The sequence below is a fragment of the Nostoc sp. LEGE 12447 genome (assembly GCF_015206985.1).
Classification (GTDB): Bacteria; Cyanobacteriota; Cyanobacteriia; order Cyanobacteriales; family Nostocaceae; genus Nostoc.
In genome coordinates this window covers 1-57,671 of record NZ_JADEXT010000044.1, presented here as the reverse complement: position 1 = coordinate 57,671, position 57,671 = coordinate 1, and the positions used below count along the sequence as shown (strand labels likewise).

Sequence of the window (57,671 nt, the reverse complement as noted above, 5' to 3'; positions counted from 1 at the left end):
GAAGAAAAAGAAGTGTTGAAGAAAATTGTGATGATTGGGGCTATGACCCTACTGTTTTTGGCAGGGCCGCTAATGGGCAATGCTTTTGCCCAAACACCAGCTGCTGCTCCACCTGCTGCTGATACTGGAGATACGGCATTTATGCTGATTTCAGCAGCACTCGTACTGTTAATGACACCAGGATTGGCATTCTTCTATGGTGGATTTGTGCGATCGCGCAATATCCTAAACACATTGATGATGAGCTTTGTCTTGATGGCGATCGTGGGAGTTACCTGGATTCTCTGGGGTTATAGTCTTTCTTTCGCACCAGGGTTGCCTTTCATCGGTGGATTGCAATGGTTTGGGTTGAACGGTGTCGGTTTAGAGACTCAAGGCTACTTGCCGCACCTGCCTTATGAAGATGCGCTCAAAGCAGCAGATCCCAAATATGCTGATGTAGTCTCTTATGCCGGAACAATTCCCCACCAGGCATTCACGATTTATCAAGCCATGTTTGCCATTATTACCCCAGCTTTAATTTCCGGGGCGCTCGTTGAGCGGATGAGTTTCCGCGCCTATTCGCTGTTTGTACTGCTGTGGTCAACCTTCGTTTACGCCCCCCTAGCCCACATGGTATGGGCGAAAGGTGGATTCTTGGGTTTATATGGTGGATTAGGTGCTTTGGACTTTGCAGGTGGCACAGTAGTTCATATTAGTTCGGGTATTTCTGCTCTGGTAGCAGCGATCGTTCTTGGCCCTCGGAAAACCCATCCCGATCGTCTTAGTCCGCCGCACAACGTTCCTTTCATCTTGCTGGGTGCTGGCTTGCTATGGTTTGGTTGGTTCGGTTTCAACGCTGGGAGTGCCCTAACTGTTGCTAGTGGAACTTCTGGGGACTTAACAACAAATTTAGCAACAACAGCCTTTGTTGCCACCAATACGTCGGCGGCGGCAGCGACTTTAATGTGGCTAATTTTGGAAGCAGTTTTACGGGGTAAACCCACAGCCGTGGGAGCAGCTACAGGAGCCGTTGCTGGTTTAGTAGGTATCACTCCCGCCGCCGGATTTGTGACACCCCTATCAGCGATTTTAATTGGTTTCATTACCGCCTTTGTTTGCTTCTATGCTGTAAGTTTCAAGCACAAGCTGCAAATTGACGATGCTTTAGATACCTATCCTGTACATGGCGTTGGTGGTACAGTGGGGGCAATTTTAACAGCCATCTTTGCCACGACTCAAGTCAACGGCGGAGGTAAAGACGGAGTGCTGCGTGGTAATTTTGGTGAATTGGGAGTTGAACTAATAGCAATTGCCATTGCTTACGCGATCGCAGGTGTTGGTACGTGGATTATTCTCAAGGTTATCGATGCTACAGTTGGACTGCGTGTTAAAGAAGAAGCAGAATTGCAAGGTATGGATATCAACGAACACGGCGAAGAAGGTTACAATTCCGAGTTTGGCGATCGTCCGACTTAGTTAGTAGGAAATGGGAATTGGGAATTGGGAATTGGGCATTAGTTATTTCCCCTTTGCTCCCTCTGCTCCCTGCCCTCTGCCTCCCATTGCCCACTCCCGAATTTAAGATTGTGTAATTTGCGATCGCTAGCGTTAAAATTTGATTCAAATAATTGGTAAATTTCGCTAGTCGTGTCTACTTCTGCAAAAACCTTTCCTATCTGGGCATTTTTCTCGCTGTTAACCAACGGCATCCTAATGTTGGCGGTCATTCTGCTAATTTGGCAACAGCAGAAATTGGCCGCTTTTTTTGGGATAGTAACATCCCCAGAACAAATTAACCTGAACAACTCAACCCAAATTGCTACACCTGATTTGGGTCGCCGTCATCAACTCACTTATCAGGAGTGGGTAGAAATTCTCAAGCAAGAAGCCAAGGTCGCTGCTGACCAACGTCCTCCGCATTTAACTATCCTGGCGGGAGATTCTCTGAGTTTATGGTTTCCCCCTGAGTTATTACCCGAAGGTAAAACTTGGCTCAATCAAGGGATTTCTGGCGAAACCAGTAATGGACTCTTAAACAGGTTGAAAATATTTGACCGCAGCAAACCAGAAGTCATTTTTGTGATGATTGGCATTAATGACCTAATTCGGGGGGTGAGCAACGAGGAAATTTTAGATAATCAGCGGCAAATTATCAATTACCTCCGAAAGAGGCATCCCACCGCGCAAATTGTTGTGCAATCGATTTTGCCACATGGGGCAGAGGAAGCAACCTGGAAAGGACGAGATAAACTTCTGGCTGTTGCCAATAGTCGCATTCAGGGGTTGAATCAGCAACTGCAAAGCATATCTAGCAAAAAAGGTGTCAAATATCTTGATTTATATCCCCTGTTTACTAACAAGCAAGGAAATCTACGCCGCGAATTTACTACTGATGGCTTACATTTAAGTCCCGAAGGGTATATAGTTTGGCGTTCTGCATTGCAGATTTATAGCGAAATCGAATTAAAATCCCAGCAAGAAGAAGAGGGGAAAAGGTTAAAGGGTAAAGGGTAAAGGTATTAAATCCTTTTACCTCTTATCCTTTTCCCTTTCCCCCTCTCTGATAATATTTTTGAATACAACTGTGTATAAATCTCGTCTGGGCACGAGAAAATAAAAAATAGTGGTTGAAGTAGACAAATCTAATGGATACAAAAGCTTTTAAGCGCAGTCTGCAACATTCAGAAAATTACAATCGCAAGGGTTTTGGTCATCAAGCAGAAGTTGCCACCCAGTTGCAATCTGAATATCAGAGTAACTTGATTCAAGAAATTCGCGATCGCAATTACATCCTGCAACGGGGTGATGTTACCATCCGGCTAGCACAAGCCTTTGGTTTTTGCTGGGGTGTAGAACGGGCTGTGGCCATGGCCTACGAAACTCGTCAGCATTTTCCCACAGAACACATCTGGATTACTAACGAGATTATCCACAACCCTTCTGTAAATCAGCGAATGCAGGAGATGGAAGTAGAATTCATCCCTATTGAAGGAAAGAATAAAGACTTTTCTGTTGTTGGCACTGGTGATGTAGTGATACTACCCGCTTTTGGGGCTAGCGTTCAAGAAATGCAGATCCTTCACGAGAAAGGCTGCAAAATTGTTGATACAACTTGTCCTTGGGTATCTAAAGTTTGGAATACAGTAGAAAAGCACAAAAAAATAGATTATACATCAATAATTCACGGTAAATATAAGCACGAAGAAACAGTCGCTACTAGTTCCTTTGCTGGCAAATATTTGATTGTGTTGAATTTACAAGAAGCACAATATGTTGCTGACTATATTCTCAATGGTGGGAATCGTGAAGAATTTCTGACAAAATTTGCTAAAGCTTGTTCAACAGGATTTGACCCCGATCGTGATTTAGAAAGAGTTGGCATTGCTAACCAAACTACGATGCTTAAAGATGAAACTGAGCAAATCGGGAAGCTTTTTGAGCGGACTATGTTGCAGAAGTATGGCCCCATAGAGTTAAATCAGCATTTCCAAAGCTTCAATACTATCTGTGATGCTACCCAAGAACGGCAAGATGCAATGTTGGAATTGGTGGAACATAAATTAGATTTGATGGTAGTAATTGGTGGGTTTAATTCATCGAATACTACTCAATTGCAACAAATTGCTTTTGAGCGAGGAATACCTTCTTATCACATTGATACTGTTGAGCGGATTCAATCAGGAGATTCCATAGAACATCGGCAATTAAATGGGCAGTTAATAACTACAGAAAACTGGTTGCCAGATGGAGAAATTGTTGTGGGAATCACTTCTGGTGCTTCTACACCAGATAAGGTAGTAGAAGATGTGATTGAGAAGATTTTTGCTGTGAAAGCAACAGCCGCACTGGTTTAACAGTGATTACTTATCAAGGAAGAAAGTTCGTAGTCAAGACTTTAGTGCTGAAAAATCAGGACTAAAGTCCTTACTACAAACCCTCAAAACTAGCTTGACAAAGTACTAATGTTTACTGTTCACTATTTAAAAAATTTGTGAAAAATGAAGGCAGCAATATTCTTATTCAATCAGTGCCTCATACTCATCATGTGAACCAATCCAGATCCAGTAATAATCCTCGCTGTTCTTAATTGCTAGTGCGCGATATCCACCACTAATCCTGACTGACCACAAATCATTTCCAACTTTTTTGAAATGTAAAGACGGATAAAATTGATTATTAATCCAAAGACGATACGCCTTTCTAGCTTGCTCTTAAGCTTCAGGTGAAAGTACAGCATAAGAGCGCCAAAAATCAGGGGTTGTTAAGGATTTCATCTAACGGTTTTACCTGATTAGCTTCAATATCTGCCTTTGCATGCTGGATTAACTGATCCAATTTACCAGATTTTGCATCTACTTCAATTTGCTTGTCCCAGGCATCATTGAGATATTCTTGAAGCCAGTTTGATAAATCCCGCATTTCACCTTCAGACAATTGCATAATAGCAGCTTCTATTTCTGGGAGTGAGTTCATCTTGCTATCCTCAATCCAGCACTATGAACTATATCCTACCAAAATTGACGCAATAATTCAGAATTAGAATTAGCGTCAAATCTTAGTTATTAATATTAACATGACACAGAAATGGCTTTCTATCGTCGGCATTGGAGAAGATGGGTTACAGGGGTTAAGCGCGATCGCTCGTTCTCTAGTCGATCAAGCTAAAGTAATCGTCGGAGGCGATCGCCATTTGGCAATGCTGCCTACAGATGACCAACGTGACAAACTAGTCTGGACATCTCCCATTAGCGTATCTGTAGAAGAAATCATCCAGCGTCGGGGTCAGTCAATCTGCGTACTCGCAAGCGGCGATCCGATGTGTTACGGCATTGGTGTCACCTTGATGCGGCGAATTCCCATTTCTGAAATGACGATTATCCCCGCACCTTCAGCCTTTAGCCTCGCCTGTGCCAGGGTGGGATGGTCTTTAACTGAGGTAGAAACCTTAAGTTTGAATGGTCGTCCATCCTCCCTACTCCAGTCTTACATTTACCCAAAAGCGCGACTATTGATTTTGAGCGAAGGGAAGGACACGCCCGCCATTGTTGCGAAAATTTTGACAAATCGTGGCTATGGTGGCAGCAAAATTACCGTCTTGGAGCGTATGGGCGGCAATCATGAAAGAATTGTGGAAGGTACAGCTGTATCTTGGAGTGAGACTGAAATTGCGGCTTTGAATGCGATCGCAGTTTATTGTATTGCTGATGCTGGGGTTATTCCTTTACCAAGATTACCAGGATTGCCAGATAACGCCTACCACCACGATGGACAGTTAACAAAGCGTGAAGTTAGGGCAATCACTCTAGCAGCTTTGGCTCCCACACCGGGAGCGTTGTTATGGGATGTTGGCGCGGGTTGTGGCTCAATTTCCATCGAATGGATGCGGAGTAATGCTCGGTGTCGAGCGATCGCGATCGAACAAAATTCTTCTAGACTACTATATATTGCCGATAATGCCGCTACTCTCGGTACTCCAAATCTGCAAATCATTGAAGGTAAAGTGCCCCATGCACTGAAAGATTTGCCAGTACCAGATGCGATTTTTATTGGTGGTGGAGTGACAGCAACGGGACTTTTTGATGTTTGTTGGGAAGCACTACGAACGGGTGGACGTTTGGTGGCAAATGTGGTGACAGTAGAGGGTGAGCAAACTTTATTTCAATGGCATGAACGAGTCGGTGGCGATTTAACTCGTATTGCCATCCAACGAGCGGAACCTATTGGTAAATTTTTGGGCTGGCGGGCAATGGCACCTGTAACGCAATGGGTAGTTGTAAAATAATAAAATTTGTTTGTATAACATCTGAAAATGTGCCAGCTAAATCCTAATACGGTTCAGTTAGGGTTAAAACTGTTTTTTTGAACGTAGATGCCGCAAACTATCCCAGAGGACACAGAGAGAAGGGAAAAATGTTTAATCTAGACCCACTGATTGCAACGCTATTAACAGAACCTGGTATAGTCTACACTTAATGTCCATGATTGAAAAAGCTTACTATAATCGCAGCTAATAAATAGCTACTTGCTATATACTTGATTTTGTGTTCCCTTTTAGATTGGCTCATCGTTCACGATAATCCCGGCAATTTCTTCATTGAAGCCATCTTTGTTGTGATTATCGTTGGTAAAAGTCACTTATTGGGGGTGAAATAATGGACGAGACTAATCTTGACGACAAAAACAAATTTCTTTACCCTCGTAGTCGCTATTACGGTCAAGTTAAGCCAGAGAATTTAGTATTTAATGCCAACCTTCAAGAATTTGCTCAAAAAGTTGGCTACATTACCAATCTAGAAACATCTGGAAAGATTGAGCCAGAAGATGCTTACAAACAAATTAAAGAACTTTGGAAACAGTTGAAGCGCAGTAAAAAAGCATTGTTCATTGATGAGGAACCCTCAGAGAAATCCTGAAATTAATCCCATTCCAGGCAATTGTGGTTTCCAGTAAATAAGGACGACATTTGATTGTACTTAATTGCAGTAAAAGTTTTGCCTAGGCGTAGCTCAACCTAGGCATTCTCATACTTACTACTTCGCATCCTCCAATATCAATGTAGACTCAGCAGTACGCCCAAATTCTTCTGGTGCATATTGCAGGTGAACTTCTGCACCAGGCCAAGAAAATGTCCCTGGGGTGACAGAACGGACTAAGTAATGCAGGCTATAAACTCCTGGTTCCAGGTGGTCAGCATAGGCGATAATGCGATCGCGGTAGATATTTCTAAAGCCAAGTTCCCAATTATCGGCTTTTGCTTGTAATGCAGCCGTGGTAGTTTGAAAACTTGCATCCACCGCCTCAAAACCTGCTGGTAGCGGATCTTTAATTACTATATGATCCACGGGGCGATCGGCGATGATTTCTAAACCAATATCAAACACCTGTCCAGAAGCTAAAGTCAAGGGTTTATCGAAAGCGTAAATCCCCGTTTTTTGTAAAACTTTCTTTTCATTTACTTGACTAAGTTCTCGCGTTATGCGTAAACCGTTAAATCTGCCTGGTTGATTTCCTTGCAAGCGATAATTATAAGCAACCAGATAGTGTAAAGTGCCATTACCTGCTTTTTGCAGCGTTAAATCATTACGACCACGAGGTAATAGATTCATCGGCACAATTAGTTGTAAGCTAGGATTTTTGTAACCTTCAAAGCGATTTTCTCCTAACTTATTACCAGCTAATTGCACAGTGGCAACAAAATTAGGGGGTGTGGGTTGCAGTTGACTATAATCTACCAAAGCTGTTAAGGCTTGGGCATTATTATAGTTAGTTTGCCATGTGCCGTCCCGGCGCAGTGCGAGAAGACTTTGGAATAACTTATCTATAACTTCGGGTTTACTTTTCTTGGCAATAAATAAGCGTAAAGCTTGCGCTTGCGTCGTTGTAGATGAACTCATCCATCCCCAACTGCTGGGTAAACTCACAACTGCTGTGCGGCCAGTTTCATAGATATTCTGTTGCAGCTTGTTTACTAATTGTTGAGATTCATCTTGCCATTCTGGGAATTGAGATAAATATCGCGCTAGTTTAATTTGAGTTACTAAATCAAAATTATTATGCTGTTCGTAAATATCTGCGAGAAAAGTGTTGCGTTTATCTCCTAAATCTCCTAGGGCGATTAAAGCATTAATTTGCAGTTGCCTTTTACAGAGTAATTGTTTGCAAAAATCATATTCTCCAGGATTCGCTAGAACTTTTTGCAGATAAGTTTTGAGGCGAGATAGCATTCCAGAGTCAACTAAATTAGGGAACACCTGACTGGCTTTAGCCAAAGATTCACCTGCATAAGCAGAAACCCAAGGGTCGGATTTTTCCTGTCCGGGGAAAGCAGCAAAACCACCATCGGCTATTTGGAGTTTTTGTAATTGTTCGATTGCTAAATTAGCTTGTTGGCTAGGATTAAATTCTGCAAAAGTTTGACCATATTTTTGGGTGATAGTTTGCAAATTGGCCGCAATCATTAATTGACTTGCAGCAGGTTCTGTAAACGGCAAATCATTATCTTTTAAAACCTGCTTTGCTGGTGCTTGCATCTCCGGTATCAAAGTACTCGCTAACTGAATATCTAAACCTCCTGCATCAGGGAAGGTATTTTTATCAACATTCAGGGGAATTTTCACCTGTTTTTCGGTGACACCAGTTTCAACGACTTGTTCGGTAATTTCAATTGGCTTAATTTCCAAAGGTACTTCAAAAGCATCTGCGGCTGTACCATTTAGCTGAGTGGTAAAGCGAACCTTAGCAACTCCGACGCTATCCGCCAGCATTGGAAAACGATAAGCGTGAGTTGCAGATTCGGTTTTGGTTTGCAAAGCAGTAGTTGTGGGGTTTTTGTCAGCAAACTTCACATTGCCGCTAAGTTCGCCATTAATTGAGAGATTTCCTGTATTCCCGGTGTTGTTGGTGACGGATAAACCAGCGAGAATGCGATCGCCTGGACGTGCAAATTGTGGCAAGATGGCATTAGTTAGCAGTGGCTTGGTGGTGATAAACGTCGCGTCCCCATTCCCGAAACGCAGATTTCCATCGGTAGCGACAGCCATTACTCGCCATGTAGTTAAGTCATCCGGGAGTTTAAAAGTTATCTGTGCATTACCATTTGCATCGGTAAGAACAGAAGCGTTGTAGTAAGCTAAGGCTTTAAAATCGGTGCGAGTGCGAGTATTAGCTGCACCAGTTGAGAAACCACCACCATAACCCCAACCTTTCGGTTTAGCTACATCTTGCGGTTGTAATATAACATCCGCGCGATTATCGTTAAAGCGGATAGATATTGTCTGTTCTGCATAAACTGTATCCACCAAATCTGGCGGACGATAACCAGAAAGTTGTAACACCGCTTCATTTACCACCATGACTGTAAACTGTCCTTTGGTGGGATTACCTTGATTATCCTTCAGTTCTAGTTGTACTGTTTCTTCTGCACCAGGTTCTAATGATGCTTGCACTGGTTTAACTTGCAGTTTTAAATACTTATCTTCTAAGTTAACTTTAAAAGGTGTAAAACCAATCTTCACCAAGTTATCTAAAGTTCCTACTTCCACTTGGCTAATGGGTTTACCTTGCCTTACTAATACAGCTTCAATGGCTGCATTTGGCAGCATTTCTGGTGTAACTTGAAACTGAATTTGTGGTGCGCTTCCTTGAACTTTGGTAATTTGTTGATAAAGGGGTTTGTCTTTAATCACCGCAAAGTACAATTCTGCATCTGGATAAGGAGATTGAATTAGTACAGTAGCAGTTTCACCAGGTTTAAACTCTTGTTTATCTAATTTAAGTTCTAAGACATCTTTTTCTTTCGAACCCCAAAATACTGGGTTTTGTCCAGTTGCCCAAATTTGTAAATCTGTGGCGCTTAATTCGGATTTTGCATCACTAAAATTCACTCTAATCCGGTATGAACCAGATTCCGGTGCTGTCAAACTTACCGATTGGGGATTGCTAGCAGATGTAATTTCTGCTTGTCCGACTGTTTTATATTCAACTTGATTTTTTGCCGTTCGGCTACCTTCAACTAATTGAGTGACACTGCTATATTTAATCTCTTGTAATTCCAGTAGCACTCGTTGACCTGTTATCGGTTTTCCTGTAGGGTCAGTAACAACTACATCAATAGGAAAAGCCTTACCAGCATTAGTAATAAAATTAGTTTTTAACCCAATTAGACGATTGCTTGGTAAGGCTGTAAAAGTTTTGGAATTCGCTACAGACAGATTAGAAACATCTGCAACTTGTACATCTACTTGGTAAGTCATGGGATATGGCAAATCTTTAGCCACACTAACCGTTTGACTACTTTTACCATTAGCATCTAGTTGGGTATTATTTTGCAACACATCACTAGAGATACTAGGAGATTCTTCTGGCCATAACCACTGCCGACCAAAAGTAAATTCGTCCCAACCTTTGGGAATAAAATTAGCCTGTTGACGAGTAATAAAGTATTTTGCTTCTCCACCTTCTACAGGCGCACCAAATAAATAATTACTGGTAGCATTAATATTAACTTTATCGTCAATGTAAGCAAATTCTTTATCTAAGTTAAGTTCGACTTTAAAATTTGGTGGCTTAAACTCAGCCACTCGAAATTCCCCAGAAAGTTCTTGTCCATTCTTACCCTTAGCCTGGATTGTATGGTAGCCTAAGCGCTGGGTAGTTTTGATTGGCAATTCCAGAGCAAATGTACCAAATTCGTTTGTAGTTTGCGTACCTAAGTTGGTCTTTTGCCCATCAGGATTTACTAAAGTTAATTGGTAAACGGCATTTTTATCTTGTTGAATTGTGCCATTTTGCAAGAAGCCAGCAAAACCAGTAAACCAAGCTTTTTCACCTGGTTGATATAACTGTCTGTCTGAGAAAATTACCCCGCGTGATTCTGGCTTACTATCTTGCCAACCTGCATCAATGCCGTAACCATAAACACCGCTATATTCTTCAGTTCTAGCGAATGCCCAATCTTGGCTTTCACGGGCAATTACTAATAATTGTGGTGATTTACTAGAACTTTCATTCCCAGAATAACATTGCTGTAATTCTTCACGAACAATTCTAAAAATTCCATTTTCATCAGTTTTACCAGTTGCACAAGGTACTGGTTCTGGGCGAGATTTTGCTTGTAATTTTGATTGATAAATTTCCACAGCCGCCGCTTGAACTGGCGAACCATCTGTCAAATGATTGACGCGAATTAAGCCTGAATCAGGGAACCACTGAGTAAATACGCCCAAATTCGTCAATTCAACCATGCCATAAGTGGTAGGTTCTCGCCACAGTTCTTTACCATTCTCCTGATATTTATTAGTACGGGCTTGCACTCCATAAGCTAACATTCCTGTAGCTGCACTTATTTTTTCCCGCAGAGGAACAGCAATATCGACTGATTCATTCTTCTTACCCGATACCTTAAAGCTTTGCCAATCAGAAGGTTGTGGTAATAAATCACTACTATTATTAAAATAAACTAAATCTGTCGGTTTAACTGCTCGATAAGCTGCTTTATATTTAGATTCTGGAAGATTTCCGGTAGTAATATTTAGCTGTAAATTTTTATCTGTGGGGAAAATATTCAAATCTGATGGCACCCAGATATCCCCGGCTAAATCTCCAGTATCATATTTAAGCGTGATGGGTTTACCTAAAGTCTGACCAAACTTATCTTTGAGATTTCCGTCGATAGTGATTGTATAATTTTTAGCTGGTTCTAGCGCATAAGGATTGATACCAACAATTTTATCTTCATCATTTATTTGGATGATTCTCGAAATGTCTTTTGGTGCTGGATTAATGGTGATACTTTCTTTGGCTGAATCTGGCAGTAAGACATTATTAAATTCTAGCTGGGGACTGCCTTTAATAAATCGTCCAAAAGTTCCACCTGAATCTGGCTGTCCGTAAAAGTTGATTTTCTGGAATGCTAAAGGTGAATAAGTTACTAACTTACTGGCAAATTCTTTCTCTGTAGAGAGATTGCCATAAGCAGGACGTATTCCGGGAGAAAAGACTAGGCGATAAGGAGTTGCCTTTTCGAGGTTTTGCTGTGGAATGAGATTATAAATCCAATTGCGGGCTGAAGGGTCAAATTTTTCTAAAGGATCTTCTTCATTTTTTACTAGTTTTTCTTCTTTATTTAATTCGACTTTGAAGCCTACACCCTTATTTTTTCCTTCAGGAATTAACTGTAATTTTTCTTGTACAGAAGCTAAATTTAATTCTACGTTAGAAGTAAACTGTAGCTTTGGTTGTAAATCAATGGGTTCAATATCAGCCTTCTCAATGGGATTGACACCGGGTAAATTAGTCAGGTTGATAGATTCGGTATTGAAAGTCCAAGGTAAATCTTTATCTAAGCGATGATTTTTTAAATCAGCTAAACCTGCTTTGAGAGTGACTTGAAATCTTGTCGCTATTGGCAATGCTTTCTCAGCTTGAAAACCTACCATACGCGGTGTTAAAAAGCGAAATTGGCCGGGTAAAGGCGGCCAAAGGGCAAATTTTTCTAATATTTTCTGTTGTTCTGGACTATCAAGATTTTCAACTGGAATTAAAGCTTCTTTAAAACGGATGCGAATTTGGTTGAGAGGTTTTGCATCGCCAATAGGACTAATTTGTTCAATCCAGTCTGGTAATTTTGGTGGTGTAAGTGAGGATACTGCTGGGAGTTGTTCTTTACTTGAGTTGATACCAAAAAAATTACACCCTGTCATTGCTAGCATGAATGTAAAGAGAAGAATAAACTGTATTTTTCTCTTCTGGCGTGGGGAACGGCTAATTTTTTTTAACGTAGACGCTTCTCTACGAGACGCTACGCGAACGGCTTGCCGCAGGCTACCGCCAAGAACGCCAAGGACGCTAAGGAAGAAATAGACAATTTTATAGTGCAAACGGAGTAAAAATCTGATAATCATATTTTTAGTAATTCAAAATAAAAAAATCACAAGTTATAGCGAACAAAATTTTACACGCCTTATTGAGTTGGCAATGCCAAGACAAATAAAGGATGCTATATGACTATTTTTTACCTAGGGTTTGGATTTAACTATGTTTATTTACATAGATAACTAATCCTGTGTGATTGTTCCTATAAATTACTACAATTCTTAACTATGAATCAGTATTTAACTTCTGCAAATATTAATTTACATCTACTAAGTGATTTCAAATAAATTATTAAGGATTTGACATATTTACTGATATCGATGTAATTGCTGCGTCAAAATTAAAGTAGGTTTTCTTGACAGGGATTCCCTGATGAAACTAATTTTACGATCGCTACTCCAAATTAAGCACAGTAGCAAATTTATCCTAGCTGTGCTGGTAATCTGCCTGCTTATACGCTTATTACCGTATTTTGCACCCGTTCGGGCCGCAGATATTGCCCAAAATCAACTGGCAATGCAATTTAGCGATCGCAATGGTTTACCATTAGGAACATTACTCACCCGTGACCAAGAACATACATCAGTCGTCGCACTAAGTCAGGTTTCGCCCCAGTTTATCCATGCTATTTTAGCCGCCGAGGATGGCAGCTTTTACCATCACGGCGCGTTGGATATGAAAGCTGTTATCCGCGCCAGCAAAGAAGCCATCCACGCGAAACGAATTGTTTCCGGCGCTTCCACTATTACTATGCAATTATCGCGGATGTTAGATCCCGTCCCCCGCAGCTTTTCTGGTAAACTGCAAGAGATTTGGCTATCTTGGCGGTTAACAGCAGGGATGAATAAAGATGAAATTCTTTCTGCATATATTAATCGGCTACCAATGGGCGGGAATATATATGGTGTAGAAGCAGCCGCACAGACTTATTTTTCTATCCCAGCGAGTGAGTTAAATCTTGCTCAAGCCAGCTTGTTGGCCGCTATCCCCAATAATCCCACATACTTTAACCCTTACGAACATTGGGAACGGTTAAAGCAGCGACAAAAATACGTCCTTAATCGTATGGTAGAGGAAAAATATATAAGTGGTGCGATCGCAGACCGAACACAAACCGAAAAAGTTGTGTTTCAATCTCGCCCACGGGGAATTATCGCCGCACCACACTTTTTATTTTGGTTAGCGAATCAAATGCCCGCCCTTGAAAAGCAAGACCGGGTGGATAAATCCGTTATTCGCACAACTATAAATCGCCCTTTACAGCAGTTTGTGGAAGCACAGGTGCAGCAGGTAATTTCTTCCCTAGCGGCTAACAATGTCCATGATGCCGCTGCGTTGGTGATTGACAACCACACTGGTGAAGTTTTGGCTTATGTCGGTTCACCTGATTACTTTAATCAAGCAAAACTAGGACGCAATGATGGAGTGCAAGCGCTACGTCAACCTGGTTCTACCCTCAAGCCTTTTGTCTATGAATTAGCTTTAGAAAAAGGTTTAATTCGCCCAAATACCATTTTGGCAGATGTCCCCGCCCGTTATGCAATTCCTGGTGCGAGACTTTATAGCCCAACCGATTACACCGAACGCTTTCTTGGCCCTGTGCGGGTGCGAATCGCTTTAGCAAATTCGTTGAATGTACCCGCAGTAAGGGTGTTAGAAAAAGTAGGTGTGGAGACTTTCTTAGAACGATTGCATCAACTGGGGTTTGAAAATCTCAATCAAACCCCAGAACATTACGGTTTAGGGTTAACTCTCGGTAGCGGCGAAGTCAGTTTATGGGAATTAGCCCGTGCTTACGTTACTATGGCACGACTTGGAGAGTCTATCCCAATAGTCAGCACATTTTCTGATTCTCCGATACCAAATCCAAGTTGCGCTGAAAGCGCACCAAATATGCGATGTAACAGCCAAAATTCAACGACGATATGGCAATTAATTACTAATATCCTCAGTGATAATCATGCTCGTGCCACAGCATTTGGTGTCAACTCTGTGTTAAATTTACCCTTTCCTGTTGCCGTTAAAACTGGCACTTCTTCCAATTTTCGTGATACTTGGACAGTTGGCTTCACTACCGATTACACCGTCGCTACTTGGGTAGGCAATTTCAACGGTGAACCGATGCGACAAGTTTCAGGTGTGACAGGCGCTGCACCCTTGTGGAATCGGATTATGCTGCACCTGCACGAACATCAAGAACCAGCAGCTTTTCCGCCTCCAGAAGGTTTAGTGCAATTACCTATTTGTGCAATTTCGGGATTACGACCAACACCAGATTGTACCTCAGTGGTGCAAGAATATTTCTATCCAGAAGATAAAATTGCCTACGAAGGTGACAATCAATTTAACTTACCACCAGAGTATAACGAGTGGTTGGCAAAACAACAGCAATCGAGTCTTGTTTCTACTAATTTGAGAATTTTGTCTCCACATCATGGCGATTTATTTCTAGTGTATCCAGGTGAAGAAACGAAGCAAAAACTCGAATTTAAGCTAGTGGGAAATAAATCTGTACCTGTGGAATGGTGGCTAAATGGGGAAAAATTAGATACAAATTCAGCTAATTCTTTATTTTGGAATTTACGCCCTGGGAAGTGGGATTTGGAAGCGAGAAGCGGTGAAATGACTGATAAGGTAAGTTTTAAGGTGGAATTAGCTAATATTAAACCTACTCGTCGAGGATTTTCTATCAGTAATTATCAGGTCAAAGGAAATCGCCCATAATTAAATAGTAATGCCTTACCTGGCTAGAAGGCATTGATTAAAAAAGGCAGGAATTACCTGCCTAGTTCCGTTAAACGGTTTGATGAGTGAATTATTGCAGAGCGTATTGACAAAAACATTGCAAGATTATGTCAAAGATATGACTATAAATTAATACGCTTGGGTTAGCCCTAAAAACCTAGAAAATTCCAAATGAGTTTATATTTACTTACTGCATCTGCTTGATGGGAATCTCAATTACAAATTCTGTACCCTTCCCAGGTGCAGAAATGCAGTTGATTTTTCCCTTATGCTTCTCTACTATAATTTGGTAACTAATAGATAATCCTAAGCCAGTACCTTTACCTACAGGTTTAGTAGTAAAAAAAGGGTCAAACAATCTAGCCTTAACTTTCTCTGGTATTCCTATCCCATTGTCTTTAATACTAATAATTACAAAATTTTCATTTTTAACTTTAGTATGGATAATAATAGAATTCAGATGTTTTTTAACATCTTTTTTTAAATACTCTTCTTGCTGTTCACATAAAGCATCAATAGCATTACTTAAAATATTCATAAATACCTGATTTAATCCTCCTGCATAACATTCAATAAGAGGCAGATTTCCATAATTTTTAATTATTGCAATTTCTTGCTGTTTATGACTTTCTTTAAGGCGATGTTCTAAAATTAATAGCGTGCTATTAATTCCTTCATGAATATCAACAGGTTTCATTTCTGCTTCATCAAGGCGTGAGAAGTTCCGCAAAGTTAACACAATCTCACAAATGCGCTCAGTACCAACTTCTATTGAGGATAATATTTTTGGCATATCATCAATAATAAACTCTAAATCTATCTCATCAATCAGAGTATTTATTTCTGGATTGTAATTACAATTATCTTGTTTATACAGCTTAATTAAAGTTAGTAATTGCTGACTATATTCTTTAAGATGTATCAGATTACCATGAATAAAATTAACTGGATTATTGATTTCATGAGCAACACCAGCAACTAACTGGCCTAATGAGGACATTTTTTCAGTTTGAATAAGTTGTACTTGAGTGTATTGTAATTCTTGTAGTGTCTGTTCAAGTTGAATATTTTTGTGTTCTAATTTTGCCGTTCTCTCCGCCACTTGCATTTCCAATCTACAATTTGTTTCTTCTAAGGCGGCTTGAGCATTTTTTTTATCTTTTAAGTATTGCTGCAATAAATTCAATACCAAAAGCCATGCTGGAATCAGTAGTGCTAAACTTATAACAGATTCTAAAACTGCCCAAAATATTCTTTTATAATATTCATCAACCTTCTGCTGTAACTGAAGTAAGATATTACGATTTCTTTTGGCAACACCCTCAGCATAAATGTGTTTCTGAGTTTGATATTCTCGGCTAGAAAGTAGTAGTTGTGCTGTCTCTTTTTGATTTTTGTTAACTAACTCAAAAGATTTATATTCCATTGCGACCAAAAGCTGATTAGCAACATCAATTTTTTGGGCATCCTCATTTTGATATGCTTTAGGAGCCAGTTTGATAGATTCTTTAATAGCAATATCGAGTTTAGGCTCAAATTGGCGATATCGTTTTTCCCAGATAGAGTTTCCTGTAGCAGCATTCATCCGGGCTGACATCGTTAATACTTCATCAAGATAAGTAATTTCATCACTCAGCGTTTGTAGTTTAAATTCATGTTTAATAATACTATTGAAGTTATAATATACTTGCCAGTTTAGCCAAATTTGAGGAATAAACAAGATTAATGTCAACAGGACTGTTACAGTTATTAGTTGAGAAGAAACAAATCTCAGTTTGTAAGGCAGGCGCATTTTTATATTGTTTTTTTAGATCATAATTGTGTGTTAACTAAAATTAGCACTTCCTATAAGCCTTTTTTTCAGTATTAATACCGAATAAATAGTTGGAAAAACTTTTCCAGGCAACATTAATAGACTATTAAAATGATGTATTAACCAAAATTTAAAATCATTTTCTAGCTAATTATGTAAAATAGATCCTAATAACTTTGCTTTTAAAAAATGTTTAATTGTTAGAATTACTATTGGGTTTTTGAACATAATTATGTATCTTAGAGTGTGTTTAAATAGAGTTTTTAACGCATTATTATCGAGGCTTGGGTGTGCTACGATATAGTTAATACACCCTATATATCTTGTCAACAATAAAACCAGATTCCTATATATATCTTTAAAAAGATTCATCTAAATTAAGTAGCTAAATAAAGAATCATCGGCTGATACAGATTGCTGCAATAGCTTTATAATGCTTTAGTTGATGGGCTTTTTATCACAGTCTTGAATTCGATGAATATGTTACTTGATATGGGTAACTAGCTAGATGCCAAAAAGTATCAAACTAAATATAAAGTTTATAGAAAAACCGCAAACTCAAACTATGACTCAGCAACCAAGCGATTTAGACAATAAGGTTGTATTTGAAAAGTTGTGGGGAATTACAAAAGAACTCCACCAAAAACTAGAGGCTCGTTTCCAGTTACATCCAGACCCTTCTGTAGAAGATTTACAGCAATACAGCAGTCTTGATGGCAATATGAAGGGTTCACTGACTGCTTTTTCTGGGGAAGAAATTGACTGGCTAGTGCATTCGTGGTTGGGAAACCCGGAAAAATCTAACTTTAGCACTATGCGTCTCACCACTTGGTTGAAGGCACATATTCAGGTTCCTCATTTAGCTTTTGAGTTTGGCACGCTTCCAAATGGAAATATTTTCTTTTATATAGATTACATTGCCCGAACTGAGCTTTTAACCGATTTGGCATATCTTGATCGCTACTATGAGCCAGTTAATCAAACATTTTTAAAGTTGCAAGACGATTCGCGCTTAAAGGCATTTACTAGCAAAAGCGCCTATATTCGCTTATTTCAATCGCCTGCTAGCTTGTGCTACACCAGCGCACCCACCTTGGACACCCTCGAACTGATTCGCACACTTGCACACGAAACCCTCGATCGCTGGCTAACCTGGGTAGATGCAGCTGAACCAGTGTCAGAAGATGCACGGGAAGCTTTGGCGGCTCGTGATTTGGCGCTGCGCCGTAGCAGTGCTGAACGCGATCCAGGTAATAAATTTGCCGCACAGATGTTTGGTTTTGAGTTGACAGATAAACTTGTGCGATCGCTCTGGGGAGGTGTAGGCGTAGACGACCCTAAGCATGGTTAAAAAAATTTGGACACAGCAGGGCAGATAATATTGATAATCTCAACTCATTCCGGGACTTGGCACTGCAAGTTACCTATCGCCTAGGTTAATCAGTTGCTCTGAGCAACTGGTTAAAGGTAAGCAAACTTTTGCCACAGTGTACTAATGCGATCGCAGACTCTCATAGGTGAGTTCCGCATTTGACCAGTTGGTTTCTGCCAAAAATTCACTAAATGTGGTCAGAAGTCCAGGAAACTCTTCTTCTCGTAAACGCCAGACATCGGCTTGATAACCTTGCTTGCGATACCACTGAATCAAATCGAACAGTTCTTTTTGCAGCAAGAGTAAGAAAATCCAAGCAGGTATCTCTTTATGGACAACTTTTATCCCTTGCGCTTGAGAGAATGCCTCTGCCATTTGCTTTGGAGTCAGCACATCACCAGCTAGCTCAATTTCTTGGCCAATATACTTGGTAGGATGTTTAATTACGTAGGCAGCAACGCGGCCCATGTCCTTCGTTGTAATTAGATGAAGGAGTTTATCTGGCTGAATTGAAAACGGAAAACTACCTTTGAGTATGGAAGGTCGCGTGTACTTCTTCCAAAACTCCTCCATAAACAAGCAGGCTCGCAACATAGTAGTCGGTAAGCCCGCTTCTTTGAGAATTTTCTCTACTTGATACTTTTGCTCAATGCGAGGGATTCCTGAATTCCTATCCGCCCCACCTGCGGAATTGTAGACAAAGTGCTTAATTTCAGCTTGTTTGGCAGCTTTTGCAACTCGCTTGGCTCTCTCCACCTCTAGCGGGTCAATTTTAGTAGAGTCCGCAGAAGTGGCGTGGCAGTAAACAGCCGAAATTCCTGCAAAGGCTGCCATGAGAGAATTTTCATCGTCGAGGTTGGCTTTTACCAGTTCAACTCCGGCATTGTTGAGCTTTGCAAGAGTTGGACGATTAAGGTCAATTTCTCTAGTGATAACTTGCAGGTTGGTAACTCCCTGTTCGAGAAATCCTTTGACGACATTTCCACCTGTGCCGCCAGTAACTCCGATGAGTAAAACTTTATCGGTGTTTGACTCTGTGCGATCGCGGAAATTTGACATTCTCTCTTCTACCCGAAGTTCTTGATTTAAATTAAGTTTATCCAAAGACAGAAGAAGCAAACAATAATTCCACACCATTTACAGTTGTTCTGGCTCAGTGAAAGAATTCTGGCAGAAGTTAGATGCTGGCTTTTTGCTTTTACATTATGTTTGTTTGCATTCTGATCTAAAAGGGTACAAACAGTGATTGAGCAGCAAATTAATGTAGACAATACAGCCTTATTTGAGCAGTTGTGGGGTTGGACAAATGAACTCCGTGAGAAAATAGACGCTCGTTTTGAATTACATTCAGATCCGTCTACCGAGAACTTTAAAAAATACTCTGCCTTGATTGGAGAAGCACACGGCTCACTCAATACCTTCTCTGGCCCAGAAATTGATTGGCTTGTGCATTCATGGTTGCGCGAACCTAAATCTGGCTTTTGCAATATGCACCTAACTGTTTGGCTCAAGTCCCAGATTCGTGTTCCTCATTTGGCTATTGTCTTTGCCACGGTTCCAGAACTGTTCTTTTTTATAGATTACGTCCCTCGCACCGATCTATTCACTGACCTCGACTATTTGGATCGTTACTACGAACCTGTGAACCAGACATATCTGGCGTTCCTGAAAGATTCACGTTTTCAGCAGTATATTAGCAAAACGCTGTATATCCGTCAGGTACAATCTCATACTAGTTTGTGTTACACCAGTCCAGTCACAGAAGAGACACTTGATCGTGTCCACACGGTAGCGCATGAGATGATAGATCGTTGGCTAGGTTGGGTAGATGAAGCTGAACCAGTAGCGGAATCAGAACGGGATGCTTTATCTGAGCGTGACTTATTTGTGCGCCGTACTGTTGCAGAACGCGATCCAGACAACCAAATTGCTGTGCGGCTATTTGGGGCAGAAATGACCGATAAACTTGTACGATCGCTCTGGGGTGGCGATCGCTAAATTGGTCATTTGTCAGTTGTCATTTGTCCTTTGCTAATGACCAATGACTAATGACCAATGACTAATAACCAATGACTAATAACCAATGACGACAACTAATCCAGAATCATTCCGGGCCTTGGCACTCCAAGTTACCTGTCATGCAGTCAACCAAGCAACCGATCGCCACGAAGCGCGATCGCTCATGCAAAACTCCATTAACCGCCTAGCTCAACAAATTGCTGCCAGTATCGCTTTCATTGGCTTTGATTGTCGTTTAATTGTACTGCCAGAATATTTCCTTACTGGTTTTCCAATGGGAGATAGTCTCGCAGGATGGGCAGAAAAAGCCTGTATAGAAATGGCTGGTGCTGAGTATGAGGCGCTGGGTAAAATTGCCCAAAAACATAAAATATTCTTAGCTGGTAATGCCTACGAAGTTGATCCCAACTTTCCTGGATTGTACTTCCAAACCTGTTTTATTCTTGACCCCTTTGGCTCAATCGTCTTGCGGTATCGGCGGCTAAATTCTTTATTTGCTCCCACTCCCCATGATGTTTGGGATAAATATCTTGACTGTTATGGTTTAGAGGGAGTTTTCCCAGTAGCCAAAACTGCGATCGGTAATTTAGCAGCTTTAGCATCAGAAGAAATTTTGTATCCAGAAGTTGCAAGGTGTCTGGCGATGCGAGGAGCAGAGATTTTTGTTCATTCCACCTCGGAAGTATACAACAAAAACCTCACTCCCAAAGACGCGGCAAAAATCACTCGCGCCGTCGAAAACATGGCTTACGTAGTTTCAGCCAATACCGCAGGTATCGCTAATATTGCCATCCCCATAGCTTCTGCTGATGGTGGCTCTAAAATCATCGACCATCGCGGAATTGTTTTAGCCGAAACAGGTGCAGGCGAGAGCATGGCAGCATTTGCCGAGATTGATTTAGGAGCCTTACGCCGCGATCGCCGCCGACCAGGGTTACATAATTTACTTGCTCGTCAACGCTTTGAACTATACGCCGAAAGTTATCACCAATCACACTTTTACCCAGCTAATACTATGCTGGAGGGAGAAATAGACCGCAAACACTTTTTGCAAACCCAGCAAGCCACAATTGATCGGTTAGCCCAACTGGGGATAATTTGAATTGGGGAATGGGGAATGGGGAATGGGGAATGGGGAATAGGGAATGGGGAATGGGGAATGGGGAAGAAAAATTATTGATTAATGCCCAATGACCAATGACAAATGACAAATGACAAATGACAAATGACAAAACCAATAGAAGTCCGTAATCCCAGAACTGGCAAATTTGACTACGTAATTATCCCGCCACCCCCAAGGTTGCTGGCACAGCAATGCAAGCGATCGCGCCGGGCGCAAGTTAGCTGGCAAAAGCTGGGTTTAGAGGGGAGAATTGAAGCTTTACAGCAGTGGAAGGCAGCGATATTATCAGAGCGCGATCGCTTAACGGAAGCTCTGGTAAATGATACGGGAAGATTATCAACCTCAATATTAGAAATAGATTCCTTCCTCTCTAGCATTGATCGGTGGTGCAGGTTAGCACCAGAATTGCTGCAAGACTCTGCAAAAAACACAGCAATTCCATTTATCGCCTTGCAACAAACTTCCGTTCCTTACCCTCTAGTGGGGATAATTAGCCCGTGGAATTTTCCTCTGTTGCTGTCAACTATTGATACCATTCCGGCATTGTTGGCGGGTTGTGCCGTCATTGTCAAACCGAGTGAAATCGCTCCCCGCTTCGTTGCACCACTGACAACAGCACTCAATGCTGTCCCTAAATTGCGCGATGTCTTAGCTTTTATTGAAGGAGCAGGCGCAACCGGATCTATTTTGATTGACAATGTAGACTTAGTATGCTTTACAGGTAGTGTCGCAACAGGGCGAAAAGTGGCAGAAGCGGCTGCGAAACGGTTTATTCCAGCTTTTTTGGAATTAGGGGGAAAAGATCCTGCGATCGTTTTAGAATCAGCCAACTTAGAATTAGCAACCTCAGCAATCTTGTGGGGTTCAGTCGTCAATACTGGACAGTCGTGCTTATCAATTGAGCGGATTTACGTTGCTGAATCCATATTTGAAAAGTTTTACCATCAATTAGTAGCCAAAGCACATCGCCTTGGGCTAGCCTACCCCACTGTTGAAAGTGGAGAAATTGGCCCCATCATCGCCGAAAGACAAGCCGCAATTATTAGCGATCATCTCCTAGATGCAGTAGAAAAGGGAGCAGTCATTCACTGCGGCGGCGTAATTGAAGACTTAGGTGGGGGTTGGTGGTGTCGTCCAACAGTGCTTACCCAAGTTAATCATTCCATGAAAGTGATGACCGAAGAGACTTTTGGCCCAATTATGCCAATAATGCCTTTTTCCACAGTTGAAGAAGCGGTATCTTTAGCAAATGATTCAATTTATGGATTAAGTGCTGCTGTTTTTGCCTCAGAAGCTGAAGCTTTAGAAATTGCCCAGCAGATAGAAGCAGGTGCTATTAGTATCAACGATGCTGCACTCACAGCCATCATGCACGAGGGAGAGAAAAACGCCTTTAAATTCTCCGGGATGGGAGGATCGCGCATGGGTGCAGCAGCACTGAAACGGTTCATGCGAAAAAAAGCTATTTTAATTAAAACTAATGCGACTAATGACCCTTGGTGGTTTGATAATGAATCATAAATACTGTGAACAACCAGGGATTAATACACGTTACGAAAACTTATAGACCACTACAGTTCCAATACTTCTCGGTTAAGGGGAAAAGGGGAAAGGGAAAAGGGAAAGAAAAAACCTTTAACCCAAACCCAGTACCCTTTACCCCAAACCCGATTCCGAGTTAAAAATGCTTAACCGAGAAGTATTGACTACAGTTCAGTTAAGCAATTTTTTCCTTCTCTTTCTTTTCTCTGTGTCGCGCCAGTTGCTACAAGTCGAGGAACCCGTCCACCGGACTGGCTCACCTCTTTGCGTCTACGTTAAAAAAATGACTTTGACGAAGAAGCTGCCAGAGCGATCGCTAATGGTAAAATTCGATGTTCTTGAATTTGAATCCTGGCGTGGAGGGTTTCTGCTGTATCATCCGGCAAAACTGGTACTGCGGCTTGCATCAAGATTGGGCCACTGTCCATTTCTAAACAAGCGATATGCGCTGTACAACCAGTGATTTTTACCCCAGATGCCAAAGCTTGTTCTACAGCATGGATTCCCTTGAAACTAGGTAACAAACTAGGATGGATATTAATAATTTTGTTAGGAAAGGCATCAATGAAAACTGATGTCAACAATCGCATCCAACCTGCCAAAATCACCCATTCCACATCGTAGTGCCGCAATGTCTGCACAATTTTCTCATCCAACTCTTCTCGGATTTTATAGTTGCGGTGATTCAATAAAACAGCTTCTACACCTCTATTGGCTGCTCTGACGGCTGCTTTCGCCGAGGGGTTATTGTAAATTAAAACTTGAATTTGAGCATTTAGCTGCCCATCTTGGATAGCTTGAGCAACTACATCAAAATTGCTGCCATTCCCAGAAGCCATAATTCCTAGTTTTAAGGGGGCGACTTGTTGGCGAACATCGCTAATACTGGGAGAAACCAAGCTCAGGGTAGAATCAGGGCGGAGGGTCATAACAGCTAAGAAGGAAAATTATAGATGCGAAAAATATATAATACGTACACTTTTGTGTAAAAGCGTAGCTTGTTTAATGCAAGGGGACGTATTAATATTGTTACCCAATGCATTGGCATTGTTACCCGATGCATTGGCATTGTCAACTGATGCATTAATATTGTTACTCAATGCATTGGCATTGTTTCCTGATGTATTGGCATTGTCAGCCGATGCATTAACATTGCAGGGTATTGCCAAATTTACTTTGCTATAAATTAATGAAATGCTCTACTAAGTCATGGTTGGATACTGATACAGTAGCTGCCTGGATTTTTCTTACATAAATAGATAAGATTTATACTTTAATTTTGCACTGTCTCTTTCCATGTTGCAATGTTTACAACGGGCTACGCCTATGCTTGATTAAATTTTGCTCATAACTAGTCCAATTGATATAGGTGATATTCTAAAACTTAGTATGAGCGAAACAACACAGAGATTAAAGCCGCATAGGATTTGATCGCAGCATAGGTAAATTAAATGGCGAAGGTAGCGTTGCTGATTGGGGTCAGTGAGTATGAGCCAGGGCTAAACCCGTTGCCCAGTGCAGTTAGAGATGTGGAAGCAGTGTATGGTGTACTGCTGCATAGCGAGATGGGCGGGTTTGCCGCGTCAGATATTACCCTGCTAAAAAATCCTGAACGACAAGTTGTAGAAATGGCGATCGAAACGCTATTCTCTGGACGGCACAAAGATGATTTGCTGTTGCTGTATTTTTCGGGACACGGCATCAAAGACGATCGCGGTAGGCTGTATCTGGCGACTCGCAACACCAGTAAGACGCAGCAGGGCGAATTGATTCGCTCAACGTCGGTGTCTGCCAATTTTATTCACGATCGCATGAGCGAAAGCCGCTCCCGTCGGCAGGTGGTTATCCTAGATAGCTGCTTTAGTGGCGCGTTTGCTGAGGGAATGTCTGCCAAAGATGACGGCACAATTGACATCCGGGAGCAGTTGGGCGGTGAAGGACGAGCCGTATTAACTTCTTCTACTTCAACTCAATATTCTTTTGAGCAAGAGGGACAAGATTTATCGATTTACACTCGCTTTTTGATTGAAGGTATCAAGTCGGGAGAAGCCGATCGCGATCAAGATGAGTTTATCTCTATCGATGAACTTCATGAATACGCCAGTCAAAAAGTGCGAGAACTTCAGCCAGCAATGAAGCCGGAAATCTATGCAATTCGAGAAGGCTTTAAAATTCGACTGACAAAAGTGGCTCCGGGCGATCCCAGACAGCGATACCGTAAAGAGGTTGCGCGATTTATTCATCGAGGCGAAATTTCCTTTGTTGGTCGTCGTACATTAGATGTACTCATGACTCGCTTGGGATTGGAGACAACTGAGGCGAAAGCGGTCGAAGATGAGGTGTTGGAACCGTACCGCAATGACTTCCGCGACAAACTCCAGCAGTATCAGCAGGTGTTCACTGAGCTACTAGAGCGAGACGAGACGATTACAGATGGCGATCGCCACGATCTGCAAAATCTCCAGCAAATTTTGGGGCTACGGAATGAAGACACGATGCCGATTGAGGCACAAGTAACTGCACGGTTCAAGACACATCAGCAAAACCTGCAAATATATCAGCAAGCCTTTACAACGGCATTGCGACAGGAGTTTCCCCTGAGTGCAGCAAGCCGCGATCGCTTACGGCAAACTCAGCAGCAATTAGAGCTTGCAGATAGAGATATTGCGGCGATTGAATCTCAGATTACGGCTGAGGTAGAGGCATATCACCAGAAACTTCAGGACTACGAAAGGCTATTTTTTACTGCCACGCAGCGAGAATATCCCCTTAGCGAGGCAAGCCGAAATGAGTTACGCCAACAGCAGCAGCACTTGGGACTGACGGATGTAGATATTGCACCAATCGAAGCGCAAATCACAACGCAGATTGAAAGCTATCATCAAAAACTCCAGCAGTACGAGCAGGCGTTTGTGAAGGCGACGCAGCGCCAGTATTATCCAGATGAGGTGACGCGGAAGCAGTTGCAGCAAACTTGGCAGACGTTGGGGTTGAGTGATGGAGATGTGGGTGCGATCGAGAGGCGGATTAATGCAGAGATTAAAACCCATCAAGCAAACTTGCAGCAATATGAGCAGGAATTTACAGAAGCTGTTCAGCAAGAATCTCCACTCAGTGCTTTCAAACGTTCTCAACTAACGCAACGTCACCAAGGGTTGAATCTGACTGCTGAGGATGTGACTGCAATTGAAAATCCAATTGTGGCTGCCCTAGAAGAACATCGGCAAAAGCTGCAACAGTATGAAGAGGTGTTTAGAGAGTCGATGCAGTTTGAATATCCTCTTAGTAATACAACTCGTGAAGAACTTCAGCGCTTTCAACGAATTTTAGAATTAAATGATGCGGAAACAACTGCGATTGAAGCAATTATTATTCAATCATCTTCAGAAGGAGAATATCAGAAACAGCAAGAGACAATCAGAGAGCAGCAGGAGGCAGAAAAACAACAACAAGAAGCTGTACAACTGAAGCAGCAGGAGGTAGAAAAACAACAACAAGAAGCTGTACGACTAAAGCAGCAGGATGCAGAGAAACAACGGCAGCAAGAGGAAGCAGAATCTCGCCAAAAATTACAGCAGTATATTCAGCAGCCAAGCCGTACTCAACCCACTCAATCGATTCAAGAGCGAACTACTCAACCAACTCAAGAGCGAATAACCCGACAAAAGTTTTTGAAGTGGGCTGGCTTGGGAAGTGTAGGTTTAGTGACAGCGGTAGTAGGTCGTGAAATTTTTAAGGATCAATCACCTAAATATATTTCCTTTAAATTTGAAACGGTAACGGTAGATAAAAAGGGACAGGTAATTAAACGAGATTCTAACAAACAAGCTAAGTTCTTTAAGGAGGACTTAGGTAATGGCATAATTTTGGAGATGGTTGAGATTCCTGCTGGTTCATTTAAGATGGGTTCACCACCCAATGAAAATGGTCGAGCCAAATATGAAGACTCACAGCACCCTGTAAATGTCCCTACTTTTTTTATAGGCAAGTTTGAAGTGACTCAGGAACAGTACCAGCAAATAATGGGTAGCAGCAATCCGTCCAACTTCAAGGGAGCAAAACGTCCTGTAGAGCAAGTGTCTTGGAATGATGCAGTAGACTTTTGCAAAAAGCTGAGTCAAAAGACTGAGCGTAAATATCGCCTACCTAGTGAAGCAGAGTGGGAATACGCCTGTCGTGCAGGAACAACGACACCATTTCACTTCGGCGAGACGATTACAACTGAGTTAGCTAACTACAATGGGGATTATACCTACGCTTCTGAACCAAAGGGCAAATATCGTCAAGAAACAACAAAAGTAGGAAGTTTTCCACCTAACGCGTTTGGATTATACGATATGCACGGTAATGTCTGGGAGTGGTGTCAAGATACTTGGCATGACAGCTATAAAGGAGCGCCTAGTGATGGAAGTGCGTGGATAGATAATGATAATCAACTTCATATGCTGCGGGGTGGTTCCTGGTACGACCGTCCTGAAAACTGTCGTTCCGCGTATCGCAACAACCCCTACTCGCGCGACGACCTCTACGGCAATATTGGTTTTCGTGTTGTATGCGCTGCTGGGAGGATTCTTCTGTAGCTCTTTATACTTTAACTCTTTTGTCCTCTACCCTTATTTCCTTTACCCTTTTTGGGTGTAGCGAAGCGGAACGATCTTTTTTTTGAAAAAACAGAGTGGATCAAATCATGAACCAAGAGCTTACCCAAGCGATGCCTCATAAGTTCAGCTATTCCACAGCATCGATTTACTGACTTGAAATTAAGCTAGAATATTAGTACGAATTATTTTTACTACTAATTGGTAGGAAGATGAATGTAGAAAAACTCTCTATTTCCTTGCCACCGTTTTTAGTAGAGTTTGTCGAAAACTACAAGCGGAATAAAGGATGTAAATCTCGTTCTCAAGTAATTGAAGAAGCATTAGAATTGCTGCGAAACCGAGAATTAGAGGCAGCTTACCGAGAAGCGTCTGCTGAAGTTGATAACGATTGGGATGTGACAGTGGCAGATGGTTTAACAGATGAAACGTGGTGATATTTATTACGCAAATCTTAGTTCGGTGATGGGTTCAGAAATGGGTAAACGTCGTCCAGTTCTAATTGTCAGTAATGACATAAGTAATAGTGCTGCTACCACTGTGACAATTTTACCGCTTACTTCTAATGTGAACCGTGTTTATCCCTTTGAAGTTTTGCTTAATCCAGAGGTTAGTGGTTTAACAAAACCTTCTAAAGTACAGGCGCAGCAAGTGCGTACAATTTCTAAGCAACGAATTACTGGTGAAGTATTAGGTAGTTTAAACGCAGATTTGATGGTACTAATTGATGCAGCGTTAAAATTGCATTTGGGATTGGTTTGAGTTTGCAGAAAAATAGCGATGTTTAAGTAAAGACTCCAACTAGAGGTAATTATGAACCAAGAGCTTACCCAAGCGATGCCTACGGCTGTAAACTACGCTAATACGAGAAGAAACCAAGCTAAGGGTAGAATCAGGGCGGAGGATAATAACAGCTAAAAGGAAAAATTATAGATGTCAAAAAAAATATATACTACTAAGTCGTGGTTGGATAACGATACAGTAGCTGCTTGGACTTTTCTCACACCAGCACTAATTTTACTCGGCGTTTTTATCATTTGGCCGATCGCCTATTTGTTTTACCTCAGCTTTACTGCTGGTAGTTTCACCTTAAAAGGTACTTATTGGATAGGCTTAAAAAACTATTGGCGCTTGCTACTTAACCCCGACTTTTGGCAAGTTCTGGGTAACACCTTTTATTTTACTGTTGCCACCATTATTCCCAGTTTAGTTATTTCCTTGGGATTGGCTGTACTATTAAACCGCTCTATTCCCTTGCGGGGCATCATGCGGAGTGCTTATTTTTTACCTTCCATTATTTCACTTGTGGCAGCCGGTTTGGGATTTCGCTGGCTGTTTCAGACATCAGGGCCAGTTAACGGACTTTTAGATTTTTTTGGCATTCCAGCCATACCTTGGCTAGGAGATACATTTTGGGCAATGCCAGTAATTATTTTAATGAGTATTTGGAAACAACTCGGTTTCAATATGGTAGTTTTTTTAGCAGGTTTGCAAGCAATTCCTCCGAGCCGTTATGAAGCAGCAGATTTGGATGGAGCAAATGCTTGGCAACAATTTTGGTATATTACTCTGCCTGGATTGCGCCCGACTGTGATATTTGCAGTCATTACTACCGCGATTTTTACATTGCGGAGTTTTGAGCAAGTTTTTGTCATGACTGGCGGTGGCCCACTGAATTCGACTAATTTGCTGGTTTACTACATTTATCAAGAGGCTTTTGGTCAGTTTGATTTTGGTTATGCAGCCGCCGCCGCGACGGTGTTACTAGCAGTGACGCTGGTATTAGTTTATTTTCAACTGCAAACTTGGAAAGAGGAGTAGGGGGACTTTATGCATACACTATTCACCACTTCTGAATTCTGACTCCTGTTTTATTTTTTTGATAGGCTGCGATATTCCCAAGGATTAACAAATTTAGTGTCACTCCAAACCCCAACACGTTGTTCCTTGGCTTCAGCTTCAGCCTGTTGAACTAAGTCTTTGCTAGGACACTTGTTTAAGTAAGGACGATACACTTTTGCTAATCCTTCTTTTAACAATATCTGCTGCACAAAAGTGCCATTTTGTAAACGGACTTCGGCAATTTTGCGTCCATAGCGATCGCTATCTGTGATATTCAAAGTCACGCGATCGCCTCCTTGTTGCACCAGTTGTTGTACCCGTTCTTGGGCTTTCACACCCCAAATAAATTGATTGCGATCGCTAGTGCGTTTACTCTGCTTTTCTTTATTAGAGTGGGCTATTTCGGGCGCATCTACACAAGCAAAGCGCACGGTAAAATTTTTGCCATTGGTATCTTTAACTACTATGGTATCGCCATCACTCACTCGCTCAACTGGTTCTCCAGAAGTACCGATAAAGCGATCGCAGCCTATCAAACCCAAAATCATGATAGTTGCACACAGCCAAAATCGTACTGGTTTATTTAATTTCTCCATCCCAACTCACCTGCATTACCTCTGTGGGATGATATTAGCAAAATGATGAGATATATTTGTTAACCCTTGACATACTGCCACAGGCAATTAAAAACCCCAAATGGGGCGTTGCATATTTGCGAGATAATTTAACAACTTCCAAAATTTCCCCTTCTCCCTGCCGACACCCGAATAGAAAATGCACATTAGTATAAGAATTGTAACCTCCCAATTATCAGTGGCAATTTTTGATGAACTTCTTAACTAACATTCTGCATTTAGCTGGTTCAGGTGCTTTTGCCTATTACTCTGCTGCTCAAATTCGTGATTCTAAAACCCGTCCCAATATCCTTGCGGGGTTTTATTTTGCTGAATCTGGTTCTGTGCCGTTTTTATCTGCACTTAGCGATCGCGCCGCAGCCGAAGGCGATACATGGCTAGCCGAAAAACTAGCAAAACACGCATCCGATGAGACTAGGCATGGTAAAGTTTTTGCCCACGCCTTACAGCAGATGAATAAACAAGTTATAGATTTTAAGCGTCAACCCCAAACTACAACCACAAACAAATCACAACAGCAACGTAGCCCCTTTTTTGCAGCATTCTTTGAAGGCTACACCCAAGAACAACTTAAACCTGCTGTCATTGACTGGGATGTGTTTATGGCTAGCACATACATTCTTGAGTTAGATGCTAGTAAAGACTTTGCGCGAATGGCGAGAGTATTACCTGATAACGAGCCAACCGGTCGTAACTTGAAGTTAGGAATGCTAAGTATTGCCCAAGATGAAACTGGACATGCTGCTTATCTCTACGAAGCCATGATGCGACGGATGTCTGCTACCAAAGTGGAAAAACTTGTAGATATGTGGCGAACCCGCAAGGTAAACGCCTTGATAGCAATGGTTGGCGGTATCCTCCAGCGTAATGGTAAAACGCGATCGCTAGTCCAAGATAGTGCGCCGTCGGAAATTGATTCTGAGTTGATAGCTACGTAATTATAGTTATCATTGAGTATCTAATGTTAAAAAAATTTAGTCTATCAAAGAGAGCAGTTAAATTTTGTGGAGTGTTGTAGATGTACCCATACTTTTAACTAGCGGTACTACCCAGCAAACCTAAGTAAGGTACTTCTTAAAAACTGACTATGAAAGCTGAAGCAGAAAACAATCTCAGGCTGACTTGTGAAGTAGAAACTACCCTAAAGGTAATTGGCGGACGCTGGAAAGTTTTGATTATTAGAGAATTAATGACTGGCGTAAAAAGGTTTGGTGAGTTACAACGAGCTTTACCCGGAGTTACGCAAAAGATGTTGACTCAGCAACTTAGAGAAATGGAGCAAGACGGCATTATCCATCGAGAAGTTTATCCCCAAATTCCACCAAAGGTAGAATATTCGCTAACGCATTTAGGAGAAACTTTGCAACCAATTCTCTATGCTATGCATGAATGGGCTGTTCAACACTCAAATCGAACAAATCACCATCAATATTGAGCATGGTTAATAAATAATAATTGCTCATTTTAAATTTGAGATAGGAGATTATTTTTGAATCTTGAATTGTTTTTTTAGACATGCCTAGAAATGAATAGAGACGCAATATTTTACGTCTCTACATTCTTTTTTGAAGATGTTTATTCATTGCTTCTTAAATATTCAATCGCTGCCTCTAATTTTGAGGGGTAACTTTCAGCAAACCTTTCAAACCAAAGTCCTTCCGACGAAAGTGGATCTACTTTGGCTAACCATTCTTTTGCCTGTATTTTCAAGCCCTCTAATTGTTTGGCTTTGAGTTGTTCTTGGCGAATTCGCTCCTTTTCTAGTTCTTGTTGTTTTTGTAACTCAATAGCAGCATCCTCTTCTGCAAAATTAGCCTTAACCTCTGCCAAAATGTTATCCATAAAAGATACCGACTTTGGCGATGATGGAATAAAGGATTTGGCTGTGGTTGATTTTGACTGTTGCTGTTGTGGTTGTACTTCTTTATATTCAGTTTGGAGTTCGGCTAATAGCTTATCAATGGAATCCATTTTTGCAATTCCTATAAATGATATATTTAGTCATTAATGGCATTGAGCAACACTTCTGATAGACTCATATCTTCCATATCTTCCATAGTAATGGTGTCACAGATATCAAACTTAGCACCAGCACTTTGAAGTTCATCATCTAAGACTTTCAGAAAGCGAGTAGCTTGTGGATCTGCGCCCACTTGAATGAAGGAAATGGCTAATTCTTCATCTCGATCGATGCGGCGAGAAGCTTCAATAATTACCTTCATAACTGCTTTGCGATCGTCTGGTTCACCATCAGTAACCACTAAAATTGTTTCACCATTTGGCTTTGTTTGACCGGCTGCTTTGCGTTGTAAGTAATCGTCAGTTGCATGTTTCAACACACCTGCCAAGTCAGTTGTACCAGAGGGATCATTTTCTCGGAAAATTTGCCCTACTAGACTGGATGTCACGTTTTCGTATCGCTTGAATTTACCAGAAAATAAATAAATAGTGATACCATCTGGGTCAAATTGCTCACACTTGCTAGCTAAAGCCAAAGTAGATTCCTGCGCTGCAAACCATCTACTTCTGCCACCCTTTTGATCTTGGGTTGCCATGCTGCCGCTTTTATCAATAATTAAGGTGTAATCACGATTTTCTAGCATTTATAATTTTCCCAATTATTTAATAAAAAACTTTAAACTAATCAGTCAGTTATTGCGTTAGTCAATACATCTACAAGACTCATTTCTTCCAAGTCATCTAAAGTAACCGTGTCGCAAATATCAAATTTAGCGCCGACACTTTGTAACTGGTCATCCAAAGCTTTAAGGAACTTAGTTGCTTGGGCATCTGAACCTACTTGAATGATCGAAATTCCTAATTCTTCATCACGCTCCATCTGGCGAGTAGCATGAATGATAACTTCAAATACAGCTTTGCGATCGTCTGGTTCACCATCGGTGATGACTAAAATTGTCTCTCCATTTGGCTTGCTTTTACCGGCTGCTTTGCGTTGAAAGTAATTATTGATTGCGTCCTGAAGCACACCTGCTAAGTTTGTCGTCCCAGCAGGGTCATTTTCGAGAAATATCTGTGCGACTTTGGCTGAAGTGACATCATCGTAGCGTTTAAATCTACCGGAAAACAAGTAAACGGTGATGCCATCGGGATCAAACTGTTCGGCCTTTCTTGCCAAAGCGAGTGTAGACTCTTGGGCAATCTCCCATCTACTTCTACCGCCCACTTGGTCGGGTGTGGACATACTACCGCTTTTATCAATGATTAATGTATAGTCGCGATCGCTCATCATAATTTTCCTCTGATTGTTACCCTGCAATTCTAGTTTAACTCCGTTTTTTTACCAGTAAGCAAAGCCTTTAAGCTTTTGTCTCAATTTTTACGTGAACTAGCCGCACTGACTTGGATTACAAAGTACAGTGTGGGCTTCCAATTTCACCGAGGAATGCCGTATCTCGGATCAGAATATAGATGAAGCTAGTTTATAGTTATAGTCTGCGATCGCTTTATATCATGTCCTCCTAATCACTTAGGATATGCCATTGTGATTGGAACACAGCAATTGCAAGAGTTCGAAGATTGCTTCTCTACGAGATGCTCCATGAACACTTCGTTTGCAATGACAACTAATTAGCCGGACATGATATTACCTAATCCAGCAAATATCGTTGTGCATGAGGCTGTCGGTTTTTCGCCTGTAAGTGTATTTAGCATAATTAAGTATAAAATTGCTGTGTACTGCAATATCAGTAGGTGGCAACTATCTCTGTAATAAGAGGCACATCTATCAGTAAATCATCCTCTTTTTTGCTAGAAGTCCAAAAATCGTCTCTATGGAATGATGGCTTTATTTACTGCTTGATTCTTGCAGAAGTCTATGATAGCATCCGTACAAAGAATAAACTACTATAAATCGGTCGATTTACAGTAGTTTAAAGCTACATGCCATTGGTAAAACTGCTTAATTAAATTTATCAGCTAAAAATTTCATTTAAATTTTTAGCTAATTGCCAGTAGTGCAAACGGTAGAAATTCAGTAGCGAAAAAACGAAAACATTAAATATTTACTAATACATTATGGTAGAAATATCGCGCAAATCTTACTTAAAGCTGTTCAATTACTCTCTACTATTCTTAGTAGGTGGAGTATTCAGTTTATCCATGACTTTAGTCAGTTGTAAAGCACCAAATACACCAGAGCAAACCGCTAACGCCTCCAATAGCTCTAATAGCACTAAGACAAAAGTCTTACACATGGGCTATATGACAGCTGGAGACTTACTCAAAATTAAAGGATTGTTAGAGAAACGTTTAACCCCACTGGGTATGAAAGTCGAATGGTCAAAATTTGCTGCTGGCCCGCAACTTTTGGAAGCGATGAATGTAGGAAGTGTAGATTTCGGCTTTGTCGGTGAAACTCCCCCCATCTTTGCTCAAGCGTCGGGTGTTCCTTTTGTTTATGTTGCTAGTAGCAAACCTGGAACTGGTGAGGGAACTGCTGTTGTAGTCGATAAAGATTCTCCAATCAAGACAATAGCTGACCTCAAAGGTAAAGGATTGGCCTTTCAAAGAGCTACTGCACAGCAGTATTTCGTTTTGAAGGTTTTGCAAGAAGCAGGGCTGAAACTCAGCGATATTAAACACATTAATCTCACACCATTAGAAACTCGTGCTGCATTTGAGCGTAAGAGCATTGATGCAGCTGTAATTGGCGACCCCCACCTTGCTCTATTCCAGAAAACTGCTCGGATTCGGATTATCCGAGATGGTAAAGGGATTACTACCCAAGGAGGTTACTGGTTGGGCTCGCGTAGTTTCGTCAAAGATAATCCTGATGTAGTTAAAGTCATATTAGAAGAAGTCAATAACATTGGCAAATGGGCTGAAGCTAACCCACGTCAAGTAGCTGAACTGATTTCACCTGAAGCGAAAATTGATGTTCCAACACTAGAACTGGTATCGAAACGTAGGCTTTATACATTAAGACCCCTTAGTGAAGAAGTTTTGTCAGGACAGCAGAAAATTGCTGACTTATTCTATGAGCAGAAATTTATCACTAAGAAAATCAATGTTAAAGAAGCGACGCTTTCTTCTGAACAATATGCTACTTTAACCCCTTCAGAAGTTAAGCCTTGAGCATATAATTCGTAATTCGTAATTCGTAATTTTAATAGCTTTTATTACGATTAGATTTACAAAGGTTGTAAAACAATTATGTTGTGTATCAACGTCAATACGTCGTTCGAGGTTTTTATTAATCATTCTTTGATGAGAATAGAGCCTCGCTGTAGGGGCAATTCATGAATTGCCCCTACGACAGATGTGGTTTTTCCAATCATCTATATTTGCTCTTTCTTGCCAATGAAGTAGTAATTACGAATTACAAATTATCTCAATGCCTCCACTTCCAATACGGTTCGGATAAGCATTTTTCACTTTCCTTGTGGTCTGGGTAAAGGGTAAGGGGTAAAGGGGAAAGGATGTATTCAAAACCTTTTCCCTTTCCCCTTTACCCTTTAACCGAACCGTATTGCCTCCACTTCTTCAGGAACCTTCATTTGGTCGAGAATTCCCCAGATTTCTTGTAACATCGGCTCTAAGCCGGTGCGAGTAACTGCTGAAATTATAAAAACCGGGGCGTAGGAGAGATGATTAAGTTGGGTAGCTAAAGCCTCCAAATCGACAGTTTCCCGATCTACGGCATCAATTTTATTCAGCGCCAAAATTTGTGGACGTTCTGCTAAACCCTGTCCATAAGCTTGTAATTCTTCTTTAATTGTGTTGTAATCCCTAATCACATCATCACTAGTGGCATCAATCAAGTGAAGTAGCACTCGCGTGCGCTCAATATGACGCAAGAAATCATGCCCCAATCCAGCCCCATGAGATGCTCCCGCAATTAGTCCAGGAATATCGGCGAAAACAGTACCATCGCCAGTCGGTTTTCGCACTACACCCAAATTTGGGATCAAAGTAGTAAAGGGATAATCAGCAATTTTAGGACGTGCTGCTGATAAAGATGAAATTAAAGTGGATTTTCCAGCATTTGGTAAGCCAATAATCCCCACTTCTGCCAAAAGTTTCAACTCCAGACGCAGCTGCTTTATTTCCCCCGGTAATCCAGGGAGGGCGTATTCTGGGGCGCGATTACGGTTACTCAAGAAATGCTGATTTCCCAGTCCGCCTTTACCACCTTGGGCAATCAGTAAAGTCTGCTGAGGCTCAGTTAAATCTCCCAGCAGTTCGCCTGTTTCAGCATCATAAATAGTTGTACCGCAGGGAACTTCGATAATTAAATCCTTTCCTCCTGCCCCTGTGCAGTTGTTTGGCCCACCACGAGTCCCTTTTTCTGCCTGAAAACGATGATTATATCTGAAGTCCAGCAAGGTTTGTAGGTTTTCGTCGGCTACGAAAAATACCGAACCGCCTCGTCCTCCATTACCACCAGAGGGGCCACCAGTCGGCACGTATTTCTCTCGCCGGAAGGCGACAATACCATCGCCGCCCTTACCAGCTTCAACTTCAATTTTTGCTTGATCGATAAATTGCATACTTAAATAATAATGAGAAGTGAAGAGTGAGGAGTTACAAATTATAACTCCTTACTCCTCACTCCTAACTCTAACTAAATATATGGTGAAACATCTTCACCACATTTATCTGCTAGATAAGAGAGGGCGCGGAAACGTAAGCCCACCAGTTGCTCATACAAGGGGTTAATTTTACACATCGGGGGGATGTGGACAATCTTGCGTCCAAATAAGGTGACATCCCGCTCAAAGGGACACTGGGAGGGAATCATTTTACACAAAAAGCGGGCTACTCTTGGGTCTTGAATATCTAGCCCATCCAGCCAGTCACGCAGGGGGTGTAGTGCATCAATTTGACGCTTTGTAAGTCCAGGGCTGGCGATCGCAGGGGTAAATTGCTGTGGGTATTCTAGGGTATGGCGAAGGGCTTCTAGTAACTCCTCTGGCTGTTCTAAGGCTTGACAGAACTGATGTAGAACCTCATCTTCACTGGGAGAATAAGTACCATCTGCGATCGCTACCATCACTGCTGTCCTTAAGAAATTTTCTGCGGCGGGTGTACCTTTACCCAACACTGCGGCTAATTCTTCTGGCGTAATTACCTCTAGCGAGTCCCATTTAATCTTAGGAGCTAATTCATCTTTGGTGATGTTGGCTATTAATTCCTGTTCTTGGGCATCAAAATTACCATCTGCCCAAGCAATGGTGAGCAGCCCACGCAACCAAGCGGCAATCTGTTCGCTGCTATAGGGGGATTGAACGGTACTTGTCATAAACTCACGTCTCAAGCTTTCCTCAGTCACTACTAAGCTACCCTAATCGGCGACTAGGAAGATAGTCAGGGCAACACAGAAAAATAAATCAGAGAGGTTTTCAAATCGCAAAAGCCGATCTTAGGGTAAAATTCATTTATCCTATTATTGAGAATTTTTATAGTTAAAGTAAAATTGATTGGAGTATCTCAAATATTCGTGCTACGTCTCTACAAGGGTTCTAGAGAAAGCATATTTAATTTTTGGAAATATCTATCTATTAGTCAGATTAGGTTAACTATAAGCAATAAAGGTATAGATAATGTTTTTCTTTGGCATTGAGCATGAAGTCGCGTTCCTAAATAAAGAAGGTAAATTTGCTGATTTTTCCCACACAAAATTTGCTGATTTTAATCAAATTATTGAAAAGTTACCCACATATCCCAGCGATTATCCTCAACTGCGCGTAGGTGATGCGGGTATTAAGATGAAGAGATGGTACATTGAGGGATTTGAAAGATTTGCAGATTCCGATGAAGTGATAGACTGTCATGTTAAAGGTATTGAAATTAGAACAACTATACATTCTGATATTCAAGGCGCTATTACGGAATTATCAGAAAGTTTTCAGTTACTACGTGAAGTTGCTGCTAACTTTGACTTATCACCAGTTTTGGTCAGTTTTAATCCCTACAATCCGGCTTTTGAACCTCAACCTCCATTAAATGATTATGAAATCAAACAGCTAGAGGCTTATCCTGACGAACAAACTGCTAATATTCACATGGTGTCTTATGGACCAGATTTAAATATTTCAGTGGCAGATTTGTCTACTGAAAGTGTGATTGATATCGGCAGAAAGTTAACTTATTATAGTCCCTATATCGTCCCTTTTAGTTATAGCTCCCCTTTTTATAACGGAGGTTTATGGGATGGGTTATCGGTACGAACCTTTATCAGAACTGGAAAAAGACCAGCAGCCCTAGTTTTTGTTCAGAAAGAAGAACAATTGATTAATAGTATACCTTCGCTAACAAAAATCGCCCGCATTCCGGCGGAAGTAGGACGCATTGAATTTAAAGCTTGTGATAGTTGTGATAATTTTTTAATTTACGCGTCTTTGCTAGCGTTATTGAAAGGTTTGGTGTTAGATAATACCTTACTGGGTAGAGAAACTGTACCCGATGCAGCATTACATCAAATTTCAGCAAAAGAAGGTTTTGACAACGAGGATATTTTTGAGAATGCGACAAAAGTCTTGCAAGCAGCTGAAGTTGCCTTGGAAAATGACCCAGATGTTCATTATTTAATGCCCTTAAAAGTACTGCTGGCGAAGCGAAAAACAAGATCCCATGAATTAATAGAAATGTTCAATCGTGTAAGTTCAATAGAAGAGGTAATAAGGCAGACTTATCAAGTTTAAAGAAAAGATTTATTTTTCCCTTTAAAAAAGGGGATATTTATACAAATTTAGGCTTTACAAATATTATTTAATATGCATATTTGTGAAAATGCTTTAATTGGATAAAGTTGAGCTAACTGAACACAAATCCCAGAGTCATTAATCTGCGACAACTATATTAAGTCGATATATCTAGAGACTGATTTTTATTGTAACCACAGATATAGAAAAGTTCATTCTAGAGATTGATGCAGGCTTTAGCATTTTCAAAGTACAAGTAGAAATAAGGAACCTTGAGAAAAGAATGTCAATATCAAATGTAAAAATTTTGCTACAGAATTAAGGTGGTATTTGCTTATTATCCCTTACTAATTTCGATGCAGAAATACAAAGATAATTTCTTCATTTCTTTATCAGGTTCCTTTGACAAGAACTTTCAGATTAAAGTGTAGCCTGCTATTTTTATTATTGCTCAATTTGCCAAATAAAAGTATAAGCTCTGCTTTATCCGTGAAAGTTCTGCGTTGTTAAAGCTGTTATCGAGGATTTCAAATGAAGATTATTGCTTCTGTTTTATCTATCTTAAGTCCAGTACGTTTTCTAATTGTAGGCTTTACTTGCGCCTTACTACTGTTATCTAGTGCTTTTCCTGCTTTTGCAATCGATAGCTATCAAAGTAATCCTACCGAAGGCACTACACAACTGCTTGACATTCAGCGCAAAACTGATGAAGCTGCTAAAGAACCACCACAAGGATTGAGAAAAGTTCAAAAGGAGTCAAACGAAGGACTTAATGAGGTTCAAGGTGCTGCTGATATTGACAAGCAAAAGCGTCCTGAAAATTCACAATCTGCAACCACTGTGGAAGAAAATATTAAGAATGTGTTGGAGAAAGTTACAGGCAAGTAACTAAATTAATAGTTCTGGTAATTTTTGGGTAGTAATGGGTGATTGCGTAAAAGCAGTAACCCATTACTCATTATTAATGTTAAGCTGGCTGGCACATTAAATTAAGTATAAAGCTATATTCGCGTGAACATTGTTGGAAAACTGAGTTTAGATATTTTGAATTAACTATTGTATTTAGTATTCTTATGTTTGTAGCTTCAAATCGCTAATTGCTATACTATTGGCTGACTATTAGCTAAATACTACCTATTAAGACATAGGCGCAATTATCAATTTAGTAACTTATCTAAGCTCATAATGTTTCCTTTGGTTGATGTGGAATGTATATGAAATTTGAGAAGTTAGTAAATAAGTTTGCTTAGGGATGGAAAAATAATGCGTGCGATAAACATTGGGTTAACAGAAGAACAGCGTCAAGGTGTAATTAATCTGTTAAATAAAGATTTGGCAGATGCCTATCTACTGTTGGTGAAAACCAAAAAGTATCACTGGGATGTCGTTGGCCCTCAGTTCCGCTCTTTGCACCAGCTTTGGGAAGAACACTACGAAAAGCTGACTCTAAATATTGATGCTTTGGCAGAGCGAGTTCGTGCTTTAGGTGGTTATCCAGTTGGCACAATGGAAGGATTTCTTAAGATTGCTAGCCTCAAGGAACATGCTGGTAATGTTCCCACAGCAACAGGAATGGTAGCTAATCTGGTAGAAGACCACGAACAGGTTATTCGTAACTTAAGAGACCATGTAGACCAGTCTGGTGATGAGTTCCACGATCAAGGAACTGCTGACTTTCTGACTGGACTTATGGAAGAACATGAGGAAATGGCTTGGATGCTGCGTTCATTTATTGAAGGCGAAGCACTGGGGCCAGATGGTAGACAGCCAGCAGAAGGGGCTAAGACTCCTGTAGGTGTGTAGCTCATAACGTCTGAGTTAAAAATGGGTGTTTGTGAAACCAATTAGAAGGAGGAATTAATCTTCCTTCTAATCGCTGTAAAAGAATTAATCTCCCTGCATCTACCTATTCAACATATTCATTGTAAAAACAACATAATACAAGGAGTATTGAAGTGCCAGAAGTATATAAAGCAGAACGTACTATCTCTGCTGTATTTAAAGAACAGAAGCAAATTGATGATGTGATTCGACGTTTACTAGACAGGGGTGTACCTAGAGATCATATTTCGGTCATGGGTAGAAACTTTCAGTCAGAAACTAGAATTGCAGGCTTTATTAGTAAAAAGGATGTGATTCTGGGAGGTTTGAGAACAGGAGCAGTTTTTGGTTCCTTATTTGGTTCCTTTCTCAGCTTGCTTACGGGTGTAGGCGTACTATTTATTCCCTTTGTCGGCCCAATTGTGGCAGCAGGGCCTATTGGTGCAGTGTTGTTGGGTGCTGCTAGTGGAGCGATCGCAGGTAGTGCAGGTGCCGGTCTTGTGTCGGTTCTAACTACTTTGGGGATGCCAGAAGATAAAGCGGCTATCTACCAAACCCGCTTACAAGCTGGCGAATTCTTACTAATGGCAGAAGTTCCGAGCGATCGCACTGGCGAATTTCAATTGCTACTCGAAAGTGCTGGTGGCGAAGAAATTAACACGATCGAAAAAACCTTTGCTCGCCCTTGTCCTGGACAGTGCAACAGTCCAGATGACTTGTCTCCTGAAGTTCGCGCTCATCTTTCTGATGAAGCTCAACGCACATTCATTGATCGCTATAACACTGTCTTCAATGAGAAAAATGACGAGTTCACAGCCGAACAAGCTGCTTGGGAGTCTGTTCATCAGCAATATGATGAAGATGAAAACGGCGTTTGGTCAAAAGCTAAGGTTAAAGCTTAAACTAGTCCGTGTTAGTAATTATATGAATCCGCTTTGATTTTTGTTCGCGTAGGGTGGGCAGGCAATAGACAATAGGAAAGAAGGTTACGGGGTTTTTTCAAAAATTAAATATGAATCCTATATATGGGAATCATATTTGATTTATAAAATTACTTATGGGATGGGCGTTGACGTTTGCGGAGCGTGTCGCAGACAAGCCTTTCGTAGAGAAGCGTCTCGCAAAGAAGCGCAACGCAAGCGCAATAGGTAACTCGAAAAAAGGTTTTTTGAGTTGTACGGAGTTTTTTCAAAAATTAAAGTATGAGTCATATAGCAATTCTATTTGACTTGTAAGAATTGCAAGCCTTATATCCCTGACTTCTCCAAGAAGTCGGGGATATTATCTTCTCTATGGCAATTTATAACTACCAACACGCAGATTTAATTGACCTTGACGCGGGTTTTGGGTGAATACAAATGCGCCTTCTTCACTTTCCCCACTAGATAAAAAGTCAATCTGTTGCTCTCCTGTTTCTGTAACTTTGCCGTCAATCATTAACTCAGCCATAATCTGAACTGACTCAGCTGTATCTCCTCCACTATTTACAACTTCAAAGGGAACATAAAATTGGCCATCAATTTCCCGAATTGTTTCTTTTTTAGTAACAGAAAGAATGGGAGGTTGATTCTTTTCGTTCAGCCAAGTATAACCTACTAAACTCACAATGATTGCTAGGATAAATGAGGCGACGCTGAATGTTATCCACTCAGCTATTGAGCGCTTTGGTGGTTGTTCTGTTTGGGTCATATTGCTAACCTGCCAGCTGCACCGCCAATAGTTGCAGGTAAGCCCAGCATCAAGGTGTGATCTAACCACATTGTCCAAGGGTCGCTAAAAGTTAACTTTTGAAAGAACCACAGCATAAAAGCGCTTGCTAGGAGTGATACTAGGTAAGACATAATAGTTTCGCTCGATGGTCGTTGGAAAATTCCCTTTTGCTCTCTTCGCTTTTGCTGGTCAGAAAAGCCTGCTTGAAATACAATGCCATAAGAAATTAGTAAAGATGTGGTTATCATTGCTAACTCCCAAGGTGGCGAGGCTGCGGCTGCAAGCATAGTAATTTCATCTGTTGGAGCGATGTTAAATGCAATTATGGTTGCACCAATTAGTGTTCCGCCCACATCGGCAAAGGTGGCGTTTAACTCATCTTTTTGGTTGCTGCTTTTGCTGTCGGCTTTTTGTCCTTCTCCATTACTGTTTCTACTATCTCCCAACAACTGGTTGGCTAATGCTACACCAAGAGCAAATGGTACACTTTCAAAGATGATTTTACCTAAAGATTCTTTTAGGGATGTTTCTAGTGTCAATTCTCGCAATAGTAGCAGCACAAAGGCAGAGCAAGCTAGTCCGATCGCGATCGCTTCTACGGTATCCATTGCAGCTTGAGGAGATAGCCAGTTATATCTGCGTTTCCGAAAGCCTTCTGTCTGATTGAGCAAGTACACCACGATAAACATCAATGCGATCGCCATCATCATCAGTTGTGGTTTTGCCAGCGATCCAATCCACCAAACCTCCATTGTGTACAGTAAAGGGATGCCAAATAAAAAACCTCCGCAAGCACCCCGAATAATGTCATTAATCTCACTCCTCCATACATCTTTTTGACGTTTTGTTGCCACTCCTTTTCTGCCCTTTTATTGAAAATTTACTTTGACTGCTCTAATTTTCTACGAAGATGTATATAGCAGTCCTAAATACTTTGCGAAAAGTTAAATCCCCGACTTGTTTGAGAAGTCGGGGATGTGAACAGTGCAAATTTCTGTGACTTCGGATTTTTACCTGCTTACTCCTGTAGCTCACCGTATCTATCTTAAGATACATAACCGATCGAATTATTCTATCGGTTGATGGAAGTCAAAAATAATACACTATTGTTAGTTTATGTAATAGCTGAATCAACTACAAGCTAGACATAAAAACCATGAGTACCGAAAAAAGAGTAGAAGCTACCGTAAAGAATATTGAAGGAAAAATCCAAGAGGTTGTGGGTGAAATAACTGGAAATCCACAAGATAAAGCTGAAGGACAAGCAAAGCAAGCTGAAGCCCAAGTTGGTCACACTGTAGAAAACATTAAAGATGAACTTAAGAAAGCTTTAGAATAATTTAGTTTTTGCAGTGCAGCAACACTAACCATGATTCATTACTGATATCTTAACATTAATTACTCCACTAACCTTGAGGAAGTGGAGTTTTTGTATTTGCGTAAAATCTGAAAGGGTAAATTCCTAAGAAATTGCTTTTAACCACGATTTTTCTAGAGATTTAATTCAACTAATAACTGGCACGATTAGCTAATAGGTTCCAGAGAAAGATGGCAATTATTGCGCCAATTACAGCAACAATTACACCTGGTATACTAAGGGTTGCAGCAGTTAATTGAAATCTTCCTGTCTCTAAAAGAGTAACTAAAATTCCTCCGATCACAGCACCTACGATACCTAAAACCATAGTTGAAGCAATTCCACCACCTTGACGACCAGGATAAATGGCTTTTGCTATAGCTCCAGCAATTAAACCCAGAATGATCCAAGCAATAATGTTCAGCATAATTTCATCCATCAAAAAACTTAACCACTAGCTTAGAAATTACAATAGTGTTTTCCTTCTACCCGAAGGTATAAGTATTAAACTTCAATAACAATTAATAGCTTTTATAAAAATTAAATTGTAATTTTTTGCCAATTAAGTAAAGCTTCAATCTTGACTACAAGGATACAGAGGCGCTAACGCCTTCCTTTGAAGTCCATTTAAGATGGTAAAATATCAAGAATTATTGGGAGGAATCAATCCTCATGACTTTTATTGTTGCTAAATGGACGATTGAAGAGTATCACCGAATGATTGATGCTGGCATTTTGAGCGATCGCAAAGTTGAACTACTTAAGGGGGAAATTGTCGAAATATCGCCGGAAGGAGAACCCCATGCTTATTGTAGTGATGAAGCTGGTGAGTACGCAACAAAATTGACATTGACTGCGGGAACAATTCAACCGCTAGCATTTCCAGATATTTCTGTTGGGGTGGAACAGATTATTAATAGTTAAGTTAATGTACAGTTAATTAAAATTTCATGCGCTTGTGTTAAATTTAAAATTAAATTCCATGACTTTTTCCAATTACCCAATTCCGCCGGAAAAACCGGGCTAAAGCTGATTCTTCTAAAGATAAATAAATTGGCCGTCCGTGGGGACAGGTGCGAGGGTTGCGAGTGCGTTGCCAATTATCTAAAAGTGTCTGCATTTCTTGTTGATTCATCGGTATACCATTACGAATGGCACTGCGACAGGCGACAGCTACTTGCGCTGTTTGTAAATCACCTCCCCAACTAAGCTCTAAAATTGCTTCTGCACAGTCGTCTCGCTGTTGCAAAGGTGCAGGTATGTTTCGGACAGCCCAAAGTTGCTCGCCAAAGGGTTCTATGTCTAAACCTATGCGTTGCAATTGCGATACTTGCGCTAGCGACAATTGATAAAGAATGATTGGCGGTTCGACGGGGACAAGTTGCCAATCATCGCATAATTGCTCATATAAAACTCGCTCGTGGGCAATGTGCTGTTCTACTAACCACATACCACCTGGATGTTCAGCCACAATATAGGTGTTGCTAACTTGAGCGACAGCCTTCAAGGAATTAGGATTTTTGCGATCTTCCTTGGGATTTTGAGGATTGAAATTGTAGCCGCCTTTGGCTTCTGCGGCTTTGAGTAATTTACTAACTCGTGTTGTGTGAACAGCTTCTTTGAGATTGGAAGAAGAGATACTGAGCGCTTGGTTAATTGCTTGGGTAATTTGCTCTTGCCAATAAATGATTTCGTTGAGATAAATTTCTGTTTTTGCTGGATTGCGATTCCAGTTAATTTGATCGGGGGAAATGGCAAGATGTAGGAAACAAATTGGATAGCGATCGCGTGGTAATGTTCTGTGAAATGCTGATAATATCGTTTGCTCTAGTTCCGGTGTCTTAACCATCCGTCCATTAATGGCTACACGTACCCAATCTGGACGATGACGATGACAGCGATCGGGTAATCCTACCACTAAAATGAGTGCTGAGTGGGGAGTGGGGAGTGGGGAGTGGGGAGGATTGGGTATTTCGAGTTTGACTTCTTGCAAGTCACCTTGTCGCACTTGCGGTAAAATCTGCGGTAGTAGTTGTCCAGTTGTGGCAGCAGGACAAATGGTGAACCATTGACGGTCATTTTGCCAAATCTGCCAAGTAACGTGAGGATGACACAGGGCGATTTGGTGAATTGTGGCTTGTACAGCTTTCATTTGCTGTGCTGTTGTGGGTAATCCCTGACGACGAGATGAGCAATTACCGAAAAGATGAGAAACTGTCACCACTGTACCAGGTGCGATCGCAGTTACTTCAACTTGCACAACTTTCCCACCATTGCCATAGCTAATCCGCCATCCTAATTTTCCACCCACAGGACGACTCAAAATTTCTAAATCTGCCAGAGTTGTTAAGCTATGTAACGCCTCACCACGAAACCCTAAACTGTTAATTTTCCATAAATCGTCACTAGAGCGAATTTTACTGGTGCTGTGGGCTGTGGCTGCTTGTTGCAAATCATCTAGGTTCATTCCACAACCATTATCTGCAACACGAATTCGCCATTGCTGTGGCCATAAAGAAACCACAATTCGCGTTGCACCTGCGTCTAGGGAATTTTCTACCAATTCCCGCACCACAGAGGCTAAAGAGTCGATTACCTCACCAGCTGTAATAAGATATACGACTTCTGTTGGTAGAGCTTGAATAGTAGATGCCATAAATTATAGTTTATAGCTTCTGGGGGTAAGAGAAGTAGGGAGAGATGAGAGATTATTTTCAACTAGCTAGTTGCAAATTATTAACTTATTACACTGAAAACTCAATTAAAAGGCGATTTTTGATAAATTGCTTGTGAGGTTATAAGCAGGAAAAGCTTATGAGTAATAATTTAGTTGCTGATGTCCATGATTTAAAGACCCGTTTGCAATGGGGTCAACCAGGTTTTACAATTGTTGATGTGCGCGATCGCCACACCTACAATCACGGTCGGATCAGTGGAGCAATACCCATCCCATTAAACGATTTGGTATCTAAAGCCAAATCTGCTCTACATAAAGAACGCCATATTTATATCTATGGCGACAGTGACGAACATACAACCCAGGCTGCACAAATTCTCAGAGGACAAGGGTTTGCTGAGGTAGCAGAAATCAAAGGTGGTCTTGCAGCTTGGATTTCAATCGGCGGTGCTACAGAAGGTGTTGGCGCTTAAACTTAACCCAGGCATACTAATCTAAGTCTATTTATTTCATCATTGCTGGTTTTTTGTACTGCACATTAGACTTCTAGCAAAAATCAGAATTAGCGAAAAATTAACCACAAATAAACACCGATGAATTATCTGTGAACATCTGTGGTTTTTTTCTAAAACATTGTTTTTCCAAGATATCTATTGTGCATTACAGCTTTCTCTATAGCATCATAATAAAAACCAGTGATTGCAACATTAATTAACATTAAATCACCTGACTTTTTGCTTATCTTTAGGTGGTCTTTAATTACTATCTCTTGTTGCCAAAACTTTAGGTGGTTCAGGTTTGAGCAAATCGTTCAACAAAGATGCAGGACGTTCACTGTAAGGCCAAGCGAAAGCATGACGGAAAGCGGCATCCTGACAAGCTTGTAGTTGTTTAAAACTGATAATGTCGTAAGTTAAGAGATTTTCATACTCAAACGGTAGACGTACATTGTGCAACCCAGCATTATCAGTACAGATAGCAATATCTACGCCAGCATCAAAACAACGGTCAAAAACTAATTTGAGTTGACGTATATCCTGCAAAGTACCAGTTTTTAGGTAAGTTGTGGGGCAAACCTCTAAACACTGTCCGCGTCTAGCTACATCATTAAGTAACTCTGGATACAGTAGAGGGATTTGAATACCGTGACCGATTCGCATGAGATAGGGTAACAGTTCGGGGTAACAACCGGCCGTGGTTTCATATAGATGTCCCGTGGTTTTAACGTCTAGCGATCGCGCATAATCATATAAGCTAATCCATTCTTCTAAGCGATCGGCATAATAGCTATCACCCCCTGCGACATCGACTGCACAGACATACTGCTTGTTTTGTGCCGCCAAATCAACAATCGCCTTGTTCACCTCATAAGGTAGGCGGGTGTGCATACAGAGAATTTGGCTAGTAACAATCGGATGTTCTGGCTGGTGGCTTGCAAGTCCTACTACTTTCACAATTTCTGCCATCTTGTCAATTCTCTGTGATTGATTCAGATGTTCAGGTGTCCGCAAATAAGGAGTGTAGCGCAGTTCCAGATAAGCCAAATTTTCAAAGATGTAAGCACCCCGCACCAAGCGATAGATAAAGTAAGGCAAAGTCTCAACTGTTTGCACACTTTCTACCAAGGTGTGTAATTCTAGATACTCATCTAAGCTGTTGCGTGGACGGGTGTAAAAATCTTCAAATTGTGAATAGTCAGCAAAGCGGGAAATCAACTCCGAAGAATGTCGCTCGAAATATCGCCATAGAACTCGCGGTACGACGGAACCGCCCAGATGTCTATGTAATTCAGCATATAAAGCCATAGTGCTACTTTTAGGTAAAAATTTCAATAATTGTAACAAAAACATAGAAAGAAAAAATATTACTCGCAAAAATTTAGAGCAAAGTGGAGGTTTACCACTATCTGAATTTTCAACCCAAGTCTTACTAATTGAGGTTTTGCTCGTTCCCATACAGAATATGAGAACAAAAATAATAAAAAATCAAGCTTTTTTAGGGAAAGGCGCGAAGCGCACGCTACGCAAACAAAGTTTCAGGTTTTCAATGCGTAAGTCCTGCTTATGCCATACTGTACCAGATGCTGCGAGAAGGTCGATATTTATCCTTATTTTCTGAAAATCCAGCATTTAATAGAGTTTTGAGGATAAATAAACTTGACATTATCAAGATTAAATTGATAGCATTTAAAGCCCTTAGTTTTTGTGTTATACTTAAATAAATATTTAAATTGTTGAGCAAGTAAAATATAACAATATATTTTCTTTAGCTAAACAAAATCTTGGGCGAGGTTGATATTAAGTGAAAATTCAAGCGTTGGATGTCAAGGCTGGCGATCGCATTATTGCTTACTGCAACAACAAAATGCAAACCTGCAAGGTAAAACGCATATTAGATCCGGGTCAAGCTAATATCACACTATCGGTGTTCACCTCTGAGAATTATCGCGGTTGCTCAGTTTCATCTATAGTCCGCTTCCAATCGAACGCCTTAGTTGATTTGGTAAGTTAAAAATAAAGAAAACATTCAATCTCAAAACTGTCTCTAGCTATTATCCAGCCTGAAGCTGGATTTAGTTTATCTTAAATGTGCGATGCCTACGCACATACAAATTTGTTAATTGTGGTTGGATAATTTTTCATTAAAAGTCAGTGATGCTACACCAGTCAAGACAATAGAAATAAACTATAGCGGACATTTGCTCGCTTTTAGACAATGGGCTTAAGCCCATTGTTTACTTTGCTAGTTAGTTTTCACATCATAAGCCATGTTAAAAAAATTAGATTTAAGCATTCTCATCTAGAATGGTTCCTTCTACATTGGCTCCAGACAAATTTGCTCCGCTTAAATTTGTCTGGTTCAAATCTGCTTGGGTGAGATTTGCCTGGGATAAGTCGGCTACAGTTAAGTCTGCACCACTCAAATCCGCTCCATCTAGATTCGCCGCTATCAAGCTTGCTTCCTGCAAATCCGCCTCACTCAAGTTAGTTTCAATCAACTTAGCAACCGTCAAATCAGCTTGACTCAAATTAGCTCCTTCCATTGCTGCTCCATCCAAGATAGCTCCATCCAAAATAGCTCCGCTTAAGTTGCTACCACTGAGGTTAGCATTAGTCAAATCAGCTCCATTTAAGTCTGCTTCAATCAAACTGGACTGGGCTAAATTAGCATGACTCAGATTAGCTCCATCTAAAATAGCTCTATCTAAAATTACATCACTGAGATTGGCTTCCCTTAAGTTTGCCTCGCTTAAGTTAACACCAGTAAAGTCTCTGACACCTGCGGCATAGTTTTTCAGGAATTGATCTGCTTTCATATCTGTCGCTGTGCTAAGGAACGCTTAATTGAGGCTATAAAAATGACTTAGAGAAAGCAGTATGTCTTCAGTACGCGCAACCGAGAATGGGTGTGGAAGATAAAACTAGAGTGAATATGAAATCAGCTTTATATATATTAGTTATCCTCTATTACTGGCGCTACTACCTAGAGTTATGAGTTATTTTCATACTTGAGAGGGATGTTGAGAGATGAAAAAATTTAAGCATTAGTGCAAAGCGATCGCTATACTCATTTGTGGATGAACCACCGGGAGATGGCATGAAAAAAGAGCCACGAGCTTTAGAACATATCAAAGCCGATATGCGTAACGTCGCTTTCTGGCTAGCAAATTGATTTAAACTGAGGCATTCTTTGGTGGGACTAGTAGCCTATCAATTTAGGCTTGACAGACTACTAAAAACCTAAGTTTACTTGGAGTACCAGTTATAGCAGTGGGTAGTTCACACTTCACCACCAACCACTACATCTTGAATTCGCAGACTAGGACCACCACAACCCACTGATAACCCATTTTGTCCTCCCTTGCCACAACCGCCGGATTCATCCCAATAAAAATCATCACCAATTGCCTCAATATCCGCTAAAGTTTGGAATACATTTCCCGAAAGCGTTACATCCCGCACAGGTTCAGCAATTTTGCCGTTCCTAATCATCCAAGCTTCCCCGGCGCTAAAGGTAAACATCTCACCATTCGTCATTCCACCCAACCAATTACGGGCATAAACTCCTTCTTTGATATCTGTGAATAAGTCTTTAACTGGTGTTTTACCTCGTTCAATCCAGGTATTTGTCATCCGCACAATGGGAGTAAAGTGATAATTCAGACATCTGGCATTACCAGTAGGCGCTTCCTCCAATTTGCCAGCAGTTTCACGAGAATGTAAACGTCCAACTAAAACTCCATCTTTAATTAATTGCGTAGTTGTAGCAGGCGTGCCTTCATCGTCGTAAAAATAGCTACCGCGATGTCCCTCTGGGGCAGCACCATCAAAAATTTGGAGTTCTTCTGGACCAAACCGCCGTCCAATGGTCATAACTTCTAACAAATCAGGATTTTCGTAAGCCATATCAGCCTCAGAAAGATGTCCGAAAGCTTCATGGACAAACAAACCGGTGAGAATTGGGTCAATGACTACTGTATAAGTATTACCTTTGACAGGTGGCAAAGATAAAGCTGCGATCGCTCTTTGAGCCGCACCCTTTACTTGTTCATCCAAATCTGTTAAATCTTCGTAAGCTTTGCGAGAACCAGTAGTTTCCCGTCCAGTTTGTACGGTTTCGCCATTTCTGGCAGTGGCGGCAAAGCGCATTTCCATATCCACCCAAGATTGCTCGATCAAAGTTCCTTCTGAGGTAGCAATGATCACTCTTTGAGCGCTGTCACCATAACGCACAGAGGTAGTGGTAATCCGATCATCAATACTTTTGAGCAATTCAGTATAGCGATCGCACAATTGTTTTTTCTTAGAAAGTGGGATTTTTCGGGGATCAGTGCCTTTTAGGGGTAGAACGCATACTGCTTGCACCGGGTCAATGGGTGCAAGTAAAGTTTCTTCATCACCAACCATTCGCGCCGCAGCGATCGCTTCTTCTATGCGATCTTGGATTGTTCCCAGTTGGTTGAAGCAGCTTAACCCCCACCCACCCTTATAACAAGCGCGAATATGTCCACCAATGGAGATACCTTCACTGAGGGTTTCTACCTTGTCGCCACGCAACAAGATATCAGTCCCTTCTGCTTCTTCAAGGCGAATCATCAGATAATCTACACGCTCACTATAGCGGGCGATCAGATCAGAAAGTAAATTTTGTGCGTCGGCAAGTGTAGTCGGCATTTCCAGGTAGTTACAATGACGAACTGCATTTATTTTGCAATTATTTGGGCAATTTTTGCTACTCAATGTTAAAGTTGCCTATAAATTCATTACCTAGAGGATGTTTGAGAGGGTGAACTGCGATCGCTTACTCTTAGTACTTCCTTTTTTAGGATGGGTAAGAACTCAAGGATGTGCTAAGGTAGTTAGGTGAGAATAAAATTCGGTTACAGCGTTTGTTTTTAGTATTGACAGGCTTTTCCCTTTTGGTCTTAACAAGCTTGTCTCCGAAATCTAAATCTCTACACACCTATGATTTTGGAGATAACGCATGTCAATTTATGTAGGTAATCTATCCTACGAGGTCACACAAGAAGACCTTACATCTGTTTTTGCTGAACATGGTTCTGTAAAACGCGTTCAGTTGCCTACTGACCGTGAAACAGGCCGTCCACGTGGCTTTGCTTTCGTAGAGATGGGCACAGAAGCTGAAGAAACAGCTGCCATTGAAGCTCTTGATGGTGCTGAGTGGATGGGACGCGACCTTAAAGTCAACAAGGCTAAACCCAAGGAAGACAGAAGTGGTTCCTTTGGTGGTGGTGGTGGCGATCGTCGCGGCGGCGGCGGTGGCGGATACAACCGAGGACGCTACTAAGGTTTAAAATCAAAAATTAAGTTTTAACGTCTTAAGGGCAGAATCATTATCTGCCCTTTTTGCGCTCCGATCTACTGGATGCTTTGAAATTGCCCAGTACCAATTAAGTAGGAGATGAAAATGACCCAAGTATTTGTGGGCGAAAATGAAGGAATTGAATCGGCCTTGCGTCGATTTAAGAGAGAAGTTTCCAAAGCAGGTATTTTCCCAGACATGAGAAAAAATCGTCACTTTGAAACCCCTTTGGAAAAACACAAGCGCAAAGAAGTTGCAAGACACAAACAACGTAAGAGAAATTTCCGTCGCAATTGAAAACAAGCGATACCTACGATAAGCGACAATAACGCACTCTCTGATTAAATTTTTAGTTGTTGAAGGGGCGATCGCTGTACTCCTGGATGTGAATCGAAAGAGTAAGTTTTGGTAAAGCCATTACTGATTATGGGATGGGCAATGTCAATAAAGGTGTGTCCCCCAATTGACAAAAACTTGTTATCGTTACTTCCTGGCTAGCGATCGCTACGCTAACCTTAATATACCTGGCTGAAGAATTTATTTTTGATATTCCCTTAGTAGTCAACCAGACTTTTAAGTGTCTGTCTTGAAAAGGGGAATTTTAAATTTTGGACTTTCCTACGGAATGCTACGCGAACGGCATCATCGCGGCTCTACTGAGCCATCGCCGAACGTCTTACTCAAAAGTTTTTAAAATTGAAAGCTTCAAAATTCAAAATTTAAAAAGGTCTGAGAAGAAGCGAATTTAAACGCAAGAACAATTTTATTATCCCAAATCTTATTGAGTAATTTGTAGCTCTAGAGAAGTTTGGGCAGGAATACTATTGCCCCTGCCTCTAAACTTCCTTGGTGATTTTCCTAGAAAACGCTGGCACTGATACTGAGAGCAAAACCGATTTACGGATTCACTTATAGGTGAACTATTACCTCAAAACCATCCATACTGAGCATAGCTAAGTGTTCAGTTGCTACCTATAGCGTGTGTTTTCAAGGAAATAACTAATAACTCTGAAACACTTATTTCACTCCCCAATTAGATGTGATTCTCAAAATTTTGTTTTTTGTTCAGTATGATTTACTAAGTTTGCAAGCCTTTTTCCTCCTGAGTAGCAAGAGAGCGAATTAACTCCCGAATCACATCAGTTGCTGGTCTCCCTGTTATTGAACAGTATTGTTCAAGCTTCTGTGCCTCACTTGATGTGAGATTGATAGTAAGTCGTTTAGCAGCCCATTTTTTATTCATGTAGGGGACAGACAAGCTATATTTTTAAACTACTTCTCTAATATCAATCATTTAAGATGCTACTACAATGGTATAAGTAATGACATCTAGTTCAAGTGATCGTGAAGTAGGATAGATGTTTTTCTAAGCAATAGTAAAAAAGTATGGTTTATTCTCAAGTATGAAGTTTAACTATTTTTATAGCAAGAATTATAAGCACAATGTAAAAGAAATATTTAAATAAGTAAAAATAAGATAAGTATTTCCACTACTGTAAGATTTTAAATAATTAAGATGATTTGGTTCTGTAAATAATCAAGTCTAGTCCATGACTTCATTAAAAAATGAACAAATGCTGTGTTTTAATTTAAAGTAGTTAGTTCTAGTCCAATAGTGCTTGTGGTTTTGCATTTTTCAATCGGAAGTGGGTTCAGGGAAAAGGTTAAAGGTTTTTTCTTTCCCCTTTTTACCCAAAATCCAACAATTATTGGGTGTCAGTCAAAGACCAGACTGGAATAATGTAGGCGAATGTGAAACTTCATTAAGTACTAACTAGGCTGTAATCTATAAAACTCATTTTTAGCTAGTCTTGCCTAAAAATAAATATCGTACTTTTAAAATTCCTGAATTGTGAGTTGTTCATAAGATAGAAGATTTGTTTTCTGCTGCTTCAATAAACGCCTCAAACTGACCATCAGGTGTCCATTGAATAGCCCCATCACGTCCCGTAAAAAATAGTTTAGTTTGGCTTTGATTTAGTTCCGATAAAACCTTTGGATCAAAGTTAACAGAAGAAGCGATCGCCACTTGTGGTTGCAGAGCAATAACTAAATCTTTTAATGACTGAGGGGAACACCACAGGACTTGTGGACGAGGCAAGCTCCCATTTTTGACTAATTGCTGTACCTCTTTAGACTTGACATTACCGACTAATAACCAATTCTGATCTAAAATTTGCAATTGTAAGATGGGTAATTGAGCGTTGATTAACTGCGCCACTATTGAACCCGTTTTGACAGCTTGACCAACTGCCATTGGTTGATAAAATCCCTGATGCTTTTGTAATTCTTGTTGAATTGCCTGAGTGGCAATAGAATTTTCTGGATTGGGGGAATATTCATAAAAACTTTTGATTGGTAAACGTTGCAATAATTCCAACCAAGCATTACTTTCATTGCCTTGAAAATCAGTTGCGATCGCCCAATTGATTTGATTGATACCTTGCTGTTGTAAAAACGGTAGGATTGTGAAACGTCCAGTTCCTTCATCACCACTATTAATTACAGTTACAGTTCCTCTATCTTGAACAACTACAATTGGTTCCGTACCAGATTCTAATACCGTTATCCTAAACAATGTATTTGTAGAATGCCAAAGGGGGATGAATACTAAAGCAATGGCAATCACATTAGCAACCCACCATCTTCGTTGCCACCAAGGAACTAGCCAAACTAGTATAATCAGTAAATAAATCGTCAAAAGTTGCCAAGTGGATATACTACCTACAGCAACAGAATTTCCTGGCAACTTGCTAAAAAACTCCACTAATTTAATTAGCCAGTCTGTCGGGTAATGTAACACCGATGCGATGAAGCTTCCTGCCTGAGTCCAAATTAAACCTACTAAAGCACTAATGATTCCACCTATACTAATGATCGAAATTAATGGAGTACTAACCACATTCAGCAATAAACTATAAGATGGTACAACCCCAAATACAGAAAGTTGTACAGGTAAAGTCCAAAGAGTCGCAGCAAGGGGAACGGCAATTAAAGAAGCGATCGCAGGTGGTAGCCATGCTAGGCGGTCTACTAATGCCGGTACTGTTACGATTAAGCCCAGCGTTGCTAAAAAACTCAATTGAAAACCTAAATCCCAAATCCATAGAGGATTAAACACTAATAACAGAGTTGCTGCTAATAGCAATGATCCGAACTGTTTTACCTTCCTTTTTAATAGCAAACCCACTAATGCCGCAAAACCCATAATTACGGCTCTGAGAACCGCAGGTTGAAAACCTGTTAAACTTAGAAAAATGATTAAAGCTAAAAAGCCAAGGGTAAATTGCGTTGCTTTTTTTGCCCGTTTAGTTAACTGTAAAATCACACTCAAAATCAAAGAAGTTTGAAACCCGGAAGCTGCTAAAGCATGAGCTAATCCTGCTTGTACAAATAAGTCGCGGATATCGTAGGGTAAATCAACAGCTTTGCTACCTAAAACCATTGCACTGACAAGAGGCCCTTCAGGGATACCTAACCAACGAACTTGCGATCGCACAATTCGCTCCCGAATTTGCCACCATCCCCATTTACGTTCCTGATCCAAAACATTTATTTGTCGCCCAATCAAACCAGCAAATGTTCCTTCCTGCTTAAGAAACTTCTGAAAATCGAAACCACCAGGATTGGAAGCCGCCTTTGGTTTGTACAAAATTCCAGTCACAGCAATTTGTTGACTAGGGTATAACCCAGTAGCCTGAAGTATAGGCACTGTCACATACAATTTGCCCGTTACTCCTTTTGGGACACCTGCTGAACCTTTTTCATTTTTGACCTCATCTATCTGAGTTGCTTCCAGCCAAAATTGTCCTCGCTGACTGCGAGTTAAACGGGGATTACTCGCCACTTCCCCACGAACAATCACAAGTTGTTCTTGATTACTGCTATTTCCAGGTGGAACAAACTGACTAATATCTTTTGCACCTGGTTGCGGCACTCGCCATTGAAAATATAGAGTTGCCAATAATCCTACTAAGCCAGCAGCTAGCCATATTCGAGGATGGGGATTAGTTTGCCAGGTATTAGGCACTGTCTTATTTTTGCTTCCAACCTTTTCTGCTTTTTGGGCAAGTTGTTGTGAACTGGTGCGTCTTCTAAAAAGAATTGCTCCCACTATCCCCAGAACCAAAATCCACACACCACCCCAAGGAACTGCTGTAAACAGCAACCCAAAAATGTAGCCAAGACAAATAATTACACCACTGGTTTGAATCATAAGATTTTTTGTAAAAGCACCTGACACCCAGAATTCGCAGCTGACTTAAAAATAGCTAGAGTAGCAATAGAGAAAAATTGGCGTTGCTGAATTTGGCAATAAAATTCAAAAAGCAAATATTCCAAATTCTTATTATCTGCGGCTGGAGTACCTCTGCGTAAGCTTTTCATCTCTTTAATAGACATCTTTGAAAGATTTTGATGCCTGTGGTGAAGTATAGTCCATCAAGTTTATACAAACAAAGCCCGCCTGTGCGGGCCTTATCTTGTAGCCTTAATCTTCCAGATTCAAGATTTAACGGTATTTCTGAACTTTAGCAATAGCTACATGATTAAAGATATGCCTAGCTTATTGGAATGCAAAATCAAAGGTTTGCTAACCTGCGGAGGCAGATTTCGTCTGTGTAGCCGCAACTTCTACTTGCCCAACAGGTATGACTGGTTTTAAATCTTTGAGCAACGGAAAACCCAATTTCCCCCTTTGCTCTACATATAAATGAGCAACCTTCCTAGCCAAATGCCGAATCCTGGCAATATAGCGAGTTCTCTCCGTCACCGAAATCACACCTCTAGCATCCAGCAGATTAAACGTGTGCGAACACTTCATTACATAATCCAAACTGGGTAACACCAAACCCTTCTCTGTTAACTGAGTAGCTTCCTGCTCATACAAACTAAACAGTGTCAGCAGCAATTCAGGATTAGACGCTTCAAAATTGTATGTACTCTGCTCAATCTCATTTTGCAGAAAAACATCACCATAAGTAATATTGTCCGTCCAATGAATTTTAGTAATTGCCTCCACTTGCTGGAGATACATTGTCAGCCGCTCTAAACCATAAGTAATCTCAATCGACACAGGACGGCAATCAATTCCCCCACACTGTTGGAAGTAGGTAAACTGAGTAATTTCCATCCCATCTAACCATACTTCCCATCCAGTACCCCAAGCTCCCACCGTTGCATCTTCCCAATTATCCTCTACAAACCGAATATCGTGGTCTTCAGGACGAATACCTAAAACCCTTAATGAATCAAGATAAATCTCCTGGATATTATCTGGCGAGGGCTTAATCAAAACTTGGTACTGATAATAATGTTGGAAACGGTTAGGGTTTTCACCGTACCGTCCATCCGTTGGGCGACGACATGGTTCAACATAGGCAACAGCCCACGGTTCCGGCCCCAATGCTCTTAAAAATGTCTGCGGATTCTTAGTACCAGCTCCCTTCTCAATATCGTAGGGCTGGGCGATAAGACAACCGCGCTCACCCCAGAAGTGATGCAACAAAGCTATTACGGATTGAAAATTCACGCTTCCCCCATCCTTTAGTTGGCACAGTGCATAAACTATTGTTGCCT

The 57,671-nt window shown here is 40.9% G+C and carries 49 protein-coding genes; 28 read left to right on the top strand and 21 right to left on the bottom strand.

Translation table 11 applies throughout. The features are described from left to right. Window positions 1–42: 42 nt before the first annotated feature. From IQ274_RS29585 to IQ274_RS29575, 3 genes are all read left to right on the top strand, one after another. A complete protein-coding gene (locus IQ274_RS29585; protein WP_416209855.1) occupies window positions 43–1,458 on the top strand; it encodes an ammonium transporter in 1,416 nt (471 codons plus the stop codon). 171 nt (window positions 1,459–1,629) lie between these two features. Next, window positions 1,630–2,496 carry an SGNH/GDSL hydrolase family protein gene (locus tag IQ274_RS29580; RefSeq protein WP_194144345.1) on the top strand — a complete coding sequence of 289 codons (867 nt, stop codon included), beginning with the start codon at window positions 1,630–1,632 and terminating at the stop codon, window positions 2,494–2,496. Between the two features lie 131 nt (window positions 2,497–2,627). Next, window positions 2,628–3,836, top strand: a complete 1,209-nt coding sequence (locus tag IQ274_RS29575) for a 4-hydroxy-3-methylbut-2-enyl diphosphate reductase (RefSeq protein ID WP_163929586.1) — start codon at window positions 2,628–2,630, stop codon at window positions 3,834–3,836. Between the two features lie 397 nt (window positions 3,837–4,233). Here the strand turns inward: IQ274_RS29575 and IQ274_RS29570 are convergent, their stop codons facing one another. Beyond that, complete coding sequence (locus tag IQ274_RS29570) at window positions 4,234–4,455, bottom strand: hypothetical protein (RefSeq protein WP_163929587.1); 222 nt, start codon at window positions 4,453–4,455, stop codon at window positions 4,234–4,236. Window positions 4,456–4,555: 100 nt separating this feature from the next. Between IQ274_RS29570 and cbiE the strand changes: the two genes are divergently transcribed. Together cbiE and IQ274_RS29560 are read left to right on the top strand one after the other, a co-directional pair. After that, window positions 4,556–5,764 (top strand): precorrin-6y C5,15-methyltransferase (decarboxylating) subunit CbiE, encoded by a 1,209-nt coding sequence (gene cbiE / locus IQ274_RS29565; RefSeq protein ID WP_194144344.1) that lies wholly within the window; start codon window positions 4,556–4,558, stop codon window positions 5,762–5,764. Window positions 5,765–6,134: 370 nt separating this feature from the next. Then, on the top strand, window positions 6,135–6,395 hold the full coding sequence (locus tag IQ274_RS29560; protein WP_194144343.1) for a hypothetical protein: 261 nt from the start codon (window positions 6,135–6,137) through the stop codon (window positions 6,393–6,395). Between the two features lie 117 nt (window positions 6,396–6,512). On the opposite strand, the gene IQ274_RS29555 is transcribed toward IQ274_RS29560, so the two are convergent. After that, entirely contained in the window at window positions 6,513–12,191 is a 5,679-nt protein-coding gene (locus IQ274_RS29555; RefSeq protein ID WP_194144348.1) for an alpha-2-macroglobulin family protein, read from the bottom strand. Window positions 12,192–12,726: 535 nt separating this feature from the next. Between IQ274_RS29555 and pbpC the strand changes: the two genes are divergently transcribed. Beyond that, the gene (gene pbpC, locus IQ274_RS29550) at window positions 12,727–15,078 is read left to right on the top strand and encodes a penicillin-binding protein 1C (RefSeq protein ID WP_194144342.1); all 2,352 of its coding nucleotides are present in this window, start codon (window positions 12,727–12,729) and stop codon (window positions 15,076–15,078) included. A gap of 208 nt (window positions 15,079–15,286) precedes the next feature. On the opposite strand, the gene IQ274_RS29545 is transcribed toward pbpC, so the two are convergent. Then, complete coding sequence (locus IQ274_RS29545; protein WP_194144341.1) at window positions 15,287–16,891, bottom strand: sensor histidine kinase; 1,605 nt, start codon at window positions 16,889–16,891, stop codon at window positions 15,287–15,289. Window positions 16,892–17,477: 586 nt separating this feature from the next. Here IQ274_RS29545 and IQ274_RS29540 point away from each other — a divergent pair. Beyond that, window positions 17,478–18,263, top strand: a complete 786-nt coding sequence (locus IQ274_RS29540) for a red chlorophyll catabolite reductase (RefSeq protein ID WP_194144340.1) — start codon at window positions 17,478–17,480, stop codon at window positions 18,261–18,263. Between the two features lie 141 nt (window positions 18,264–18,404). On the opposite strand, the gene IQ274_RS29535 is transcribed toward IQ274_RS29540, so the two are convergent. Then, the gene (locus IQ274_RS29535) at window positions 18,405–19,421 is read right to left on the bottom strand and encodes an NmrA family NAD(P)-binding protein (protein ID WP_228058435.1); all 1,017 of its coding nucleotides are present in this window, start codon (window positions 19,419–19,421) and stop codon (window positions 18,405–18,407) included. 105 nt (window positions 19,422–19,526) lie between these two features. On the opposite strand from IQ274_RS29535, the gene IQ274_RS29530 reads away from it, so the two are divergent. From IQ274_RS29530 to IQ274_RS29520, 3 genes are all read left to right on the top strand, one after another. Then, the gene (locus tag IQ274_RS29530) at window positions 19,527–20,282 is read left to right on the top strand and encodes a red chlorophyll catabolite reductase (RefSeq protein WP_194144339.1); all 756 of its coding nucleotides are present in this window, start codon (window positions 19,527–19,529) and stop codon (window positions 20,280–20,282) included. Window positions 20,283–20,367: 85 nt separating this feature from the next. Further along, entirely contained in the window at window positions 20,368–21,405 is a 1,038-nt protein-coding gene (locus tag IQ274_RS29525) for a nitrilase-related carbon-nitrogen hydrolase (protein ID WP_194144338.1), read from the top strand. Between the two features lie 123 nt (window positions 21,406–21,528). After that, on the top strand, window positions 21,529–22,947 hold the full coding sequence (locus IQ274_RS29520; RefSeq protein WP_194144337.1) for an aldehyde dehydrogenase family protein: 1,419 nt from the start codon (window positions 21,529–21,531) through the stop codon (window positions 22,945–22,947). Window positions 22,948–23,243: 296 nt separating this feature from the next. Here the strand turns inward: IQ274_RS29520 and purN are convergent, their stop codons facing one another. After that, on the bottom strand, window positions 23,244–23,897 hold the full coding sequence (purN, locus tag IQ274_RS29515; RefSeq protein WP_194144336.1) for a phosphoribosylglycinamide formyltransferase: 654 nt from the start codon (window positions 23,895–23,897) through the stop codon (window positions 23,244–23,246). 97 nt (window positions 23,898–23,994) lie between these two features. Between purN and IQ274_RS29510 the strand changes: the two genes are divergently transcribed. The 5 genes from IQ274_RS29510 to IQ274_RS29485 all read left to right on the top strand — a co-directional run bounded on the left by IQ274_RS29510 (window position 23,995) and on the right by IQ274_RS29485 (window position 29,387). Further along, entirely contained in the window at window positions 23,995–24,153 is a 159-nt protein-coding gene (locus tag IQ274_RS29510; RefSeq protein WP_228058434.1) for a hypothetical protein, read from the top strand. Window positions 24,154–24,419: 266 nt separating this feature from the next. Further along, window positions 24,420–27,548 carry a caspase, EACC1-associated type gene (locus tag IQ274_RS37815; RefSeq protein WP_322745365.1) on the top strand — a complete coding sequence of 1,043 codons (3,129 nt, stop codon included), beginning with the start codon at window positions 24,420–24,422 and terminating at the stop codon, window positions 27,546–27,548. A gap of 230 nt (window positions 27,549–27,778) precedes the next feature. After that, window positions 27,779–28,003 carry a ribbon-helix-helix domain-containing protein gene (locus tag IQ274_RS29495; protein WP_194144334.1) on the top strand — a complete coding sequence of 75 codons (225 nt, stop codon included), beginning with the start codon at window positions 27,779–27,781 and terminating at the stop codon, window positions 28,001–28,003. Then, window positions 27,990–28,328 carry a type II toxin-antitoxin system PemK/MazF family toxin gene (locus IQ274_RS29490; protein WP_194144333.1) on the top strand — a complete coding sequence of 113 codons (339 nt, stop codon included), beginning with the start codon at window positions 27,990–27,992 and terminating at the stop codon, window positions 28,326–28,328. Before IQ274_RS29495 ends, IQ274_RS29490 begins: the two co-directional genes overlap by 14 nt. Before the next feature lie 171 nt (window positions 28,329–28,499). Continuing rightward, window positions 28,500–29,387, top strand: coding sequence for a carbohydrate ABC transporter permease (locus IQ274_RS29485; protein ID WP_194144332.1), 888 nt, complete (start codon window positions 28,500–28,502; stop codon window positions 29,385–29,387). Window positions 29,388–29,437: 50 nt separating this feature from the next. Here IQ274_RS29485 and IQ274_RS29480 read toward each other — a convergent pair whose 3' ends face one another. Continuing rightward, window positions 29,438–30,004 (bottom strand): thermonuclease family protein, encoded by a 567-nt coding sequence (locus tag IQ274_RS29480; RefSeq protein WP_194144331.1) that lies wholly within the window; start codon window positions 30,002–30,004, stop codon window positions 29,438–29,440. A 230-nt stretch (window positions 30,005–30,234) separates the two neighbouring features. Between IQ274_RS29480 and IQ274_RS29475 the strand changes: the two genes are divergently transcribed. After that, complete coding sequence (locus IQ274_RS29475) at window positions 30,235–30,981, top strand: ferritin-like domain-containing protein (RefSeq protein WP_194144330.1); 747 nt, start codon at window positions 30,235–30,237, stop codon at window positions 30,979–30,981. Window positions 30,982–31,130: 149 nt separating this feature from the next. Continuing rightward, on the top strand, window positions 31,131–31,478 hold the full coding sequence (locus IQ274_RS29470; protein ID WP_012409687.1) for a winged helix-turn-helix transcriptional regulator: 348 nt from the start codon (window positions 31,131–31,133) through the stop codon (window positions 31,476–31,478). Between the two features lie 140 nt (window positions 31,479–31,618). On the opposite strand, the gene IQ274_RS29465 is transcribed toward IQ274_RS29470, so the two are convergent. Genes IQ274_RS29465 through IQ274_RS29455 form a run of 3 tightly spaced genes read right to left on the bottom strand, consistent with a single transcriptional unit; the run spans window position 31,619 to window position 33,293 of the window. Continuing rightward, a complete protein-coding gene (locus tag IQ274_RS29465) occupies window positions 31,619–32,014 on the bottom strand; it encodes a salt stress protein, Slr1339 family (protein WP_194144329.1) in 396 nt (131 codons plus the stop codon). Window positions 32,015–32,040: 26 nt separating this feature from the next. Beyond that, window positions 32,041–32,646 carry a vWA domain-containing protein gene (locus IQ274_RS29460; protein WP_163932099.1) on the bottom strand — a complete coding sequence of 202 codons (606 nt, stop codon included), beginning with the start codon at window positions 32,644–32,646 and terminating at the stop codon, window positions 32,041–32,043. A gap of 41 nt (window positions 32,647–32,687) precedes the next feature. After that, window positions 32,688–33,293, bottom strand: coding sequence for a vWA domain-containing protein (locus IQ274_RS29455; RefSeq protein ID WP_012409685.1), 606 nt, complete (start codon window positions 33,291–33,293; stop codon window positions 32,688–32,690). 785 nt (window positions 33,294–34,078) lie between these two features. Here IQ274_RS29455 and IQ274_RS29450 point away from each other — a divergent pair. Beyond that, window positions 34,079–35,137 carry an aliphatic sulfonate ABC transporter substrate-binding protein gene (locus tag IQ274_RS29450; protein ID WP_194144328.1) on the top strand — a complete coding sequence of 353 codons (1,059 nt, stop codon included), beginning with the start codon at window positions 34,079–34,081 and terminating at the stop codon, window positions 35,135–35,137. 380 nt (window positions 35,138–35,517) lie between these two features. On the opposite strand, the gene obgE is transcribed toward IQ274_RS29450, so the two are convergent. Together obgE and IQ274_RS29440 are read right to left on the bottom strand one after the other, a co-directional pair. Then, window positions 35,518–36,552, bottom strand: coding sequence for a GTPase ObgE (obgE, locus tag IQ274_RS29445; RefSeq protein ID WP_194144327.1), 1,035 nt, complete (start codon window positions 36,550–36,552; stop codon window positions 35,518–35,520). A 74-nt stretch (window positions 36,553–36,626) separates the two neighbouring features. Next, window positions 36,627–37,304, bottom strand: coding sequence for a Mo-dependent nitrogenase C-terminal domain-containing protein (locus IQ274_RS29440; RefSeq protein ID WP_163932107.1), 678 nt, complete (start codon window positions 37,302–37,304; stop codon window positions 36,627–36,629). Between the two features lie 301 nt (window positions 37,305–37,605). Here IQ274_RS29440 and IQ274_RS29435 point away from each other — a divergent pair, with 301 nt between their 5' ends. From IQ274_RS29435 to IQ274_RS29420, 4 genes are all read left to right on the top strand, one after another. Next, window positions 37,606–38,706, top strand: a complete 1,101-nt coding sequence (locus tag IQ274_RS29435) for a glutamate--cysteine ligase (RefSeq protein ID WP_194144326.1) — start codon at window positions 37,606–37,608, stop codon at window positions 38,704–38,706. 531 nt (window positions 38,707–39,237) lie between these two features. After that, the gene (locus IQ274_RS29430; protein WP_163932108.1) at window positions 39,238–39,594 is read left to right on the top strand and encodes a hypothetical protein; all 357 of its coding nucleotides are present in this window, start codon (window positions 39,238–39,240) and stop codon (window positions 39,592–39,594) included. A gap of 375 nt (window positions 39,595–39,969) precedes the next feature. Further along, window positions 39,970–40,509, top strand: a complete 540-nt coding sequence (locus IQ274_RS29425) for a Dps family protein (RefSeq protein WP_012409679.1) — start codon at window positions 39,970–39,972, stop codon at window positions 40,507–40,509. Window positions 40,510–40,661: 152 nt separating this feature from the next. Beyond that, window positions 40,662–41,429, top strand: coding sequence for a ChaB family protein (locus IQ274_RS29420; protein WP_163932110.1), 768 nt, complete (start codon window positions 40,662–40,664; stop codon window positions 41,427–41,429). 388 nt (window positions 41,430–41,817) lie between these two features. On the opposite strand, the gene IQ274_RS29415 is transcribed toward IQ274_RS29420, so the two are convergent. Next, a complete protein-coding gene (locus tag IQ274_RS29415) occupies window positions 41,818–42,216 on the bottom strand; it encodes a TIGR02588 family protein (RefSeq protein ID WP_163932112.1) in 399 nt (132 codons plus the stop codon). Further along, window positions 42,213–43,091, bottom strand: coding sequence for a TIGR02587 family membrane protein (locus tag IQ274_RS29410; RefSeq protein ID WP_194144325.1), 879 nt, complete (start codon window positions 43,089–43,091; stop codon window positions 42,213–42,215). The genes IQ274_RS29415 and IQ274_RS29410 overlap by 4 nt, the downstream gene beginning before the upstream one ends. 302 nt (window positions 43,092–43,393) lie before the next feature. Here IQ274_RS29410 and IQ274_RS29405 point away from each other — a divergent pair, with 302 nt between their 5' ends. Further along, window positions 43,394–43,576 carry a CsbD family protein gene (locus tag IQ274_RS29405; RefSeq protein WP_012409675.1) on the top strand — a complete coding sequence of 61 codons (183 nt, stop codon included), beginning with the start codon at window positions 43,394–43,396 and terminating at the stop codon, window positions 43,574–43,576. Between the two features lie 169 nt (window positions 43,577–43,745). Here the strand turns inward: IQ274_RS29405 and IQ274_RS29400 are convergent, their stop codons facing one another. Further along, window positions 43,746–44,018 (bottom strand): GlsB/YeaQ/YmgE family stress response membrane protein, encoded by a 273-nt coding sequence (locus IQ274_RS29400; protein ID WP_163932145.1) that lies wholly within the window; start codon window positions 44,016–44,018, stop codon window positions 43,746–43,748. 248 nt (window positions 44,019–44,266) lie between these two features. On the opposite strand from IQ274_RS29400, the gene IQ274_RS29395 reads away from it, so the two are divergent. Further along, complete coding sequence (locus IQ274_RS29395; RefSeq protein WP_163932118.1) at window positions 44,267–44,518, top strand: hypothetical protein; 252 nt, start codon at window positions 44,267–44,269, stop codon at window positions 44,516–44,518. A gap of 49 nt (window positions 44,519–44,567) precedes the next feature. Here the strand turns inward: IQ274_RS29395 and mutL are convergent, their stop codons facing one another. After that, the gene (mutL, locus tag IQ274_RS29390; RefSeq protein ID WP_194144324.1) at window positions 44,568–46,250 is read right to left on the bottom strand and encodes a DNA mismatch repair endonuclease MutL; all 1,683 of its coding nucleotides are present in this window, start codon (window positions 46,248–46,250) and stop codon (window positions 44,568–44,570) included. Between the two features lie 158 nt (window positions 46,251–46,408). Here mutL and IQ274_RS29385 point away from each other — a divergent pair, with 158 nt between their 5' ends. Then, entirely contained in the window at window positions 46,409–46,744 is a 336-nt protein-coding gene (locus IQ274_RS29385; protein ID WP_163932124.1) for a rhodanese-like domain-containing protein, read from the top strand. 282 nt (window positions 46,745–47,026) lie between these two features. Here the strand turns inward: IQ274_RS29385 and IQ274_RS29380 are convergent, their stop codons facing one another. Continuing rightward, complete coding sequence (locus IQ274_RS29380) at window positions 47,027–48,076, bottom strand: adenosine deaminase (RefSeq protein ID WP_163932127.1); 1,050 nt, start codon at window positions 48,074–48,076, stop codon at window positions 47,027–47,029. A gap of 496 nt (window positions 48,077–48,572) precedes the next feature. On the opposite strand from IQ274_RS29380, the gene IQ274_RS29375 reads away from it, so the two are divergent. Next, window positions 48,573–48,782 carry a hypothetical protein gene (locus IQ274_RS29375; RefSeq protein ID WP_041565457.1) on the top strand — a complete coding sequence of 70 codons (210 nt, stop codon included), beginning with the start codon at window positions 48,573–48,575 and terminating at the stop codon, window positions 48,780–48,782. Window positions 48,783–49,056: 274 nt separating this feature from the next. Here the strand turns inward: IQ274_RS29375 and IQ274_RS29370 are convergent, their stop codons facing one another. After that, window positions 49,057–49,587 (bottom strand): pentapeptide repeat-containing protein, encoded by a 531-nt coding sequence (locus IQ274_RS29370; RefSeq protein WP_163932130.1) that lies wholly within the window; start codon window positions 49,585–49,587, stop codon window positions 49,057–49,059. Window positions 49,588–50,050: 463 nt separating this feature from the next. After that, window positions 50,051–51,445, bottom strand: coding sequence for a TldD/PmbA family protein (locus IQ274_RS29365; RefSeq protein ID WP_194144323.1), 1,395 nt, complete (start codon window positions 51,443–51,445; stop codon window positions 50,051–50,053). A 310-nt stretch (window positions 51,446–51,755) separates the two neighbouring features. Here IQ274_RS29365 and IQ274_RS29360 point away from each other — a divergent pair, with 310 nt between their 5' ends. Further along, entirely contained in the window at window positions 51,756–52,079 is a 324-nt protein-coding gene (locus IQ274_RS29360) for an RNA recognition motif domain-containing protein (RefSeq protein ID WP_114085123.1), read from the top strand. Between the two features lie 120 nt (window positions 52,080–52,199). Further along, on the top strand, window positions 52,200–52,391 hold the full coding sequence (rpsU, locus tag IQ274_RS29355; protein ID WP_069073774.1) for a 30S ribosomal protein S21: 192 nt from the start codon (window positions 52,200–52,202) through the stop codon (window positions 52,389–52,391). A gap of 44 nt (window positions 52,392–52,435) precedes the next feature. Here rpsU and IQ274_RS37530 read toward each other — a convergent pair whose 3' ends face one another. The 3 genes from IQ274_RS37530 to glyQ all read right to left on the bottom strand — a co-directional run bounded on the left by IQ274_RS37530 (window position 52,436) and on the right by glyQ (window position 57,624). Next, the gene (locus IQ274_RS37530; RefSeq protein WP_265578578.1) at window positions 52,436–52,564 is read right to left on the bottom strand and encodes a hypothetical protein; all 129 of its coding nucleotides are present in this window, start codon (window positions 52,562–52,564) and stop codon (window positions 52,436–52,438) included. 1,391 nt (window positions 52,565–53,955) lie between these two features. Next, the gene (locus IQ274_RS29350; RefSeq protein ID WP_194144322.1) at window positions 53,956–56,310 is read right to left on the bottom strand and encodes a ComEC/Rec2 family competence protein; all 2,355 of its coding nucleotides are present in this window, start codon (window positions 56,308–56,310) and stop codon (window positions 53,956–53,958) included. A 375-nt stretch (window positions 56,311–56,685) separates the two neighbouring features. Next, window positions 56,686–57,624, bottom strand: a complete 939-nt coding sequence (gene glyQ, locus IQ274_RS29345; protein WP_163932139.1) for a glycine--tRNA ligase subunit alpha — start codon at window positions 57,622–57,624, stop codon at window positions 56,686–56,688. Window positions 57,625–57,671 lie beyond the last annotated feature (47 nt).

Bases quoted from the DNA above. Each gene is read 5' to 3' on its own strand.
- IQ274_RS29585 (WP_416209855.1), top strand. From the start codon at position 43: ATGACCCTACTGTTTTTGGCAGGGCCGCTAATGGGCAATGCTTTTGCC.
- IQ274_RS29575 (WP_163929586.1), top strand. From the start codon at position 2,628: ATGGATACAAAAGCTTTTAAGCGCAGTCTGCAACATTCAGAAAATTAC.
- IQ274_RS29570 (WP_163929587.1), bottom strand. From the start codon at position 4,455: ATGAACTCACTCCCAGAAATAGAAGCTGCTATTATGCAATTGTCTGAA.
- cbiE (WP_194144344.1), top strand. From the start codon at position 4,556: ATGACACAGAAATGGCTTTCTATCGTCGGCATTGGAGAAGATGGGTTA.
- IQ274_RS29560 (WP_194144343.1), top strand. From the start codon at position 6,135: ATGGACGAGACTAATCTTGACGACAAAAACAAATTTCTTTACCCTCGT.
- IQ274_RS29555 (WP_194144348.1), bottom strand. From the start codon at position 12,191: ATGCTAGCAATGACAGGGTGTAATTTTTTTGGTATCAACTCAAGTAAA.
- pbpC (WP_194144342.1), top strand. From the start codon at position 12,727: ATGAAACTAATTTTACGATCGCTACTCCAAATTAAGCACAGTAGCAAA.
- IQ274_RS29545 (WP_194144341.1), bottom strand. From the start codon at position 16,891: ATGCGCCTGCCTTACAAACTGAGATTTGTTTCTTCTCAACTAATAACT.
- IQ274_RS29540 (WP_194144340.1), top strand. From the start codon at position 17,478: ATGACTCAGCAACCAAGCGATTTAGACAATAAGGTTGTATTTGAAAAG.
- IQ274_RS29535 (WP_228058435.1), bottom strand. From the start codon at position 19,421: ATGGTGTGGAATTATTGTTTGCTTCTTCTGTCTTTGGATAAACTTAAT.
- IQ274_RS29525 (WP_194144338.1), top strand. From the start codon at position 20,368: ATGACGACAACTAATCCAGAATCATTCCGGGCCTTGGCACTCCAAGTT.
- IQ274_RS29520 (WP_194144337.1), top strand. From the start codon at position 21,529: ATGACAAAACCAATAGAAGTCCGTAATCCCAGAACTGGCAAATTTGAC.
- purN (WP_194144336.1), bottom strand. From the start codon at position 23,897: ATGACCCTCCGCCCTGATTCTACCCTGAGCTTGGTTTCTCCCAGTATT.
- IQ274_RS37815 (WP_322745365.1), top strand. From the start codon at position 24,420: ATGGCGAAGGTAGCGTTGCTGATTGGGGTCAGTGAGTATGAGCCAGGG.
- IQ274_RS29495 (WP_194144334.1), top strand. From the start codon at position 27,779: ATGAATGTAGAAAAACTCTCTATTTCCTTGCCACCGTTTTTAGTAGAG.
- IQ274_RS29490 (WP_194144333.1), top strand. From the start codon at position 27,990: ATGAAACGTGGTGATATTTATTACGCAAATCTTAGTTCGGTGATGGGT.
- IQ274_RS29485 (WP_194144332.1), top strand. From the start codon at position 28,500: ATGTCAAAAAAAATATATACTACTAAGTCGTGGTTGGATAACGATACA.
- IQ274_RS29480 (WP_194144331.1), bottom strand. From the start codon at position 30,004: ATGGAGAAATTAAATAAACCAGTACGATTTTGGCTGTGTGCAACTATC.
- IQ274_RS29475 (WP_194144330.1), top strand. From the start codon at position 30,235: ATGAACTTCTTAACTAACATTCTGCATTTAGCTGGTTCAGGTGCTTTT.
- IQ274_RS29470 (WP_012409687.1), top strand. From the start codon at position 31,131: ATGAAAGCTGAAGCAGAAAACAATCTCAGGCTGACTTGTGAAGTAGAA.
- IQ274_RS29465 (WP_194144329.1), bottom strand. From the start codon at position 32,014: ATGGATTCCATTGATAAGCTATTAGCCGAACTCCAAACTGAATATAAA.
- IQ274_RS29460 (WP_163932099.1), bottom strand. From the start codon at position 32,646: ATGCTAGAAAATCGTGATTACACCTTAATTATTGATAAAAGCGGCAGC.
- IQ274_RS29455 (WP_012409685.1), bottom strand. From the start codon at position 33,293: ATGATGAGCGATCGCGACTATACATTAATCATTGATAAAAGCGGTAGT.
- IQ274_RS29450 (WP_194144328.1), top strand. From the start codon at position 34,079: ATGGTAGAAATATCGCGCAAATCTTACTTAAAGCTGTTCAATTACTCT.
- obgE (WP_194144327.1), bottom strand. From the start codon at position 36,552: ATGCAATTTATCGATCAAGCAAAAATTGAAGTTGAAGCTGGTAAGGGC.
- IQ274_RS29440 (WP_163932107.1), bottom strand. From the start codon at position 37,304: ATGACAAGTACCGTTCAATCCCCCTATAGCAGCGAACAGATTGCCGCT.
- IQ274_RS29435 (WP_194144326.1), top strand. From the start codon at position 37,606: ATGTTTTTCTTTGGCATTGAGCATGAAGTCGCGTTCCTAAATAAAGAA.
- IQ274_RS29430 (WP_163932108.1), top strand. From the start codon at position 39,238: ATGAAGATTATTGCTTCTGTTTTATCTATCTTAAGTCCAGTACGTTTT.
- IQ274_RS29425 (WP_012409679.1), top strand. From the start codon at position 39,970: ATGCGTGCGATAAACATTGGGTTAACAGAAGAACAGCGTCAAGGTGTA.
- IQ274_RS29415 (WP_163932112.1), bottom strand. From the start codon at position 42,216: ATGACCCAAACAGAACAACCACCAAAGCGCTCAATAGCTGAGTGGATA.
- IQ274_RS29405 (WP_012409675.1), top strand. From the start codon at position 43,394: ATGAGTACCGAAAAAAGAGTAGAAGCTACCGTAAAGAATATTGAAGGA.
- IQ274_RS29395 (WP_163932118.1), top strand. From the start codon at position 44,267: ATGACTTTTATTGTTGCTAAATGGACGATTGAAGAGTATCACCGAATG.
- mutL (WP_194144324.1), bottom strand. From the start codon at position 46,250: ATGGCATCTACTATTCAAGCTCTACCAACAGAAGTCGTATATCTTATT.
- IQ274_RS29385 (WP_163932124.1), top strand. From the start codon at position 46,409: ATGAGTAATAATTTAGTTGCTGATGTCCATGATTTAAAGACCCGTTTG.
- IQ274_RS29380 (WP_163932127.1), bottom strand. From the start codon at position 48,076: ATGGCTTTATATGCTGAATTACATAGACATCTGGGCGGTTCCGTCGTA.
- IQ274_RS29370 (WP_163932130.1), bottom strand. From the start codon at position 49,587: ATGAAAGCAGATCAATTCCTGAAAAACTATGCCGCAGGTGTCAGAGAC.
- IQ274_RS29365 (WP_194144323.1), bottom strand. From the start codon at position 51,445: ATGCCGACTACACTTGCCGACGCACAAAATTTACTTTCTGATCTGATC.
- IQ274_RS29360 (WP_114085123.1), top strand. From the start codon at position 51,756: ATGTCAATTTATGTAGGTAATCTATCCTACGAGGTCACACAAGAAGAC.
- rpsU (WP_069073774.1), top strand. From the start codon at position 52,200: ATGACCCAAGTATTTGTGGGCGAAAATGAAGGAATTGAATCGGCCTTG.
- IQ274_RS29350 (WP_194144322.1), bottom strand. From the start codon at position 56,310: ATGATTCAAACCAGTGGTGTAATTATTTGTCTTGGCTACATTTTTGGG.